The 57,671-nt window shown below is 66.6% G+C and carries 52 protein-coding genes; 9 read left to right on the top strand and 43 right to left on the bottom strand.

The window, feature by feature from the left end; translation table 11 throughout:
- Positions 1-308 precede the first annotated feature (308 nt).
- From ACWDR4_RS34025 to ACWDR4_RS33895, 27 genes are all read right to left on the bottom strand, one after another.
- A complete protein-coding gene (locus tag ACWDR4_RS34025) occupies positions 309-3,254 on the bottom strand; it encodes a hypothetical protein (protein ID WP_450414120.1) in 2,946 nt (981 codons plus the stop codon).
- Positions 3,251-4,354 carry a hypothetical protein gene (locus ACWDR4_RS34020; protein WP_450414118.1) on the bottom strand — a complete coding sequence of 368 codons (1,104 nt, stop codon included), beginning with the start codon at positions 4,352-4,354 and terminating at the stop codon, positions 3,251-3,253. The genes ACWDR4_RS34025 and ACWDR4_RS34020 overlap by 4 nt, the downstream gene beginning before the upstream one ends.
- A 54-nt stretch (positions 4,355-4,408) precedes the next feature.
- The gene (locus tag ACWDR4_RS34015) at positions 4,409-5,338 is read right to left on the bottom strand and encodes a hypothetical protein (protein ID WP_450414116.1); all 930 of its coding nucleotides are present in this window, start codon (positions 5,336-5,338) and stop codon (positions 4,409-4,411) included.
- 16 nt (positions 5,339-5,354) lie between these two features.
- Complete coding sequence (locus tag ACWDR4_RS34010) at positions 5,355-6,251, bottom strand: phage distal tail protein (protein ID WP_450414114.1); 897 nt, start codon at positions 6,249-6,251, stop codon at positions 5,355-5,357.
- Positions 6,251-11,071, bottom strand: a complete 4,821-nt coding sequence (locus ACWDR4_RS34005; protein ID WP_450414112.1) for a phage tail tape measure protein — start codon at positions 11,069-11,071, stop codon at positions 6,251-6,253. The genes ACWDR4_RS34010 and ACWDR4_RS34005 overlap by 1 nt, the downstream gene beginning before the upstream one ends.
- A gap of 3 nt (positions 11,072-11,074) precedes the next feature.
- The gene (locus ACWDR4_RS34000; RefSeq protein ID WP_234481477.1) at positions 11,075-11,377 is read right to left on the bottom strand and encodes a hypothetical protein; all 303 of its coding nucleotides are present in this window, start codon (positions 11,375-11,377) and stop codon (positions 11,075-11,077) included.
- A gap of 26 nt (positions 11,378-11,403) precedes the next feature.
- On the bottom strand, positions 11,404-11,982 hold the full coding sequence (locus ACWDR4_RS33995) for a hypothetical protein (protein WP_450414110.1): 579 nt from the start codon (positions 11,980-11,982) through the stop codon (positions 11,404-11,406).
- A 17-nt stretch (positions 11,983-11,999) separates the two neighbouring features.
- Entirely contained in the window at positions 12,000-12,476 is a 477-nt protein-coding gene (locus ACWDR4_RS33990) for a phage tail tube protein (protein WP_450414108.1), read from the bottom strand.
- Positions 12,477-12,612: 136 nt separating this feature from the next.
- Positions 12,613-13,050: a hypothetical protein gene (locus tag ACWDR4_RS33985; protein WP_450414107.1), complete on the bottom strand. Its 438-nt coding sequence runs from the start codon at positions 13,048-13,050 to the stop codon at positions 12,613-12,615.
- Positions 13,047-13,292 carry a hypothetical protein gene (locus tag ACWDR4_RS33980; protein ID WP_450414106.1) on the bottom strand — a complete coding sequence of 82 codons (246 nt, stop codon included), beginning with the start codon at positions 13,290-13,292 and terminating at the stop codon, positions 13,047-13,049. The genes ACWDR4_RS33985 and ACWDR4_RS33980 overlap by 4 nt, the downstream gene beginning before the upstream one ends.
- Positions 13,289-13,732, bottom strand: a complete 444-nt coding sequence (locus ACWDR4_RS33975) for a hypothetical protein (protein WP_450414105.1) — start codon at positions 13,730-13,732, stop codon at positions 13,289-13,291. Before ACWDR4_RS33975 ends, ACWDR4_RS33980 begins: the two co-directional genes overlap by 4 nt.
- Positions 13,692-14,126 (bottom strand): hypothetical protein, encoded by a 435-nt coding sequence (locus ACWDR4_RS33970; protein ID WP_450414103.1) that lies wholly within the window; start codon positions 14,124-14,126, stop codon positions 13,692-13,694. The genes ACWDR4_RS33975 and ACWDR4_RS33970 overlap by 41 nt, the downstream gene beginning before the upstream one ends.
- Positions 14,123-14,530 (bottom strand): DUF6093 family protein, encoded by a 408-nt coding sequence (locus ACWDR4_RS33965; RefSeq protein WP_257542483.1) that lies wholly within the window; start codon positions 14,528-14,530, stop codon positions 14,123-14,125. Before ACWDR4_RS33965 ends, ACWDR4_RS33970 begins: the two co-directional genes overlap by 4 nt.
- A 4-nt stretch (positions 14,531-14,534) precedes the next feature.
- Entirely contained in the window at positions 14,535-14,969 is a 435-nt protein-coding gene (locus ACWDR4_RS33960) for a DUF6093 family protein (protein WP_450414101.1), read from the bottom strand.
- A gap of 41 nt (positions 14,970-15,010) precedes the next feature.
- Positions 15,011-16,132: a hypothetical protein gene (locus ACWDR4_RS33955; protein ID WP_450414099.1), complete on the bottom strand. Its 1,122-nt coding sequence runs from the start codon at positions 16,130-16,132 to the stop codon at positions 15,011-15,013.
- A gap of 114 nt (positions 16,133-16,246) precedes the next feature.
- Positions 16,247-18,328 carry a methyltransferase, FxLD system gene (fxlM, locus tag ACWDR4_RS33950; RefSeq protein WP_450414097.1) on the bottom strand — a complete coding sequence of 694 codons (2,082 nt, stop codon included), beginning with the start codon at positions 18,326-18,328 and terminating at the stop codon, positions 16,247-16,249.
- Between the two features lie 24 nt (positions 18,329-18,352).
- The gene (locus ACWDR4_RS33945) at positions 18,353-19,624 is read right to left on the bottom strand and encodes a lanthionine synthetase C family protein (RefSeq protein ID WP_450414096.1); all 1,272 of its coding nucleotides are present in this window, start codon (positions 19,622-19,624) and stop codon (positions 18,353-18,355) included.
- The gene (locus ACWDR4_RS33940) at positions 19,621-22,692 is read right to left on the bottom strand and encodes a lantibiotic dehydratase (RefSeq protein WP_450414094.1); all 3,072 of its coding nucleotides are present in this window, start codon (positions 22,690-22,692) and stop codon (positions 19,621-19,623) included. Before ACWDR4_RS33940 ends, ACWDR4_RS33945 begins: the two co-directional genes overlap by 4 nt.
- Positions 22,693-22,778: 86 nt before the next feature.
- Complete coding sequence (locus ACWDR4_RS33935; RefSeq protein ID WP_450414092.1) at positions 22,779-22,952, bottom strand: FxLD family lanthipeptide; 174 nt, start codon at positions 22,950-22,952, stop codon at positions 22,779-22,781.
- Positions 22,953-23,178: 226 nt separating this feature from the next.
- Positions 23,179-24,015: a GntR family transcriptional regulator gene (locus ACWDR4_RS33930; protein ID WP_450414090.1), complete on the bottom strand. Its 837-nt coding sequence runs from the start codon at positions 24,013-24,015 to the stop codon at positions 23,179-23,181.
- A 331-nt stretch (positions 24,016-24,346) separates the two neighbouring features.
- Positions 24,347-25,471: a hypothetical protein gene (locus ACWDR4_RS33925; RefSeq protein ID WP_450414088.1), complete on the bottom strand. Its 1,125-nt coding sequence runs from the start codon at positions 25,469-25,471 to the stop codon at positions 24,347-24,349.
- Positions 25,468-25,740 carry a hypothetical protein gene (locus ACWDR4_RS33920; protein WP_450414086.1) on the bottom strand — a complete coding sequence of 91 codons (273 nt, stop codon included), beginning with the start codon at positions 25,738-25,740 and terminating at the stop codon, positions 25,468-25,470. The genes ACWDR4_RS33925 and ACWDR4_RS33920 overlap by 4 nt, the downstream gene beginning before the upstream one ends.
- Positions 25,733-26,569: a zinc-dependent metalloprotease gene (locus tag ACWDR4_RS33915; protein WP_450414085.1), complete on the bottom strand. Its 837-nt coding sequence runs from the start codon at positions 26,567-26,569 to the stop codon at positions 25,733-25,735. The genes ACWDR4_RS33920 and ACWDR4_RS33915 overlap by 8 nt, the downstream gene beginning before the upstream one ends.
- 197 nt (positions 26,570-26,766) lie before the next feature.
- Entirely contained in the window at positions 26,767-28,164 is a 1,398-nt protein-coding gene (locus ACWDR4_RS33910; protein WP_450414083.1) for a glutamine synthetase family protein, read from the bottom strand.
- Positions 28,161-29,585, bottom strand: a complete 1,425-nt coding sequence (locus ACWDR4_RS33905) for an amino acid permease (RefSeq protein ID WP_450414154.1) — start codon at positions 29,583-29,585, stop codon at positions 28,161-28,163. The genes ACWDR4_RS33910 and ACWDR4_RS33905 overlap by 4 nt, the downstream gene beginning before the upstream one ends.
- Positions 29,586-29,792: 207 nt before the next feature.
- Complete coding sequence (locus tag ACWDR4_RS33900; protein WP_450414081.1) at positions 29,793-30,788, bottom strand: hypothetical protein; 996 nt, start codon at positions 30,786-30,788, stop codon at positions 29,793-29,795.
- A gap of 227 nt (positions 30,789-31,015) precedes the next feature.
- Positions 31,016-31,846, bottom strand: coding sequence for an ATP-binding protein (locus ACWDR4_RS33895; RefSeq protein WP_450414079.1), 831 nt, complete (start codon positions 31,844-31,846; stop codon positions 31,016-31,018).
- 502 nt (positions 31,847-32,348) lie between these two features.
- Here ACWDR4_RS33895 and ACWDR4_RS33890 point away from each other — a divergent pair.
- Both ACWDR4_RS33890 and ACWDR4_RS33885 read left to right on the top strand, forming a co-directional pair.
- Positions 32,349-33,677 carry a hypothetical protein gene (locus tag ACWDR4_RS33890; protein WP_450414078.1) on the top strand — a complete coding sequence of 443 codons (1,329 nt, stop codon included), beginning with the start codon at positions 32,349-32,351 and terminating at the stop codon, positions 33,675-33,677.
- 21 nt (positions 33,678-33,698) lie between these two features.
- Complete coding sequence (locus ACWDR4_RS33885) at positions 33,699-34,256, top strand: GNAT family N-acetyltransferase (protein ID WP_450414076.1); 558 nt, start codon at positions 33,699-33,701, stop codon at positions 34,254-34,256.
- 2 nt (positions 34,257-34,258) lie between these two features.
- Here the strand turns inward: ACWDR4_RS33885 and ACWDR4_RS33880 are convergent, their stop codons facing one another.
- The 6 genes from ACWDR4_RS33880 to ACWDR4_RS33855 form a co-directional block, all read right to left on the bottom strand.
- Positions 34,259-35,071, bottom strand: a complete 813-nt coding sequence (locus ACWDR4_RS33880; RefSeq protein WP_450414074.1) for a phage minor capsid protein — start codon at positions 35,069-35,071, stop codon at positions 34,259-34,261.
- Positions 35,072-35,075: 4 nt separating this feature from the next.
- Complete coding sequence (locus tag ACWDR4_RS33875; protein ID WP_450414072.1) at positions 35,076-35,405, bottom strand: hypothetical protein; 330 nt, start codon at positions 35,403-35,405, stop codon at positions 35,076-35,078.
- A gap of 120 nt (positions 35,406-35,525) precedes the next feature.
- Positions 35,526-35,906 (bottom strand): hypothetical protein, encoded by a 381-nt coding sequence (locus ACWDR4_RS33870; RefSeq protein ID WP_450414070.1) that lies wholly within the window; start codon positions 35,904-35,906, stop codon positions 35,526-35,528.
- A 12-nt stretch (positions 35,907-35,918) separates the two neighbouring features.
- Positions 35,919-36,962, bottom strand: coding sequence for a major capsid protein (locus tag ACWDR4_RS33865; protein ID WP_450414069.1), 1,044 nt, complete (start codon positions 36,960-36,962; stop codon positions 35,919-35,921).
- A 15-nt stretch (positions 36,963-36,977) separates the two neighbouring features.
- On the bottom strand, positions 36,978-37,391 hold the full coding sequence (locus ACWDR4_RS33860) for a head decoration protein (RefSeq protein ID WP_450414067.1): 414 nt from the start codon (positions 37,389-37,391) through the stop codon (positions 36,978-36,980).
- A gap of 276 nt (positions 37,392-37,667) precedes the next feature.
- A complete protein-coding gene (locus ACWDR4_RS33855; RefSeq protein ID WP_450414065.1) occupies positions 37,668-38,333 on the bottom strand; it encodes a hypothetical protein in 666 nt (221 codons plus the stop codon).
- Positions 38,334-38,957: 624 nt separating this feature from the next.
- On the opposite strand from ACWDR4_RS33855, the gene ACWDR4_RS33850 reads away from it, so the two are divergent.
- Entirely contained in the window at positions 38,958-39,584 is a 627-nt protein-coding gene (locus ACWDR4_RS33850) for a hypothetical protein (protein ID WP_450414063.1), read from the top strand.
- Positions 39,585-39,928: 344 nt separating this feature from the next.
- Complete coding sequence (locus tag ACWDR4_RS33845; protein ID WP_450414062.1) at positions 39,929-40,618, top strand: hypothetical protein; 690 nt, start codon at positions 39,929-39,931, stop codon at positions 40,616-40,618.
- A 250-nt stretch (positions 40,619-40,868) separates the two neighbouring features.
- On the opposite strand, the gene ACWDR4_RS33840 is transcribed toward ACWDR4_RS33845, so the two are convergent.
- The 4 genes from ACWDR4_RS33840 to ACWDR4_RS33825 all read right to left on the bottom strand — a co-directional run bounded on the left by ACWDR4_RS33840 (position 40,869) and on the right by ACWDR4_RS33825 (position 44,458).
- The gene (locus tag ACWDR4_RS33840; protein WP_450414061.1) at positions 40,869-41,840 is read right to left on the bottom strand and encodes a hypothetical protein; all 972 of its coding nucleotides are present in this window, start codon (positions 41,838-41,840) and stop codon (positions 40,869-40,871) included.
- Positions 41,841-42,032: 192 nt separating this feature from the next.
- Positions 42,033-43,004, bottom strand: coding sequence for a reverse transcriptase family protein (locus ACWDR4_RS33835; RefSeq protein ID WP_450414059.1), 972 nt, complete (start codon positions 43,002-43,004; stop codon positions 42,033-42,035).
- Positions 43,005-43,130: 126 nt separating this feature from the next.
- The gene (locus tag ACWDR4_RS33830; RefSeq protein WP_450414057.1) at positions 43,131-43,832 is read right to left on the bottom strand and encodes a hypothetical protein; all 702 of its coding nucleotides are present in this window, start codon (positions 43,830-43,832) and stop codon (positions 43,131-43,133) included.
- Between the two features lie 197 nt (positions 43,833-44,029).
- Positions 44,030-44,458, bottom strand: a complete 429-nt coding sequence (locus tag ACWDR4_RS33825; RefSeq protein WP_450414055.1) for a hypothetical protein — start codon at positions 44,456-44,458, stop codon at positions 44,030-44,032.
- Between the two features lie 1,603 nt (positions 44,459-46,061).
- On the opposite strand from ACWDR4_RS33825, the gene ACWDR4_RS33820 reads away from it, so the two are divergent.
- Both ACWDR4_RS33820 and ACWDR4_RS33815 read left to right on the top strand, forming a co-directional pair.
- Entirely contained in the window at positions 46,062-47,048 is a 987-nt protein-coding gene (locus ACWDR4_RS33820; protein WP_450414054.1) for a PIN domain-containing protein, read from the top strand.
- A gap of 51 nt (positions 47,049-47,099) precedes the next feature.
- Positions 47,100-47,453, top strand: coding sequence for a DUF6233 domain-containing protein (locus tag ACWDR4_RS33815; protein WP_450414052.1), 354 nt, complete (start codon positions 47,100-47,102; stop codon positions 47,451-47,453).
- 171 nt (positions 47,454-47,624) lie between these two features.
- Here ACWDR4_RS33815 and ACWDR4_RS33810 read toward each other — a convergent pair whose 3' ends face one another.
- The 6 genes from ACWDR4_RS33810 to ACWDR4_RS33785 form a co-directional block, all read right to left on the bottom strand.
- Positions 47,625-48,875 (bottom strand): pentapeptide repeat-containing protein, encoded by a 1,251-nt coding sequence (locus tag ACWDR4_RS33810; protein WP_450414051.1) that lies wholly within the window; start codon positions 48,873-48,875, stop codon positions 47,625-47,627.
- A 202-nt stretch (positions 48,876-49,077) separates the two neighbouring features.
- Positions 49,078-50,925 carry a hypothetical protein gene (locus tag ACWDR4_RS33805; RefSeq protein WP_450414049.1) on the bottom strand — a complete coding sequence of 616 codons (1,848 nt, stop codon included), beginning with the start codon at positions 50,923-50,925 and terminating at the stop codon, positions 49,078-49,080.
- Positions 50,926-51,073: 148 nt separating this feature from the next.
- Positions 51,074-51,793, bottom strand: a complete 720-nt coding sequence (locus ACWDR4_RS33800; RefSeq protein WP_450414048.1) for a hypothetical protein — start codon at positions 51,791-51,793, stop codon at positions 51,074-51,076.
- Positions 51,794-52,030: 237 nt separating this feature from the next.
- On the bottom strand, positions 52,031-52,399 hold the full coding sequence (locus tag ACWDR4_RS33795; RefSeq protein WP_450414046.1) for a hypothetical protein: 369 nt from the start codon (positions 52,397-52,399) through the stop codon (positions 52,031-52,033).
- A 675-nt stretch (positions 52,400-53,074) separates the two neighbouring features.
- Entirely contained in the window at positions 53,075-54,625 is a 1,551-nt protein-coding gene (locus ACWDR4_RS33790) for a terminase large subunit domain-containing protein (RefSeq protein ID WP_450414044.1), read from the bottom strand.
- Positions 54,606-55,157, bottom strand: coding sequence for a hypothetical protein (locus tag ACWDR4_RS33785; RefSeq protein ID WP_450414042.1), 552 nt, complete (start codon positions 55,155-55,157; stop codon positions 54,606-54,608). Before ACWDR4_RS33785 ends, ACWDR4_RS33790 begins: the two co-directional genes overlap by 20 nt.
- A 216-nt stretch (positions 55,158-55,373) precedes the next feature.
- Between ACWDR4_RS33785 and ACWDR4_RS33780 the strand changes: the two genes are divergently transcribed.
- The 3 genes from ACWDR4_RS33780 to ACWDR4_RS33770 all read left to right on the top strand — a co-directional run bounded on the left by ACWDR4_RS33780 (position 55,374) and on the right by ACWDR4_RS33770 (position 57,582).
- Positions 55,374-55,910: a hypothetical protein gene (locus ACWDR4_RS33780; RefSeq protein ID WP_450414040.1), complete on the top strand. Its 537-nt coding sequence runs from the start codon at positions 55,374-55,376 to the stop codon at positions 55,908-55,910.
- A 48-nt stretch (positions 55,911-55,958) separates the two neighbouring features.
- Positions 55,959-56,126 (top strand): hypothetical protein, encoded by a 168-nt coding sequence (locus tag ACWDR4_RS33775; RefSeq protein WP_450414039.1) that lies wholly within the window; start codon positions 55,959-55,961, stop codon positions 56,124-56,126.
- A 1,228-nt stretch (positions 56,127-57,354) separates the two neighbouring features.
- Positions 57,355-57,582: a hypothetical protein gene (locus ACWDR4_RS33770; RefSeq protein WP_450414037.1), complete on the top strand. Its 228-nt coding sequence runs from the start codon at positions 57,355-57,357 to the stop codon at positions 57,580-57,582.
- Positions 57,583-57,671 lie beyond the last annotated feature (89 nt).

Here is a 57,671-nt window from a genome sequence, read left to right as displayed (position 1 = left end):
CGGCATGATGTCCCCGTCCCGGCCGCAGCGCGCGGTAATTGGCCAGGCTCAGAGCACATGAGTTGCCCCAGACCACGCACCCGGAACTTGCCCCGCCCCTCCTCCGGCGGGGCTCTCTGGGGCCGTTCGCCTGCACTACGCCGCGGTCAGCTGTGTGTGCAGCTGACCACAACGGCCGCAAACGCACTCATAGTTGGGGCCGTACAACGTGACCTCATACGCGATACCTGCGACTGGGCACTCTTCCGTACGGCACACCGCAATGAACTCTGCAGAAGGCGGAAACTCCTCCTCGACCACGTCTCCCATCAGCTTCCAATCACCATCCAGTCCACGTTTGTGCTTGTCGTGTTCGTCCTCGTCAGCCAGACCGTCAGACCCGCCGCCGACACGTTGGTCACTCCCACGCCCGTAACTGAGGTGCCGGGAACGGATGTTGATGGCGTCGCGACGGCCCGGAAGGTGCTCCCCTTGACGTTCAATCCCGTGATCGTGACCGACGTCGGCGTGTTCGCTGCACTCGGAGTGATGGCCACGCGGCCGGTAACGATGTTCCCGGCCTTGAGTACTCCGGAGACGCTGAAGCCGCTCGAGGTGAGCTTGGCGAGGGACGCCGCGGAGGCGGTCGGAGCGTCGCGGACATACAGTTCGATGGATGATCCTGCATCCGATGTGTCGGCCCCGTAGCCGTTGATGTACGCGACTCCCTTGCCGCTTGTCTCATTGGCGTAGAGGTTGAACACGGCTCCCGAATAGCCAGGTATGTCACCCTGGAGGAACAGACCTGTCTCCTGGGTCGTACCGCTCACTTGGGGGGCGGTAAGGGAGACGCTGGGGATCTCGTAGTTCACGGACCCTTGCGAGCCGTAGGCGATCGCCGTGTTGAGTTCTGCCGGGGCTGCCTCGTCTGCACTGCCCGAGTAGAACTCGATCGATCCGGTCTCCGCGGTGGCGTTGCCCGGGCTGATCACAACCCTCTGCCCGCTCGCCGCGGTTTGCAGGGTGCTGCCGATGATCACTGCGCCGTTGATCGTCTTGCCGTTGATGGCATCCGCGTCGAGCTTCTCTGCGGTGATCGCCCCAGACTTGATATGGGTGGCCTCGACCGCACCTGCGGCGATCTTGGTTGCGGTAATCGCATTGACCGCGATCTTGTCGGCGGTCACCGACAGGGCATTCAACTTGTCGGTTGTGACGGCGAGTGCTGCGATCTTCTCGGCCGTGATGGCCAAGACTGCGATCTTCTCGGCGGTCACAGATCCGGCCAGCAGCTTGGGCGCGGTGATGGCTCCGTCGGCGATCTGCACCCCAGTCAGCAACGGCCGGACAACCGCGTTGTCCCACAGAACCGATCCGGCTGTCCCCGTGTACGACTCCACCCAGATCGTGGCCGCCGTCGTGTTCGCCGGCGCAGTGACCGTCGCGGCGAGCCGCTGCCAAGTGCCCCGGTTTGGGGCATCGATCTGGGCTACGCCCCAACCGAGGGTCGCGCCGGTGCCGTCCAACCAGCGGGCGTAATACTTGAGCGCCCCACCGGTCCAGTCCGAGGACGCGTTGGCGTCGATGGCGAGGTACAGCTGGTCACCGCTCAGGATCGGCAGCGACGTGAGCGTCAGCGCACGGGTGGTGGCCGTCGTTGCTGTGGCGTCGACACGGAGCGCCTTCGCCGAGCCGTTGCCGCCGGAGACGACAGACCATTCGTTCTTGGCTATCGCCGCGGTGTAGGCGCCCTCGAAACTCGGGTCGCTGAGCACATTGGTTCCACCGGCGACGATGAGCTTGTCGGTGGAGATCGAAGCGGCTGCGATCTCGGAGGCCGTGACCGAGTTCGCGGCGATCTCTCGGCCCGTAACGGAGTCGGCGGCGATCTTCCCAGCGATGACCGAGTCCGCCGCGAGCGCGGCCGCGGTGACCGATCCGCTCACCAGATTGGTGGCGTCGACGATCCCCGTCTTCAGCGCCTCGATCGCGACCGCATCGACCTGCATGACGGAGGTGGAGCCGGAGACGCTCTCCGAGCTGTAGTTCAGCCACAGGTACGGGGTGATGTAGCGGACAGAGTCGTGTACGGCCCCGGGCGCACGCGGGTCGTTGTTGGTGCCAGCCGAGCCGGTTGCCGCCCGGTCCTTCAGGTAGCCGACAACCGTGACCCAGCCGTCCGTTGTCGGCAGCGAGCGCCCAGAAGCAGCCACGTAGTAGTGGCTGTTAGAGGAGTTGGCCCCGGTTCGGTTGACGAGAGTGGACTTGTCCGCGCCAACGCCGAGAACCCCGACGTAGAACAAGTCCGGTGCTGTGGGCAGCTGCGCCGTGGCTCGGACGCGAGCACTGATGCGGTACAGGACGCCAGGCTCGTAGGGGACGAGGGTCGTTCCACGGAGTCGTATGAAGCCGTGGGCCTCGCCGACGGTCTGGCCGGTGGGTGCGTCTGTGACACCGGAGAGATGGCTCCAGGTGGCGCCCGTGCCCTGCGCGGTGCTCTGCCAGACGGCGACTTCGCCCATCGCGTCGATCAGGCGCTGGCTGGTGGAGTCCGCCAGGGCACCGCCGAGGGCGCTCAAGGTCACCGCACCGTTGGCGAGCTTGCCCAGCGTGACGGAGTTGGCGGCGAGTTTCGCTGCGAGCACTGCGCCGTCGGCGAGAGCCGTCGAGTTGACGGCCCCGAGCGCGAGGGCTGCGTCGGTCACCGCGCCGCGTGCCAGTTTGGTCTCGTCGATGATCGCGTTGACGAGGTCGTCCGGGACCGCTTTGCGGGCCTGCCCGGATACGGCGGTCGACGGTTCTCCGGCTGTGCCGGAGGTGTTGACCGCGATCAGCCGCACCCACACCGTGTCGTAGGTGTCTAGGGCGACGGTGACGCTGCCGCCGACCGTGGTCTGGAACGCGGCCACGGGGCGGGCCGTGTCTGGCTCGGCGTCGGCGGTTGCGGCGATATGGACCTGGACTTCGGCCAGGTCCAGGGGCGCCGTCTCCGCGTCTGTCCAGGTGCCCGGCCAGGTGATCGTCAGCCCGGACAGCGTCGGCTCAACCGTCGGCGGCGTGGGGGTGGGGGGCGGCGGCCCGTTGTGGGCGATGAAGCCGACGGTGCCGTCGTCCTGGAGGCCCATGCTGCCGCGCAGAGTGCCGTCCTGGTCGTAGACCTCGATCGCGCCGTCCTCGATGGACGAGTACGCCATGCGGGCGGTTCGGGTGGTGCGGGCCAGCTGCCGTTCCAGGACTGCGACTCGGGCGGCCAGTCGGGTGATGTCGCTGCTCACGCGGTGCCTCCCCCGTAGGTGAAGCGGTCTGCGCGCTGGAGCTGGATGACTGCCTGCTCGGGTGTGTCGCCGGAGGCGGGCCGGATCTGCCAGCCGACGATGCGGGACCAGGCGTCGAAGTCGGTCCACTGGTCGTGGACCCGGGCCCGTACGTCGTCGCCGATCTGCCAGGAACCGAAGGGGGCCGCTGGGTGGTCGTGGACGGTGATCTCGGTGACTTCGCCGATGACCTGGCGGGAGATGCGTTCCGTACGGGCGCGTGCGGTCAGCCGGTCGTTGGCCTTCTCCTCTGGTACTTCGAGCAGGTGCTCCAGGCGCAGCCGACCGTCTCGTACGGCGTCGACGGCACGGCGCCGGTTGCGGCCCTCGCCGGCGCCGAGCGCGATGACGACCTGGGCCAGGTTGTCGGCGTCGTACTCGACAGGGACTGCATTGACGACGTTCACGCCGGACTCGAAGTGGATGTCCGTGCGGCGGCGGCCGAGGCGGGGCCAACCGATGCGGACGCGGCCCTGCGGCGTGCCGTTCTGCCAAGCAGCTTCTTCGGTCCACTCGGGGCCGCCTTCGACGGCGACCATGTCCGAGACGACGTCACCGAGCGAGGGGGTGTCCCACCAGTCGATTCGGTAGGGGTCCTCCGGCGTCCCGACGGTGACCTTCGAGGTGATGTCGTCGACCTGGATACCGAGCTGGCCGTCCGGGGTCTCCTGGCAGTACGCCCACACGTCGCGGATGACCTTGCAGGGATCCGCGTAGGTGTAAGGGCCGCGTGCGTTGAGCTGGCCGTGAAGGTCGTAGCGTCGGTAGGGGTAGGAACCCCATCCGGATGCCTCGATGTTGAGCTGCTGGCCCTGGGGATCGGCTCGCCAGATCAGGCCGCCCCACAGCAGCCGCCCGTCACGCTCGGCGTAGATCTTGGTGTTGCCGGGGTCGAGTTGGGAGCGGACGAGGTGGGCCAGGCGGGGTTCGACCGCGCCGGTGAGGCTGCCGGTCGCGGACAGTGCGGGCCCGAACTCAACGCCGGTCAGGGGCAGGTCCCAGGCGAGGACCTTGTTGGTGAGTGCGTCGGTGGTGAGGTAGCGGTACGACGGCGACGCCATCAGGCGCGTTCCTGCTTCTCCCCCGCGCCGTGGTGTGGTGGTGCCGGTGTCGAGTCAGATGACGCCTTCGGTGAACTCCACGTCGGCGATCAGGGAAGTCGCGGAGTCTACGCCGAGGTTGCCCCACTCGGATTTGGAAGGCTGGGTGCGCACGAAGAGCTCCTGGGTTGTGCCGCGCAGGGCCGCCGAGAGGGTGATGGTGTCGGCGAGGACGACGGTGTTGCGGCGAATGTTGGCGCCCTGGTCGTCATCGATGGCGGTGGTCTGCCCTGTGTCGGTGCCCAAGGAGGTCTGCATGTTGGCGAACACGTCGGATTCCGAAAGGCGCAGGCCCGCAAGAGTGACCAGCAACTTGGCGCTCGTCGCCCAGCTCGGGATCGGGACCTTCCAGCGGGCGGCGGCCGGCCAGTTGTACCACTGGCCGTTCTGCGCGACCAGCCGGTTCAGCGCGCTGGGGTAGGCGGTGTACAACGTCCGCACGCGTCGGGGGTTCGCGATCAGCCGCAGGTCCGTGACCATGGCATTGGTGATGGTGGCCGTGTTCGCCGGGATGTCGAGGCGTGCCAGCGGGATCGCCGTCATGCCGGACGGGACTGCCTTCGCGGTCGCGGAGACGCCGGAGACGATGTGGAAGTAGCCGATGTCGTCGGCCGCCGGATCGCGGTTGCCTTCGTACTCCGGGTCCTCAACCCGCAGGCATACGAGGTCGGATCGGGCTGAGGAGCCGGTGGGAGCGATCGGGACGATGGCGTCGCCCACGTTGTACTGGGTGTAGGAGCCCTGGCCCCACGCGGCTCCCGACACGACGGCCGAGCCGTCGCCGACGCGAACGCCGGCACCGGGGGTGGACCACTGTCTGACCTTCAAGTCGTTGCCTTCGGTCACGCCCTGGTTGCCGGACGCGAGGTCTCGCACCATCATTCGGAAGGCGCGTGCAGGGTGGGTGCCGCCGTGCGTCAGCATCGGCGGCTGGATCAGTGCCATCTGAGAGTGCTCTCCTTTACAGGGCGGTGTAGGCGTCGCGCCACGAGACCGCAAGGCGGGTGGAGTTGGTGTAGTCCGCGCCGGTCCACCGGACTTCGCTCGTTCCGGGCGGGATCTGGAACAGGTCCAGGCGTGATGCAGCGGACAGGGCCGTTGCGACGTTGCCGCCGTTGCGCAGGACCCAGCGCGTTCCGGGGCGCGTGTCAATCTGGAGGGTGTCGCTCTCGCCGAGCGTCAGCGCCAGGTCGAGGCCACGGCCTGTCTCCGTGATCCAGATGCGGGGGTTCACGACCGGGCCCTTGATCTTCAGGGAGGGCCAGGCGGGCAAGTCGCCAGCGTTGGTCGCCCACCCGGGACGCTCCACAGGATTGGATACGCCGGTCGTGATCGGCGCGGTCACCGGAGCGGTGAACCCTCCGTCGTCGCCGCGTGCGAGGGGAAGGGTGACCTGCTGTTCGGGCTCTCCCTGCCATACCGGGTCGGTCACTTCGAACACCAGGTTCAACGGAATCCAGCCGTAGATAGCCTGTGCCATGGACACCGGCTCGACGTCGCGAATCCTTCCCAGCACGCGCTTGGGTCCGGCACGGCCCGGCCAGAACACACGAAGCGTCTGCAAAGCCCCTGCGGTCTTGCGCGTCGTGGGGTCCGACGCAGCACGCTTCAGGTCAGCCAGGGCATCGGCAGCGGCGGCCGGATCACCCGGTGTCCGGATGCCGGCCTCGATGGTCACCGTCTGCGTGCCGTAGTAGTCCACACCGGGGAACGCACCATCCTCGGTCGGCAACTCGACGTCCTGGGAGCGGACTTTGGGCGTTCCGAAGCCCGTGATGTCGCCGACGGGGTATCGCGTTCCGGGGCCCAAGAGGACACCTGCAAAGTCAATTTGCCACTCTTGGCTGATCGTCGCCATCAGAGACGCCCTCCTCGCTGGGCGTTCCGCAGGCGCCGCATGATCTCCGTGCCGACGCGGTCGGCGGCTTTCGCGTCCGCGCCACCGGTGACGGTGATCGGCATGGAGCCGACCAGCGCGGCGGGCTGTTCGCGTACGACGACGACTTGCACGGCGCTCGCCGGCCGAGCGTCCACGAGGGGCATCGGGCCGGTGACTCCGCTGGGGGTGAGGGTGTAGCCGAAGCGGTGGGCGACGTCCTTGAGGACCGCGGTCGCCGAGGTCCTCTTGTCGGTGCCGAGGGGCAGGAACGCTTCGCCGCCGGTGGCGGGCTCGGCAAACCGCACGATCCCGTTCGAGGTGGCGTAGATGCCCGGGGTGAGGATGCCGCCGTGGAGGTAGGCCAGTCCCTTGGACGCCTTGTCCAGGTCGCTGAGGAACCGGCCAGCCTTGGAGCCGCGGGCGTCCTTGATACGGGTGCGGCCGAGGGTGGCTACCTCGATGATGCGGTCCTCGTCCAGCTCGGTCTTCTCGGCGACGGCGTGGATGCCGACCTTGCTGGAGGTGATGGCGGAGATGATCGCGACGAGGTCGGGCAGGTCCTCGTCGGGAACTGCCTTGGAGGCGGCCTTCGCCTGGCTGTTGGCCTTCTTTGCCTTGCTCGGTGACTTGACGGCCTCGGCGGCCAGGTCCTCGGCGTCTTCGTCCCCCTGCTCGGCGAGCATCGTCGCGAGGTCGCCGTACCCCATGGCGGCGAGCTTGGACAGGTTCTTCTCGAAGGCGGCCTGGTCCTTGACGGCCTGCTGGAGTTGGGTCGTGTAGTCGGAGAGGGTGGCCCGTACGACGAGTCCCAGCTTCTCCAGGTCCTTCGTCATCTCCGCGATGTACTTGGAGCTGCCGGTGGCCATCTTGTGGGTGAGTTCGACTCCGTCCTCTCCCATCGCCTCCAGGGCATCGGCCACGTCCTGCCCGGCACGGCGGGCGACGGTGGCGAGGTCCTTGCGCCACTTCTGGGCCTTCTTCACCGCCTTATCGAGGTTCTTCTCAAACAGCTTCAGGTCGAAGACCTCGATCTCCTTGCCTTTCTTCTTCACCGTGCGCATGGAGTCGGAGCGGATCGAGGAGACCGACACCAGCTCCGAGGTCGTGGACGGGCTGTACGACCAGCCGCTCAGCCCGCCGTCGGCGTACCACTCGACGCCCTTGCCGCCGAGGCGTCGTACGACTTGCTCGGTGATCGCGCGGGACCGGGTCCGCTTGTTGTGAGCGAGCGGGATGTACGCCTCGGGGCCCGCGGCTTCCTCCGCCCAGACACGCCAGGTTCCCTGCCGGGCGATCTGGGCGACGTGATCTTCGCGGACACCGCCGTCGGCGTAGAACTCCAGGATGGAACCGTTGGCTTGTTTACTCGGCGCCTGGATCGAGTCGGGAACTCCGTTGGCGTCCTTGTCCCACGAGGTCGCCTGCCGCTGGTAGATCAGCGGCACGAGGACCGGGGCGGGTGGCGTGGCGCTGACGGTCACGGTGACGGACTTGGACCCGGGGATGTTCGTCACCGAGACGCCGATCGCGTCCAACTGCTGCTGTACGGCCGCCATGTCGCCGGACAGCAGGGCGCTGGTGAGAGCGGACGCGGCTTCGGTTCCCTTCGTCGCCGCGACCTGTCGGATTAGTTCCAGTGCGCCGGACCATTCGGCGTGGGCGTCATTGCCTGCCTTCCCGAACGCGGCAACTACAGCCGACAGATCGGGGGCCGAGATGGGTACGTCGGAGCCCCAAATGGCCTTGAGGCTGTCCATCGCGCGCTCGGTATCTCCGGACAGCAGGGCGTCTTGGAACGCGGTGGCGGCGTCCTGCCCCTTCCGTTTGGCTACGTCTGCGAGCAGGCCGAGGCCGCGTTCGAACTTGTCGTTCGCCTTGCCCACGGACTTCTCGACCGCGTCGCCGAGGTCGACCATGGCCATCTGTTCCGTGACTTCCTGGAACGCGACGGGGTCGTTGCGTTCGGAGGCCTTCGCCCAGGCGCGGCCGATCTTCTTGCCGTACTGCTCTGTGACCTGCGCCGTCTTCTCAAGGCCCAGCTTGTAGGCCTCCGTTGACCGCTCTGCGTCCTCGGTGACGATGGCGCGCAACTCGTCCGCGACCTTGGTCTTGCCGTCCTTCAGCTGTCGGACGAGTTCGTCCAGCATGGGCGCCGCGTCCACGCCGAGCTCAGCGAAGTGGCCGGCTAGATCGTCGTATCCCTGTACGGCGAGCTCGGACAGATTTCCCTGGAAAGCGCGCTGTGCTTCCAGCTGTTTGCGCAGCTCCTCCATGTAGCCCGACAGCTTGACCTTGGCGTTGTCGGCGTCCTTGCCTGCCTTGCGCATCGCCTCAGCGGCGGCGGTCTGCGCGTCTCGGAAGGCCTGAGACGGGTTCACGGCGTCGCCGACCGCGTCCCCGAGCGCCTTCATCTCGTCGGTGATCTTCGCCGCGCCGGTCTTGTCGATGTCGGCGAGGCTGAACAGGTCGAAGAGGCCGCCGCTGGCCTTGGCCTGCTGCTTGATGCGGGCCTCCACGATGGCCTGCTGTTCGGCGAGTTCGGCTTCCTTCTTGACGGCGTTCGACCACACCTTGTGCCGCTCCTCGAGGATCTTCTTCGCCCGCGACCACCTCGTCAGGTCGTTCGCGGACTCCTCGCCGGCGCGGACCTTCACGTTGAACTCGAAGGAGTCCTGGTCGAGGCGGGCCTTGAGAGCGGCGAGTTTCCCGCCTCCAGCGGTGATGGCGTCGATCGCTTCCGTGGCGGTGACGCCGACCTTCTCCAGGTCGTCCAGGGCTCCGTCTTCGGTGAGCTGGTCGACGAGTTCACGGATCCCGACGCCGGTCGTGCCCTCGTCTCGCTCTTCTTTGAGGGCTTTCACGAGTTCTTCGGTGGCGTCTTTTGCCCGCTGCTTGGACGCGGTGTAGGCGGCGTATCCGGCGATGCCGAGCGTGAGTACGCCGAGGAGGCCGGTGACGGCCAGTCCTGCCCCGGCGAGGACGGCGGGCATTGTCGCTCCGCCGGCGGCTGCGGCTGCCTGGGCTGCGCGGAACGCTGCGACCTGGGCGGTCACCTTGGTGTACGCGCCGCGCAGGAGGAGTAGCGCGGCGGAGGACGCGAGGGTCACGGCCAGCGCGGTCTTCATCGGGGCAGGGAGATCGTTGACTGCGCCCACGACGGTGTGGAGGACGGTGCCGATGGCCTTGAGCGCGGGCAGCAGGGCCCGCCCGATGTCGATGCCGAGCGCCCGCGCCTGGTTCGCGAAGATCGCCCACTGGCCGGACACGGTGTCCGTCTGGATCGCGTAGGCCTTCTGCGTGGCCTCAGCGCGCGCCACCTCGTTCGCGATGTCCGCGTACGTGTCGGCGTAGTTCTGGCCTCCTGCCGCCGCGAGTGCGAGGGCAGCCCGAGTGGCGCGGATGTCCTTCCACATGTTGGCGATGCCCTCGGCGGTGTTCCCGGCCGCGCCGTTGAGCTTGTTGACGACGACATACAGCCCGTCCTGCTCCACTGCGGATGCCGCCGACTCGTAGCCGAGGTCCTTGACCGCCTGCCGCAGGTCCTGCGTCGGCTTCATCACGCGGGTGAGCAGCATGTTCAGCGCCGTGACTGCCTCGGCGGCCGGGATGCCGGACAGTGTGATGGCCGCGAGTGCCGCCGACATGTCGTCGAACTCGACGCCTGCTGCTGCGGCCATCGGCACGACGTCGCCGAGCTGCTGTGCGAGTTCCTCGTAGCTGATGACGCCGAGGTTGACGGTCTGGAACATCACGTCCATGACGTCGTTGGCCTGGCTGGCCTCCAGTCCGTACGCCTTCATCACGCCCAGCAGGGCCCTCGCGGACGTCTCGGTCGTGGTGAGGCCGGCCGATGCGCCCCGGGCCGCGACTTCGAGAATCTGCATGGCCTCGGAGCCGTCGAAGCCGGTCGAGACGACCTGGTAGAGGCCGTCGGCGAGCTGTTCGGCGGTCTGCGGCAGCCGCGTGGACAGCTCCACAATCTGGTCAGTGAACGCGGAGACGTTGTCCGAGTTGATCTGCTGGGAGATCGTCATGACGTTCGCCATGGCTCTCTCCAGCTGGATCGCCTGCGCGACACCGACGCCGAGCGCGGCGCCTATGAGCAGACCGTTCTGTGCCAGTGACGCGGCCTGTGCGTTGCGGGCCGCCGCAAGTTGCGCTTCGGCGCGGGCGGTCTGACGGGCGGCTGTCTGCGCCGTTCGGCCAGCCGTGGACTGCGCCTCATCGCGCAGGGTGACTGCGGAGCGGGCGCGGGTCTCGGCAGTCGCGACGAGGCTGCTGGCTCGGGCCGCGGTCTGCTGAGCGGACGCGGCGCGGGCCTGTGCCTGGGCGTGGTCTTGTGTGGCGCGGGCTGCCGCCGTCTGGGCGGCAGCGGCCGTACGGGCAGCTGCGGCAGCGCCGCGGCCGGTGGTGGTTGCTGCCCGGTCGGCCATCCGCTGGGCGAGGGCCTGGCTCCGCGCCGCCCTCTCCCCCGTCGCGAGTTCGGCGACGCGGGCCCGCTCGGCGCGGGCCGCCGTACGGGCAGCGATCCCTTGGGCACGGGCGGCGTTCTGCTGAGCGGTCGTAGCCCGCTGCACGGCCTGCGTCGCGCGCGACTGGGAGGCCACGATCTGCGCGGACGCAGCCGCTTGGATGCGGGCCAAATTCTGCGCCGCCGCTTGGACCCGGTTCAACCGGCCGTTGGTAGCGTCGAGTTGGCCGTCGAAGGCGCGGAGCTGGGCGGCTCCTTGCCGTAGGCCTGTGGAGAGACCACCGGTGGTGGCGAGCAGGTTGACGTACAGGTTGTACGCGCCGGCCATCGGCTACTTCTTCCTGGGCTGTAGCCCGATCTTCAACCCGCGCCCTTCAGCCCCCTGCGGTATGTGCTCCCGCTCCATCTCGATCAGCTCGCACCCCGGGCAGCGCACCGGCTCGGCGACGTAGGCAAACCGGTCCCCACCGGCTTCCTCGTCCCACTCGGCGTGCCTGGTCCCGCACTCCCGGCAGACGCTGCGCTGGTAGGCGAGGTACGCGAGCGCCTTGGCCCGGTCCAGCGCGCTCCACCGGCCGTCCCCGGCGCCGGTGAATTGGGAGTGCGGGATCCCGTAGGCGTGGCACAGCTCCATCTCCGCCCGGAATCCTGGGTCGGTCGTCAGCCTTTTCCCAGGTCAGCCCTCATGGTCTGGTTGACGAGCAGGGCTGTGGTGAACAAGGCCTTCGCGTCGGCGTCCGACCATGTGTCGAGGAGTTCTTGTGCTTCGTCGACGCTCATGCCGTCGACGGAGCAGGCCCCGATCAGTGCTGCGGGGAACGACTCGACGTTGTACTCGTGCCCGAGATCGGCCTGTGTCTCGGTTGGCGGATGCTCGCGCAAGAGCTGCTCCCACTCCGGGCGGGGCAGCCCTCGGAAGGTCAGCTTCAGCGTCCCTTCCTCCAGTACCGTCTGCGCCTGGGTGAGGGCCCCCTGCGCGGCCAGCACGGTGGGTTGTCCGTCCACCCAGGTCTCGCGGTCCGCCTCCGAGACGCCGCGCTCGATCGCGTTCGAGATCGCCGCGGCTCGGGCTTTCGCCAGACCGAGGGCGGTATCGGTGACGGTCTGCTTGAGCACGGGATCGTCGATGAACGACACCGTCCGCTCTGGAAGTCGGCGGGCGCGGAGGCGGGCCATCTTCGCCGCCCAGTGCGCGTCCCGCGCCACCGCGGCTGCCGGGGGTTCGAAGGTTGTGGTCATACGGTGCCCCCTGCCGGTCAGGCTGCGGCCGGGACGGCGGCGTCCTGGACCGGCTTGGCGGTGATGTTGAAGGACACCTTGAACTTGGCGGGCTCGGTCGCCGTGGTGTACGTCGCCGAGCGGGCGCCGACCCGTACCGGGAAGATGTCCATCGACTTCGAGCCGACGACATCGCCCTTGCGGAGGATCACCACGAAGCCCTCGACGCCCTTCGACAACAGGGTTTCCAGGGTGGAGTCGACCTTGTCCTCGTAGAACGTGAGCGAGGAGTTGTCGGCCTTGTCCTCACCGGCGATGTTGCTGGTGAACTCGGACGCCATGTCCGGGGTGTCGATCGGCGTGTTCTCCAGGGCGAAGCCCTCGACGTCGGAGATCGTCGGCGACAGGTCGGTGGCGCTGGTCAGTTCAGCGCGGATGGGGATGAAGGTCTTCGCGGTGATGGTGTCGAGGAAGAAGAACTTCGTGACACCGCGCCGCATGAAGCGGTTAGACACGGGGAGGGTCTCGCTCTCCGGGGACCGTACCCAGGGGAGAGCGCCTGCCGGCGGGCCGGTCCCCATATAGGGGATACGGCCCGAGCCGGGTGGCTGAGCGTCCGCGCGGTTCCTTCGCGGTAAGGAGCGGTCTTGGTCAGCTGCTGGTACTCACGTGCAGCTTGAACCGCTGCACATAACTGTAGTTGCTCCCCGACAGTCCAAGACCGTCCTCCCGATCGGATTCCCGTCCGATGACCTTGTAGCCGGTCAGGGTGATCGGGAACGCCCAGTCCGTATCGGCCGCGTTGCGCTGAAGGAAGGCCCGTCGCACCTTGTCCGCGGTTGCCAGGGCGATATCGGCGGTGGAGGCGTAGCTGGTGACTTGCAGGAGCACGGCAGCCTCTGAGGCGGGGTCGCCGAACGGGGCTCCGGACGGGGTCTGTCCGAGGTCGTAGAGCACGGTGTACGGCAGGGCGGATCCGGTGGGAGTCGCCGTGGACAGAGGAATTGCGCCCAGTCCACAAGACCGGGCGGTCCCGCTGACGATGGTGGCCTGCGTGCCGAGCGCCACCACTCGCCCGTCCACCGTCACAGCTCATCCCCTTCGTCAGAGTCCACGCTCGGGGTGGCGAGATCCGTCAGCGCGAATTGGAGGAGACCAACCCGATCCCAACGCGGCATGTCCTTCGGCGAGGTGCCGATCAGTAGGCCCAATTCGCCGTTCTCTTCGACGACTTCGGCTATCAGCATCAGCCGAGATAGCAGTCCGAACTCGTGCCGCTGGCAGACGTCCGCAACGGCCTGGTGGAGGTCGGTGGTGAAGGTGTTGCTCACGCGTCGCCCCCGCTCGCGGCGATGTCATCCATGGCCGCCAGGAACAGCGGGCGAACCTCTTCGATGGCCGGGCCGACGTGCGGGTACGGGCGCTGGTTGTAGCGCCTCCCCAGGGAGTCTTCGCCGACGAATCCATACTCCAGACGTCTGGCCTGGGGCTTGTTGGTGCCGGTGGTGCCGATGACGGTGCTGCCGGCTACCAGGACGGTGCGCGTCCACGATCTGCGATAGTCACCGGTCGGCGCGTTCGGGCCCGGGCGCCCAGAGGCGTGAGCCTTGACGCGGGTCTCCAGCAGCATCGTGTAGTGCCGCACCACGGAGACCGCCATCGGCAGGGTGAGGGCGGCTCGCCGCTCGAAGGCGGCGGCGATCTGCACGGCGTTGGAGTAGGCCCCGGATTCAGGGTGCGCGTTCGGGTGCGGGTTCAGGGGTGACGGCATCGGCTGGCTCCCATCCGGCCCAGTCCCCGCGCACCATTTCGATCAGTACAGCCAGCATGGCTCTGCTGAACTCGTGTGGCTGTCCGTCCAGTAGATCATGACGAGCGAGCGTCGCCTTCTCCAGTTCCCGCCCGTCGATCGCCGCCAGGAAGGCAGCAGCCGCGGGTCCCGGGTCCGGCGGCGAACCGACGACGACACGTGCCACGCCTTCCCACTCGACGCCAGCCCAGGGGGCGAGTTGCACGAGGAGCTGGGGTGCCTGGCCGGCCTCCTGCATGAGTTGGTAGCCGCGTACATCACGTGTGACGTCTCGGCCGTTGACCTCCACGCGAGCGTGTCGTGCATCGGCCGCGACTCTTACCGGCACCGGTTCGTCGTATCGCATCTCGGTCACAGGCCCTGCCCCAGCGTTCCGCCCTGCTCATCAAGGCGCGTCACTCGCGCGAGTTCCCACGTCGATGCCTGTGTGCGCGCCTCGGCGTACCAGGTCCGTCCCTCGAACGCGGCTGTCTCGTTGGCCGCCGCAACCACGGTGACGTGGTCGCCGGGCTCTGCTGGCGGGGAGGCCAGGGGCGTCAGGAGCTGGTACCAGGCAGCCGATTCCCCGGCCCAGTCGACGCCGAGAATCTGGGTGACAAGGAGCTGTCCGTGAGTCGACAGCAGAGCACCGGGCCCCTCGTACACGGTGTCGGGCGACGAGGCACCGTCACCGCCCGTTCTGGGGCGGCTGATGCGGACCGTGTCCACCATCAGGGCCTCCAACTCAGCCTGTCTCGTCGTCGTGTCGTACGTGGGCATCGGGTCAGCTCCCGTCGTTCGCGGAGGAGTCGTAGGTCAACCACGTCACCCGGACCACGGGGGTACTGCTGCGCTCCACGCTGTCGACTTCCCAAATCCTGCCGACCGCGTCGGCGTCCCCGGAGGCCGTGAGCGTCACCGAGTGCTCGCCCTTCGCGACGGGCGCGTCGACCGGGGTGAGCATGCGGTATCGGCCGGAGGTGGCGACGGGCGTACCCGTGCCGTCGTTGAGGCGCACGGTCACGTCGGGGGAACGGTCGGGCTGGATCGCCCCTGCCCCTTCCCAGATGATCGTGGGCTCCCCGGGAACTTCCTGGAGGGTGTCAGGGTCGATGTAAGGCTCGCCAGGCAGGAAGAACCGCACCGTGTCGGCGAGGAGACGTGTCTCCACCATCCGGCGGGCAGCTTCAAGCGGCAGCCCCCCGGCTGGTGTTGTCATGATGATCAGCCTACGAGACGGCACTGACACCCAGGTCGGCATCACGACGTTGGGCTGCCCAGTTCCTTCGCTGTCAATGAGAGGCTGAGTGCTTTCTCGCCGGTGTCCAGAGCAGCCGCGAGGTCGCGGTGCAACGCGTCCGGTAGTGCCCCCGAGTCGAGAGCGCAGCTCCGGAGTAGATCCTCACAGTCCTGTCGTTGTGCGTCCTTCCCGAGTACGCCGAACAGCGGGTGGGCCAAGATCTCGCGAGCCGCGTATCCATTGCGTGCCTCTGTCGTTCGCCGAACGAGGTTGTCAGCGAGAAGACGGGCTTCAGGGCGTTCAGCTGATCCGACGACGTCCAGAACGGTGAGGCCGAGTCGGACATCGAAGACGGTCGTACCCGGCTTCGCCTCGTAGTTCAGGTAGAGGTTCGTCAAGGACTCCACCGAGTCGCTGGCTGGTTGGTGCGTGTCGCGGTGGCACAGGGCCGTCAGGCACGTGGTGACAACCTGTTCCCATGGCTCACCTGGTGCCGTAGCGGCGAGCAGTTCGTCAGCGCGGCTGGTCTGGCCGGCGGTGAGAGCTGCGATGACGGCGACCTGGCGGCCGTCCAACATCCTGGTGCCCACGCCCCGGTGCCGTTCGATGTGAGCCAACGCATCGTCCCATCGCCCCGTGGTGGTGAGGGTCCGTGTGCCGTCCGCGAGGAGCACGCGCCATAGCCATGCCCGCACCTCTTGCTGGTCGTCAGCAGTCGCGGTGATGTCGGCTGGAACCGTGATGCCTTCGAAGGACACAGCGGTGGCTGCCCCGACAGCCTCGTACAGGTCCAGTAGTCGCTGGCGCCCGTCGTCGGTCCGGCCGGCGCGGATCTGCAAGCGGGCGAGGTTGACCAGAGGCTCCAGCCCACGGATGGCGCTCATGGCAGGTAGGGGGCCTGCGCTCATATAGGCGTTGGCGTGCCGATGGCAGATCGATCGGGCGAGATCCGGAAGGCCGAGATCGGAGGCGACGAGCGCCGTCTGGTTGAAAATGGTGGAGGCCAATCCCTGGTCGCTCCGTTCGGCGGCTCTTTCTGCCAACTCGGTAAGGGAGCGCACACGGTCGGGTAGTGGCAGGCAGGCGGGGCGGAAGCGGGCGATGAGTGGGAAGCGCCTTGCTATTGGGCCGTGCGGATCCATGGTCCCCCCGGGCGGCGTTGGCACGATGGCGGGTGAACGCGCGGGGCGGTACCGGTCGGAGTGGCCGACGAGCACCGCCCCTCGTTCATGAGCGGTTGTCTGTACGGGTCGTTGTCACTGCCAGTCGACGACGATGCGGTTGAGCGGGGTGTCGAGGGCGAAGAGTCCGGGGCGCTGCTCGATCGCCGGGGCGTCGAGGGGTTGGATCTCGAAGGTGGCCTCACGACCGCGGTACTCGCGGTCCCATGCACGGATCGCGTCGGCGACCTTCGTGGTCAGCTTGTCGCTGCCGGGGCCGTGGCCGATGACGCCGAACTCCCAGAGCTTGCCGCCCTCGGGGGTCTTCCTGTCCGAGAGACGGCGGGCAAGGTAGGTGATGGCGCCCTGGTCGACGGCCGCGGTGGAGGAGGGGTAGGGGTCCTTTGTGAGGACGGTCCCCTTGGCTTCCTTCGGGAACAGCATCCTGATCAGGCCGCCGGGCAGGGAGCAGGACACGAACAGCTCCATCCACTCGGGCGACTCCATGGCCTGGACCGTCATCCCGGTCCACTCCTCGGTGCGCGACTTCTCCAGCACGCCGGCCAGCGCGTCGCCGTCGAAGTGCTGTCCGGCGGGTGCCTGGAGGCGCACGGTGCCGTCCGTGCTGAGCGGGATGACACGGCGGTCGTCGTCGGCGATACCCCGGCGCAGCGGCATGAAGGTGTTCATCTTGCTGCTGACGCTCGTCCAACGGCCGTCGCGCTGTTCGTAGGCGATGGATCGGGACACGCTGCCCTTGAGGCGCTGGGGCACGACGAGCCTTCCGCCGGTGGCGAGTTGCTGCATCCAGGCGTGTGGGACGCCGTGTGCGCCGACGGTGGCGATGATCCGGTCGTACGGGGCGCCCTCGGCGTGGCCGACGGCGCCGTCGCGGGTCAGGGCCTGAACGTTGGTGAACCCGGCCGCGTCGAGGTGCGCTCGGGCTCCTTCCACGAGGTCGTCGTCCACGTCGATGGTGGTGACGTGACCGCTCTCGCCCACCAGGTGGGCGAGCAGGCCCGCGTTGTAGCCGGTGCCGGCGCCGAGTTCGAGGATGCGTTCGCCGGGCTGAACCTCCAGCTGGTCGAGCATGAGGGCGACGATTCCGGGCTGGGAGGCGCAGGAGATCGTCGTGCCGTCGGTGTCGTACTTGATGTTGACCGGCACGTTGGCGTAGGCGTCTTCGAGCGAGGCGTCGGGCACGAACAGGTGCCGGGGGACGGTGCGTAGCGCAGTCTCGACGGAGGCGGCGCGGGCATATCCGGCCGCGCGGACGTGGTCGACCAGGGCGTTGCGGAGCCGGGTGGCCTCGGCGTCCGAGGTGGTGATCGTGTCGGTGTTCACCGCCTCGACGCTAGTGGTTTCGGACGCACCGTCGGCGGGCGACGCGGTGTTGTCACTCGATCCCATGACTGCCTCTCTTGCGAAGTTGAACATGGCCCTTTGGTCTCCGGAGGGGAGACCTGCGCGGTTGGCGTGGAAGATCAGGTGGTGTGCGATGACGGCTCGCAGACCGCGGGTGAGATGGCCGTCGGCGGCAAGCCGGGCGAGCGTCGTCCCGGCCTGCTCGAAGGCGGTGACCCAATCGGTTTGCCCTTCGAGCGGTCCGCTCGGACGGCACAGACTGTGGGCGTCGGCCGTCATCAGCTTCTGCATCGCCGCAGTCAGGGAGGTGGCCCGTTCCGGAGCAAAGGGTTGGGCAGCCGACCGGAACCCGGAGGCTTTCGCCCATACGTCGCCTTGCTCGAACCAGTCGAGTCTGGCGGCCCGCATCAGGGTGCTGATCAGGAGTACGGAGGTCTCCCGGCGGCCCAGCCGTCCAGGGTCGGGCTGGTAGCTCAGCAGATGACGGCTGTCCTGATGGAACAGGTCGTGGGCGGCGTCCATGGCCTGTGTACCGCCGAAGGCGTCGGTCTCCGGTTCGTAGATTTCGTGTGCACACGACGTTGCTGTGCCGTCGTTGACGAGGTCGTTCAGCAGCAACTCGATGAGCGGGGATGGTTCGGGGGCGCGGTATCGCAGCCGCCATGGCTGCTTGTTCATGAACCACCAGTCGGTGAGCTGGCCGTCTTCTTCGGCTGTGCGCAGGGCAGGGCCGAGGCGTTCGGTGATGGCGCGCTTGCCGATCTCTCGGTCGGTGAAAGTGATGTTGTGCTGCTGCCAGGGGTCCGGGAGCATGGCGGTGGTCCTTCGGTGGGTGGGTCAGGCGATGAGTAGGCAGGCGTCCCAGGAGGTTCGGGGCGGGGCCTCGGTCGCGGGGACCAAGAGCGCCAGGGCGATCCCGGCGGCGCCGTTGAGGAAGCCAGGCCCGGCGTCCTCGTCGTGCACGATCGCCGTGGCGACATCGTCCGGATCAGTGCCCGGCGGGCAGAGGACAGCCAGGAGGGCTGGGATCGCTGCGCGCAGTTGGCTTGCGGTCGAGGGGTCTGCGTCGTCGGCGGTCCGGGCGGCGATGTGGGCGAGGCCGGCGAAGCCGTGGCAGAGGCCGTTGTCCGTGGTGGCGCTGAGCTGCGCGGAGTCACTGAGGGCGGCCACGAGCGCGTTCTCGGCTTCGATCTGACGGCCGGTGTCGCCGAGGGCGAGGGCAGCGAGTTGCTGTGCGCGGGCCAGTCCCGCGGTGCCGTAGCACCATGACGGTCGCCGTGGCGCGGACGGCGCAAGGAGCCCGGTCCGCAGTTCGTCTCGCCGAACCCAGTAGGGCCAGACGTGGCCACGGTGGGTTTCGTCCTGCCAACGGTCCAGCCAGGCCAGGATCGTCCGCAGGGCTTGATGGTGATGACCGACGGGGGTGCCGCGACAGGCGGCGAGCGCCAGGAGGGCGAGTACCCCGCCGATCCCATGTGCCATGCCGGTGTTGCCGTGTCCGTCCGGGAACCGGCTGTCCGGTCGGCCGGAGGGGCCGGTTGGTGTCCACCAGCCGGGCAGGACTTCGCCGTAGTGAGTGACCGGTTCGGTAAGGCGTACGCAGTAGTCGAGGATGGCGTGCGCTTCGTCGCCGGTGGGGTCGCGGCGCAGGAAGTAGGCTCCGTATCCGGTCAGGCCCCGGATCGTGTCGAACTCGGCCAGTTCCGGCAGTTGTCCGGCGTCCATACGGCGGTGCGCGGCGTCCAGCCTGCGGCGGACGTCTGCGGCCAGTTGGCGGTCGATCAGGCCCAGGGCGCGCTGGTAGGCGCCGGGCGCGTGGTCGGCGGCGCAGGCCATGGCGTGCGCGAGGGCGGGCACCCCGTAGAAGGGGTGGCTGTCGGGGCCGCTGGTGAACGGGGAGCGTGCGGCTGCGTCGAGCCAGTCGTGGGCGCGCTGCCATGGGCCCAGGCCGGACGCGGCCCGCTCGATGTGCAGCAGGGCGATGCCGGTCGGGCCGTACGCGAGGTGCTGACGGGCGGAAGTGCCATCCGGCGCCGGTAGTTCTGCGGCAGGGTGGGCCAGCAGATCGGCGACGGCCTCTGTCACCTTGAGCGTAATCGGGTCGTTCACCGTGCCCTCCGGGACATCCAGGCCATGGCGGTGGCGCGCGTGAGGTACAGGCAGGCCGCTTCCTCTGGGAAGTCGACCGCGACGTGGCGTACGAAGTGGACGTGCAGCAGCGAGGAGAGGATGTCGTCCTCCGCGATGCCCTGGGTGTCCGGGCCTGGGGCCTGGGTTCGGTAGGCCATCAGCGCCGTGTGCCGGTCGGCCCACGCTTCCACGATGGCGTGCCCACCGGGCACACCGCGCAGCGCCGTCCACTCGCCGGACGGGTCGGCCAGCCGGACCGCTTCCGTCAGTTGAGCGCGCGGGACCGGTGCGGGTGCGGTGCGTGGAATGTGGTCGATCAGCCAGCGCATGCCGGCTTCGGTGCTGCCGAGGAATGCGCTGGCGATGGCGATGCTGTGCGCGGCCACCAGTGTGCGCTGGTGTGGACGCTGAGGCTGGCGGAGCTGGGCAACGACGGCGCGCGAGTCCGCGCGGAACACTTCCTCTGCGGCGTCCCAGGCTGCTCCCGAGCCCCAACGGCCCATCTCGCGGTACGAGGTGGGGTAGCGCAAATCCGACAGCAGCCCCTTGGTGCGCAGTTCGTCGGCCCAGATGCTGATCGTGTGGACAGACTCGGTGAAGGCAGTGGAATCGGGCAGGGCGATACGCACTCGCAGGTGCTGGTCGGGATCCCGGAAGCGGATGAACCACCAGGGTGGAGCACCGAGTTGGTTCATCAGGTTGGGGATGTGCTGGGTCAGTAGGAGGTCTTGGCGCCGTACGTCTCCATACAGGGTGGCCAGCAGCAGGGACGAGACGCCCGGAGTCTGGATCTGTGCCGGGGAGAGGGTGCGGGCCGGGGTAGGGGCCGGCAAGCGGGGCCATGCTGGTGGTTTCGTCGCCTTGAGCGGCACGACCACCTCATGCGCACGGCCGCCGCACCAGTCGTAAGCGCCGAGCGGCGGGGCTTCCACCAGGAGGGCCGAGCGAGCACGGTTCAGGTGCTGGCGCAGGAGGGTGCGGTGACTGGCGTGGTCGAGGTCGAGGAGCAGGCGACGGTCGTCCTCAGCCAGGAACACCTGGTGCGGCATCCGCCGTCGGGTCCGCCAATCGTCGAGCGCCGTGTCCCATTCGGCCTGGGAGCGGTCACGGCCGGGAAGTTCCGCGGGCTCCAGCCGCCACCGCGCGGGGGCGAGCACGGTACGCCCGTAGCGCAGCCGGGGCAGGAACGGCATGGCCGTGGCCGCGCCCCAGTCGAACAGGGTCACTTGGGCGCACTGGGCACGCGTCAGCTCGGTGAGGAATCGGACGAGCGGCGGGGTATGCGTGGCGAGATTCAGCGCGTGCATGCCCACGGCTTCGATCCGGTGCCCGCGCTGGGGGACGGCCAGGAACATGCGGCGGCCGTCGCACGCCACCGCCAGGTCGTCGGGCGCGAGTACAGCGCCGCCGGGGGCGCGGTGCTCCTGGACGCTGATCAATGTGGGCAGGATCTGTGGAGTGCGGGTGACATGGGCGCTCGTGGACAGGAGCGGGGGAAAGGACAGCTGGGCAGGGACGGTCCCGGTATCCGCCGCCGGCAGGTCGGCCAGCTCCGCGCCCAGGGCGGCACGGTCCTGGGGGGCTAGCACGCTGAGGAACCTGCCCGAGGTGACGCCGACGCCTCGGGACACGCTCACGATCTCCACTTGGAATCGCCCGCTCTGCAAGTCGTCAGTGTCGGCGGCGTGTACGCGGACACCGATCTCCACGTGCGGCGGCACCCTTGGGCGCTCGGGCCCGATGTCCATCGCGGCGATCAGCGCATCGGTGAGGACCACTTCGTCGCGGCCGTCGAGCACGGCGGCCTGAGCCAGCCCGACCAAGGTGTCGTCCCGCACGGAGGTCCGTCGGCGACGTACGTCTGCTGACGTGCCCGGGTATCCATCGGGGAAACCGGTGCCGCTGTCTGCCACGACTTCCTTGAGGGGAACCATGGTGCCGATGCCGTACCGCTCGTAGAACCGTCGCTGATACGCCTTCCAGGCGGCAGTCCCGTACGGGAGGGCACTGACCGTGGTCAGCACCCAGGCAGCATGCTCAATTTCGCGGGCCACCGCCTCAGGCAGCTCGACCTGGGCATCCAGACGGAGATCTAGAGCCAGCGGATGGCGGCGAACCCCTGGAACCAGGGCCCGCATCCGCACCGCCGTGGCGACGCGGCCACTGCGGGAGCCGCATCCGCGCAAGTCGGCCTGCACCAGCCGGAGTTCGCCGACGGTGGCGGCGACCGGCGCCACCGTTTCGGCGTGCACGGCGTCGAGACTGCTCAACAGGTAGGCCAGTGCGTCGGTCTCAGTGCTCGGCGCGTGCAGGCTGGAGATCAGTACCTGGTGCCGCATCAGGTCCTGCACGAGCCGGAGCGCCTTCTCCGGCCCTGCCTGGGGGAACTCCGAGACCAGCTTGTCGGCCAGATCGCCCACGCGGATCGGTGATCGGGCGGCATCCAGGATCAGGCGCACCGGCGCGGACAATCCAATGGACGCCTCGACCGCGTGCCTCGGGTCATCGTGGGTATCGGGCCGGTACGGCACAACGAGCCGATCCCCGCGTTCCACGACGACGTTGTTCAATACCACCGGCAGGCGCCCAAGCAGATCCGGGCACGCCTCCAGCTGCTCAATGACGGCCGCCAGCCATTCTGCGCTCGCCCGGCCGATCGCCACATGATCTGACCCCCACACCGTGGCAGCTCGTGGCCCGAGAGACGCCGTGGTCACCCCGGCGAACAAGCCGAATGGAGTCGCCCGGTGCTCGGCACGCAGCAGGTAGCGGGCCACGGAAGCGACCGCACGGCGCACATCCCGTGAGGCCGGAGTGCCGGATGAACTCAGGGTATGGACCTGGGACGTGAGCGCCGGGCTGGCGTGTTCCAGAGCCTCGACGAGGTCCTCGTGGGACCACACCTCTCTCAGCCACGCGAGCCGGGAAGCCGCAGCCTGGGGGGAAGTGTCATCAAGGTCAGGGCACGGAGAAAGGGGAAGTTCCGGCCAGGCAACTGCACGGACAAGAGCGGTCTTGCCGGCGCGGTAGCCGGTACTCGAAGCCATCACAACCTCCGTGATCCAGACGGGCGGCCGGTGCCCGCGCAATGCGAGTTGCGAAGGCACCGGCCTGTACTGACGTGCGCCTTGGGTCAGGCCACGTTGGTGGTGCAGGCGCCGCAGGTCTCGCCGCAGCCGTCGTCCGTGAGGTTGATCAGGCCGGCGACGTCGGCGACCTCGACCAGGGTGACGTCGAGGTCGAAGCCGTCCGTGGTCCCGGCGCTCGGCGCGAGCGCCTTCGTGCTGTGCTGAATCTGGGGACTCATGTCAACTCCAGTTCTTTGAAGGTGAGTTGCGGATAGTGGTTCTGCCGGGCGCGTGCTCGCCGAGCGTCTTGAGGTCACTTCGTCGAGCGGTGCTTCCCGGCCACCGGCCCGAGGTGCCGTGCCCCGATCTTGGAGTGGATCGGGGCCGCTTTTCCCTGGGCTGGTGTCCTGCGCCGCCCTCTGGAACCGCGCTCAAAGGGAGCGATTCCTCAAGGGCGGCCGTCTGTCAGGCCATCCCGGTGTCCGTGCCGTTCTTCTCGGCGCTGTTCAGGAGGCTGCGGGCTGAGGAATGGACGAACGTGCCCTTCTGCCGGGTACCGCTGAGGATTCCCCGTTGCTTCAGCGGCCTGAGCGCGGACTTGAGCGTGCCTTCGGTGGTGCCGAATTCCTCGGTGAGCGCCTTGGTGCCGGGGATCCTGCTGCCTTCCGGATAGGTGCCGTTCTTGATCCGCGCTGTGACCACGTCACGGATGTGCGGGGACTGGGTTCTCGGCAGGGTCCAGGTCTGTATCTGGCCCGATCGTTTGCGTACCTGGAGGGTGGATCCGGTGGGCGGGGCGTCGGGGTCCATGACCACCGTGCCGAGAGCGGAGATGCCGAGGGTGAGGCCCGCATGGGCCAGTCGGGCCAGAGCCCGTCGCACGGAGTCGTCGAGGACACCGAGTTCCACGCACAGCCGTTCCCGTGAGGGGAGCACGTCACCGACCCGGTAGGTGCCGTCGGCGATACGGGCCCGCAGGACCGTTTCCACCCGATGGGCCCCGCTCGCTTCGTCCAGGCCTTCCCCGAGGTCGACGAGGCGGTGCACGAGCCCGGAGGGGCAGCCCAGGAAGGCGGCGATGCCGAGCATGGATCCTCCCGCACGGTGGGCGGCGGTGACCGCGTTTGCGTAGAGCGCACGGTCGTCGTGGGTGAGCCGTACGCCCGGTGTGTAGACGGGCAACTCTTTGAGGTGCTGCTGCCAGGGCGGAGCGCCGCTCGCGAACGGGCGTCGGGGCGCTTCGCCACGGGCGTCGGCGCCCATCTGATTGACGGGTCCCGCGTAGGGTTCGCCGCTGGTCACGGTGGTCTCCATCGGATGGGTGCTGGATGGGTTGAGTACCGGTCCTGCGCCGCTGCGCCCCAACACGGTGGCGTAGGACCGGAAGCCGGCCAGTCGTTCCCTGAATCACCGACGGGCCAGGGAGCGACGGGCCGTGCCCTCGTCGTCGAGGGAGGTCAGGACATCGCTCGACGACGAGGTGTTGAACCCGCGCGCGGCATTTGGGTTTCACGGGGCTGCCGCGCGCGGGAGCTTTCAGGTGACCGGGGATCTGAGCCGGTCCTGGGTGTGGATCCCCGCCTGTCGGCGGCGGGATGAGCCGTGATCCAGGGCTCGGGCTCCGAAACAGGGGTCATTGGATGCTCACGGGGTCTGGTCGGCCGGTGTGCTGTGGGCTGTCATCGTCGGGAGTGACTGGCTGTGTGTGCGTTTCCGGACAAGAGGGGTGGGCTGCCTTAGCCAGGCGGCGTCCGATCCAGACGACGGCTGCGCCGAATGGGAGGGCCAGGACGAGCCGGTACAGGAGCGGGATCGGCAGAAGTTGGAGGGAGCCTCCGACGACGTCGAAGACGAAGTGGGCGACCATGAACGGGATCAGGCGGCCGTACTGCCGGTACAGCCAGACGCGGCCTGCGGCAAAGAGGATCATGCCGATGGCGGGGAGTCCGAAATACGCGTGCAAGAGGACTTCGGGTACGCAGACCAGGGTGTAGATCTGCCACGCAGGTCGGCGTACAGCCGTCAGCAAGGCAGTGGTGCCCGCAACGATCACGACGTCCTCGATGGCCACCGTCGCTACCACTCCGATGACGAGAATCCCGGGGTTGTCGATCCCGAGCGCGGACATCTGGCCGCCCGTCATGACCGGCATGTCGATCTTGGTCCAGTGAACGAGTTGGAGGAGCAGGAAGGTGAGACCTCCGCCGGCTACGCAGGTGGAGAAGACCAACTGTGTGATGTCCCAGTCGCGGAGCCGGTCAACTGCCGTACGCGGGCGGGCCAGGTCCAAGGGGACGCCGTGTCTCCGGCACACTTCGAGGGCGAGCCACGCCAGCACGCACGCGTAGACGGACTGGCCGAAGACCCGTGCGAGCACGCTGGGGAAAGGCGCGGTCGCGTAGATGGCCGCCGCCCCGCCGAGTACGGCGGCGCCGCGCTGAAGTAGACGCCGTGCGGGGGTGACCTGGCTGAGGGGAGTCCGGGCTATCACGAGCCACGAGAGCCACCAGAACACGACGACTGCAACGCCGTATTGGGCCCACACCATCATGTACAGGCCCTGTGTGGTCCATTCCCACGGCAGGCCGTACATGTCGCCCAGTGTCATCGCCTCGTTGACGAGGGGAAGGCCGCAGGCCAACAGGAGCAGACCACCCGTGTCCCGCACCACGCGACGGGCCGGGGCGTCGGTCAGCGGGGAGGGCACCGCGGCAGGGCGCTCTATGTGATCGAGTAGGGCCACACCACGGAATCTCATGCCTGCCCTCCGCGTATGAAGGGGGCGAACCCGTCGGCGTCGTAGACGGCGAGCGATGCCCACGGGTCCGTGGCGGAACCGAACCGGACCGCGGCTTGGGTGAGTTCGAGCGGATCGTGGACGGTGAGGGGTCTCCACGGGTCAAGGCCGACGACAAACCGCGCGGTCTGCTGGGTCAGGTCGAACAGCAGGTCCAGCACGACATCGGTGATGCGGTCCATGCGGCTTGAGCCGTCGAACTCGGTGAGACGGAGCGGGAGGTCAGACACCGAGATACCCCCGCTCGATGCGGCGGACCCAGGCGTCGGGATCGGCGATCTCTTCCTCGGTGGGCAGGAAGACCGCGTCCTTCCAGACCTGGTTGACCAGGTCGGTGCCCCCTGCGGCCACGGCGCACGCGATGAGCCGGGAGCCCTGCTCATACGATTCGCGGCTGGGGCCAAGGCGCTGGATGCCGGGGAGCGCGTTGTGGGTGCGGTAGCGCCAGGACTTCGGCGATTGCCGGTGATCGGCCAGGGCACCGAACAGGCGGGTGGTGGCTTGATGGTCGGCCCAGTCGGCGTGTCCCTCAAGGACAGCCGAGGCGCCGCGCCCGGTGATCCCACGCTTCTGTGGGAAGAAGGTGGTCCACACCGCACCGCTTCGCCCGTCGGCCTGCACCTGATGGACGAGTTCATGGGCGACTACCTGGTGAAGGGCAGGTTCATCGGCCAGCAGCCCGCCATGGTGGAGGGCGCGGGGAGCAATGATCGTCTCGCGTCGGCCGTCGGCAGCTGTCAGGGTGCTGCCGAGTACCAGGGGCCAGACCAGGACGGGGACGAATCCCATGATCCTCAGCCCGGCCCGGACGGCGTCGATCTCCTGCGAGGTCAGCTCCAGATCGGCGATGTCGCGGGCCAGGGTGCGGTGGTGGCTCTTGCGGGTCTCCTCCCGCCACGCCTTGGGAGTGAGCAGGCGGAAGCGGACCTCCTCCGGGAGGGGGAGGTCGGTTATCTCCGTCACCGTCGGCGCAACCCGGTGGAGTATCCGGTCGATCTGCTCGGCCAGGTCCGGATGGCGTTGGGTTTCGTCAAGCACGGTGAAGCGGGTCTGGGTCACTGATGGTCCTGTCCAAAAGGGATTCGGTCTGGTCGGCTTCTTGTGGCCCCCGTCCCCCGGGCCACCGTCTTGTCCCGGGGAACGAGGGTGTTTGGCGTGCCCCGTCGCCGAGCGGGGAGTCGTGCTCGACGACGGGGCCGGGGACCCGCGCACGGCAGTGGATGACGACGGGGCTGCCGCACGCGGGGGTCGAGGTGTCAGGCCGTGGCGAACTCCCGACGCAGGTCGAAGTCGGTCACGGCCATCCGGTGAGCGGCTATCTCTTGCCGAGCAGCGTTGGTGTAGTGCTCGACGCCGGCGACGGTGAGCAGGTCGGACGCGGGGAGGGGGCTGCTCTGGAGCGCGGCGAGCGCCTCCTCCAGCGAGCGCGGTACCGGCGGGGCCCCGGTCTCGGCGAAGGCGTTGCCGATGCACGGTCTGGGGGGTTCGAGTTTGTGGTCGAGGCCGTGCTGGACAGCAGCAAGGACCGCCGCAAGCGCGAGGTACGGGTTGGCGTTGGCGCCGGGCAGGCGGATCTCCAGGTGGAGGTTGTCGCCGCGGCCGACGACCCGGATGGCGCAGGTGCGGTTGTCGCGGCCCCAGGTGAAGTTCACCGGGGCGAAAGTTCCGGGTACCAGCCGCGTATAGGAGTTGAACGTGGGCGCGTACAGCAGCGCCAGGTGAGGCAGGACATCGAGGAGTCCGGCAATGGCGTAGCGGGCCAACTCCGGCATATTCCCGTCGGTTTCGGCGAATAGGGGGATGCCGTCGCCGACCAGGGAGAGGTGGATGTGGCAGCCGCTGCCAACCCCGGTCATGGGCGCGGCCATGAACGTCGGCGCCAGGCCGAAGCCCTCGGCGACGGTCCGAGCCGCGTGCTTGAACAGCAGGTGTGTGTCCGCCGCCGCCATGGGATCGCCGTAGGGGAAGGTGACCTCGATCTGCCCAGGGGCGCTCTCGGTCTTGATCGCTTCGATCGGCCGCCCGGTTCCGGCGAGACACTCCTCCAGGTCCTCGAAGAACCGGCTCATCACCCGCGGGTGGTCGAGGGCATAGTCCAGGTTGCCGCTGGTCACCGGTTGTACCCCACGATGGCCGGTCTCCTCGGCGTCGGCGTAGCCGTCGTGGCACAGCACGAACTCGGTCTCCAGCCCGACCTGGGCGACGACTCCCCGGTTGGCGAGGCGGGTGAGTTGCTGCCACAGGATCTGCCGGGGAGCCACAGCCACGGACTGTCCGTCGTGGCCGATGGCCTCCGCGAAGACCAGGGCGGTGCGCGGCATCCAGGCCAGTTGGTAGACGGCGTCCGGGTCGGGGAGCAGGCCCACGTCTCCGTAGCCGGTGTCGAAGGAGGCCAGAGCGAATCCGTCCAGCGGGCGCATGTCGACATCGGTGGCGAAGACGTACGCACACATGTCGGTGCCACCGGCCGCCACGCGGTCGAGGAAGTGGGCCGCGCCGATGCGCTTTCCCTTTAACCTGCCCTGCATGTCGGGCACGGCCAGCAGGACGGTGGTGACGGTGCCGCTCTCCACCATGCGTCGCAGGTCCTCGAATCCGCTAACTGCCTGCTGTCCGGCCGCAGTTGTTGCTGGGGAGTTGAGGGGCTGGCTCATACGACGTTCTCCGCCATGTCGTCGCGCTCGGCCGCAGTGCCGTACTCGGGGATGCCGTAGCTGCGGCGGCCGCGGGTCGCCCACAGGATGGCGGCCAGGGCCAGTACCGCCAGCAAGGCGAGGGGGGCGTAGTTGAAGGTGTCGACGGTGACCGGGCTGACCGCGGGGAGGCAGAACAGCACGGTCACGAAGCCGACCCACACCACGGCGACCCAGCCGATCGGCTTGCTCCAACTGCCCAGATGCCACGGGCCGGGCGTGAAGCGTTTGCCCGCTCGGAGCCGCAGGTAGATCGGGATGGCGTACGCGGGGGTGATGCCGATCACGTTGATCGAGGTGATCGCGGTGTATGCCGTGACGGAGTACAACGACGGCAGCGCGATGACGAAGGGCACGGCGACCGACAGCCACACGGCCGCGACGGGGGTCTTGGTCCGGGCGCTCAGGCGCCGCCAGATGCGGTGGAACGGAAGGGCCCCGTCGCGGGAGAAGGCGAACACCATGCGGCTGGCGGAGGCCAACCCGGCGTTCGCGCAGAACAGCTGCGCCATGATGACGACCAGGAGCAGGACCTTGGCGGCCGTCGGGCCGAGAGCGTCTAGGAAGATCTGGGCGGGCGGAACTCCGGTCGCGCTGCCTACGGTGCCGGCGTAGTCCTGGATCGCGAAGAGCATCCCGGCCAGCAGGACGAAGCCCACAACCCACGACCAGAAGATCGAGCGGACGATGCCTCGGGCCGCGCTGATCTGGGCGTGCTTGGTCTCCTCGCTCAGGTGCGCCGAGGCGTCGTAGCCGCTGAAGGTGTACTGGGCCAGCAGCAGCCCGAGCAGGCCGACGTAAAGGGGGTTGCTCCACCCGGTGCCGTTGGAGAACTCGCCGAACACGAACCCCGGCGACTGATGATGGGAGGGCACCAGGACGAGCGCCCCCACGATCACCGCGACACCGGTCAGGTGCCACCACACACTGATCGAGTTCAGTACGGAGACCAGGCGCACACCGAACAGGTTGAGGGTGGCCAGCAGCAAAAGGATGGCTGCGAAGATCCCCAACGTCCTTTCCGGGGTGGGGGTGATGCCCCACTGGAGGTTGAGCCAGGCCCCCGCGAACAGCGCGGTGCCGTAGCAGCCGCCGGCCATCCCGCCCAGGAGCCCGAGCAGGTTGAACCACCCGGTCACGTATCCCCAGCGCGGGCCGCCGAGCTTGCTGGCCATGAAGTACAAGGCACCGGAGACCGGATAGGCCGAGGTGACCTCGGCGAGCGCGGCGCCGACGGCCAGCACCATCAGACCGACGAAGGCCCAGCCCCACAACATGACGGCCGGGCCGCCCGTTATGAGGCCGAACCCGAAGAGAGTCATGCACCCGGACAGGACGCTGATGATGGAAAAGCTCAAGGCGAAGTTGCCGAACGGGCCCATGCGCCGGGCCAGTTCGGGCTTGTAGCCGAGGCGCCGCAGCGTCTCCTCATCGTTCAGAGGGTGGCGGCTGGTTCTCGGGGAAGACAACGGAGGTACCTCCGGAAGCGGGGGACGGTGAAGGGGGCGAGCTACTGCGGAGTGCCGGTATGGCCTCGGGCAGTGGACGAACGCCGGCGGGCGGGGCTCGGCAGGTGCTGCGGTGACTGGTCATCGGCGTCGCCCAGCGTGGAGCGGCCCAGCTCTCGGCTCCCGTAGGTAGCGACTGCGCGCCCGCTCGAACTCCTCCAGCCACCGTTCTGGTGCATCAGCGACGTACTTCCATGGCACGGGTGTGACGAAGGGCCCGATCGCTTCGAAGACCTCGCCGGCCCCATCGCCGAACCCACCGGAGTGCAACGCCTGCGCCAGATGGTTCAGGTCCAGCGGTGACCAAGAAGTGGCATCGGCCTGCGGGAACCACCAGGTCAGCGCCCGGAGTGTGTAGTGAGAGACCGGGTCCCTCGTCCAGTACAGGGGCGTGAGCTGGCCGTTGGCCCGCTGCTTGCCGTATTGCTCAGCGTGGAGATACAGGGGCAGCAGTGCGAGCGGTGACCCTGTCGGTGCCCAGGTGGACACCCACCGCACAAAGTCGTGCGCGTTCGCCCCGTACGCCTGCATCGCCTGAAGCATGCGGTGCCACGCTTCGCGGTTGCCCGGATCACGCTCCTGGACCTTGTGCAGCAACCCCCAAGGGCCGTACGGCAGCATGTACTCCCAGGGGCCCATCCGGTGCTCCGGCCGGCGTTCCCCCACATCTGGGGAGTCCACCTGCGCCAACGCAAGCAGACCCACCCACGGCACAGGATCCTCAAGCCAACGCCGAGCCGCGTCCCAGCACGCCGTCCGCGCACGATCTGCAAGCAACACCACGCCTTGCTGCCCGGCACGGTGCGCGTTCAGCGTCCGTTCGACCGCCACCCGCGCCTGCATCGTCACCGCATTGACGTTCTGAGGCTCCTCCTGCACCCACGCCTCGACCGCGTCACCATGGGCCGCTGCCGCCGCCAGGACTTGAGTTCGTGAGGTCCTTAACGCCCAGGTGTCACAGGTCTCCAGCAGAACCCTCATCGAACGCCATCGGCCTGCCCGTACGTCGTCCAGGACGGCGCGCAACCGGCTGTCGAATCCAGCGGGGTGGAACTGCGGCTGTACCGTTCCGCTCACCGGCGTATCCCGTACCTGCGCGGGCGGCCCGAAGTCTCTCCCGTACCAGCCGCTCGACGTCTGGTGGTGAGCAAGACGAGCGGCTGGGAGCAGGGCGCCAGCGCCTGTAAAGGTGTCATCAGAACCTCAGGGGTATCGGTCAAGGGGAGTTGGCTGCCCGATGTAAGCGTCGATGGGGGCACCAGAGCGGTCCGGCAGCCTTTCAGGGGGTAGGGCGTACGACGGGGTCAAGCAGGTGTGCTCGGCCTGATCAGGGCCTGGACGACCTTTCCGCCCGAGTTGGGGGAAAAGGCGATCTCGGCGCCGAGCTGGCGTGCGACCCACAAGCCACGAACAGGCTCGCCTTCAGCCGGCTCCCACTTCGTCACCTCATCGAAGTCTGGAAACTCGCGACGAGCGTCCTGCACCTGGATGACGAGTTCACCGGTCGGGAGGAGAGCCCAGTGCATGGGGATCTGGGCGTATCCGGGGACACCTGAGTAGGCGACCGCATTCGCCATGAGTACGTCAGCAATCGCGGCCGCAGCCTCGATGTTCACGGGGACGGGCTGCTGAGTGAGGTACATGCGGGTGTAGTTGCTCGCGTTGCTGGCCGCATGCTCGCCAGCCCGGAACTGGGAATGCCGCGTCCATACAGACTCATCGCGTCCGAGAGCAGGGATCGGGACGATGCCCCGCTGTTCCATGTCACCGCTCCTTCTCAAGAAGGGGAGGGAGCACCAGGTCGTCGTACCGTCGGAGCTGACGCCCCAGTGGTCGGCCATGGAGGCGACGAGTAATAGGCCGCGGCCGTTCTCGTCGTCGAGAGCGGCGTTGCCCAACACCGGAAGTTCGCGAGATCCGTCCCGCACTTCGATCACGAGGTGGCTAGCAGTGAGATACAGGCGTACCCCCACATCGCCGTGACCGTGCTCGAACGCGTTCGTGACCAATTCGGTGGCGAGGAGCTGAGCTGAGTCGATGAGTCCGGGCAGACCCCAGTGCGTCAGCCTGGCCCGGATGATGAGGCGTACACGATGTGGCACAGCCCGATCTACTTCCGCGATGGCTCCGGCCATGGAGCCGCTGTCGCGGGCGAAGGACATATCAATTTCGGCGTACGCGCCGCGCCGAGTGGGGACCTCAGTGTCTGTCCGCGCGACCGTAGTCAGGGACATGCCAATCCCTCCGTGTGTCCGGGAGCTGCGGACGCCGGACACATCGCCATTCGTTCGACGGGGCAAGTCGAAAAGGCTGAAATTGCCCGTCTTTTCTCCCGCACCTTCGCGGGGAGGGTTGCGGTGCGATGCGTCTCCGGCTTCACGGGGGGACTCCCTGATTGCACGCTCTTGTACCTGGTCAAACACTCTCTGCAAGGGCTGGTATGAGCGTTGCAATCGCGGCGATACGGATCCAGTCCCATCCCTTCATCGGTTCTTCGCACAGAGCTGACGTTCTTCCTCGCCTGTTCCTCGGATGTGCCTCGACCTCGCTAAGTACCGTCTGCAGGGGGCATGTTGATGTGGTGAGCGACTTACCGTCGTAGCAGTGATGTGTTGGGCAGACAGGATGGGAGGCACGGTGCGCACGTTCTTCCGGTGCTGGCTCGACGAGCGGGAGCTACGCGACCACAAAGACTTCGTGCAGCCATTCCTAGAGGTGGCCACACGGATGGGGCTGAAAGGCTTGGAGCCTGCTAAGCCGACCTTTCAGGCCTGGTACTACGGGACGCGAAAACCGCAGGGCGACTTCCGCCGAGTGATCGTCACCTGGACCAACCACAGCATCGATCAGCTGTGGACTGAGGTTCCAGAGGGGACGGTTCCCGACTTCCGACCCTTGTCCGACACGTCATCCACTGCACGTCATGCCGATCTCGGCATGGATCTAAGCGACATGAAAAGGACGGGCGCGATGGCTGTTCGACGCGCGAAGGAATTCCTGCTGGGAGCCGACCGAGACAGAGTGGGCACGGACACCCTCGACCTGCTCAAGGACGACGTGGCTCGACTCGTCGCCGCGTACCCACGCGAGCCTCTTTCGGCCATCTGGACCGATCTGCTGGATTCACATGGCGAGGTCCTGCGCCTTCTGGAGGGCGGCAGGGTCCGGCCGTCGCAGCTGCGTGAACTCAACTTCATGGCCGGCGCCCTGTCCTTCCTCGTGGCCAAGGGCTTCAACGACATGGAGGACCGGAATCAGGCGATGACGATGGCCCGGGTCGCCGCAGCCTGCGCGAGGGATGCCGAGCACCCGCCCCTCGTTGCCCTCGTCGACGGGCTCAAGTCGCTGATCGCTTACTGGGGAGACCAACCCGGGGATGCTCTCCATTTCGCCCAGCAGGGCGCAGCAACTGCCGCCGATCACAAAGGCACCGTGGGCTTGTGGTTGTTGGGTCTTCAGGCACGCGCAGCGGCCGTCCTAGGCGATGAGGAGACTGTCCGCTCGGCGAACCAAATGGCCACTGACGGACGCGACCACGTAGTACCGGACGAGCTCGACTCCCTCGGAGGCCTGTTCACCTACTCGGATGAGAAGCAGCTCTACTACGTGGTGGAATCCGAGGCTCTCCTCGGCCACGGTGATGCGCAGCTCGCCGCGCAGGCTGAGCTTGCCGTGCAAGGCTTCAGCGATCCCAACGCTCCGTCATGGGCTTTTGGTGACCTGGCCGGATCGCAGTGCGACCTTGCCCTCATCCGGCTCTACGGTGGAGACGTAGAAGGTGCCGCCGCAGCCATTCGCCCGGTCCTGGATCTGCCGTCCTCGCACCGGAACAACGGCATCGTCGTGTCAGCCCAACGCGTCCGCCGGGCGCTCACGAGCGATCTGGTACGCACTGCCATCGCTGCGCGTGATCTCCGGGAAGAGATCGAGATCTTCCCGCCGACTCGCCCTGCGCTTCCGCGATAGCCCGCGGGTAGAGTCCCCGGCATGTACCCGGTCAAGCGTTCCAGCCAACGCCTGGATCTCCGCGAGCTCTCGATCGACGATGTGGACGCGGTGTTCGCGATCTACGGAAGCGACGAGGCAACGGAGCATCTGTCGTTCGAGCCGCGCTCCCATGCCGAGGTAGGCGGCATCGTGGCCAGGTCCATAGCCTCAGCCACCGCGACGCCCCGCATCGAGTACGCACTCGCGGTCGTTGAGCGGGACACCAACGAACTGATCGGATTCGGTCGCATCGCCACAGATCCACACCAGCAGCGCGGAGCTACCTTCGGCTTCGCGCTCCGCCCAGATGCCTGGGGCGTCGGCTACGGCGTCGAAACCGTACGCCTCCTGCTGGCCCTCGGTTTCGAAGACCTCGACCTGCACCGTATCTGGGGCGCCCGCTCCCCGCTCAACGAGGCCTCAGCGAAGACCATGACCGCCGCAGGCATGGTCGAGGAAGGCACCATCCGCGAGCACATCTACAAGGCCGGGCAGTGGCGTGACTCAGTCGTGCACGCGATCCTCGATCACGAATGGCGTGATCTCCAGACCAGCTGACCCTAAGCAACATGATCAGGGCGCGGTCCGAACGCGCGCAGGCACCGCGGATGGGAGATCGGCCACTCGGCCGCCTCCTCGACAGTGCGTACGGAGCGGTTGGCCTTGTCGGGGTCCCGGTGGTTGGTCCATCCGCAGTCGGACCCGTCGAAGACCTCGACGTGTGTGACGCCGGCTTCGCGGCTCTTGTTCAGTGTGCCCGTGTTGTAGGCGACCGCGCTCTTGGCGAGCGTGGCTGCCTCGGCCCACGTCCGGACCGGAACTCGTGTCCCGTTGCGGTACACGACGTGCGTGAGGGACTGGGTGGCCAGTTCATCCGCCAGCCGCTTCGCGGCTTGACGGGCGGTGGTGTTCCCTGCGGCCAGGAGCGGCACCTCCTTGCGGGCCGCTGCTCGCGCAGCGCGATACCACTGCTCGGCCATCCGCTCTGCTTCCTGGGATCGGCGTAGGAAGTCGTCGTACGTGTCGGAGGCGAGTGACTGAAGCGCGTCCACATGGGGTTGTGTCCACGTCCATGTGTTCCCGCCGACAGCCTCGGTGGCGGCTCGGGCCCCTTGGTCGTACAGGTGGGGCAGCTGTCGCTGTACGTATGCTCGGGCCTCGGTATCAACGCGGGCGCGGAAGTCGGTGATGGCGGCCTTGAACTCGTCCAAGGCCGCCAGGACGTACGGCAGTCGCCAGCGGGCCACGATGCCGGCGATCACGGCCTGCTGCCTGTCGGCGAGGCGCTGCCATGCGTCATCCAGGACTGCGGCGACCCGGCGTGCAACTTCCTCCGGGTCACCTGGAGTCAGAGGGGGCCACTCGTACGGCATCAGGTCACCGCCTCCATCCCGGAGGCCTGATCGGCACGGGGGTCAGTACGGGCACGCCGTCTTCGACAACAGCTTCTTCGTCGGGCCCCACGATGTCGTTGAGCGCGGCGATATGGCGTTCCGTGCCGGTCAGGTTGTTGGACTGGTCGAGGGTGACGACGCCGTCCACCGTCATGCGCAGGGGATCGGCGAGGAGTGCAGCACGGCGTTCGGCGAGGACCTCCAAGGCCACCGCGCGCGCGGCGCCGAGCCGCGTGTAGCGCGCTTCGAGGTCGGTCGGGTCGGTGCTGGGGCCGAGCTGGGCGAGCAGCCAGGCCTCTACGGTGGCGTCCACGAAGGGCTCCAGGGGGGATAGGCGCGAGGCCCAGCGCCTCGTGGTGCTGGGCCTCGCCGTCGGGACTACCGGGCATCAAGCCATCGGATGGTGGTCACGTCTCCGCGAGCGTGCGGGAACCTACGCTTCTTCGGGCGCCTTCCGGCTGTTCCGTCGCCTCGTGGTCTTCACGGGCTCCTGCGCCGCCTCGATCTCCGGCTCCGGCTCCGGCTCCGGCTCCGGCTCCGGCTCCGGCTCCGGCTCCGGCTCCGGCTCCGGCTCCGGCTCCGGCTCCGGCTCCGGCTCCGAGGCAGGATCCACCGTGGGCGACTCCTTCTCCTCGTCGTCCACATCGGACTCGGCCGAGACATCCGCCTGTGGCTCGGACGCTTCCTCGGCCCACGCAGCCGGGTTCGGAATCAGCTCGACGAGCCGTTCGGGAACCTCCTCGCCCGCGTCCAGCCGGATCGTGCCTGCCTGCTGGGGGTCCCGCACGAACACCGTGCGCTGCAACTTCGCCATGGACAGCCCCTCTTAGAAGACGGTCGCGGCGATGTGGATGTCCGGCACGTACAGCACGGGCATCGCGGCGGCGGCAGAGATCGTGGACAGCTGTACCGGGGTGCGCGTCTGTACGTGGGAGGTGACCACGATGCCTGGGGCCTGTTGGGCGGTGATGACGCCCTTGCCTCGCAGCTCGATCGCCTCGGCGGTCAGACCGTACTGTGTCTCGCCCCACTGCTCACGGCGCGGCGGGATCATCGCCCACAGCGACTCCGGCGTCGTACGGACCAAGTTGTCGCTGCTGTCATACACCTGCACGTCGTAGGTGCTGACCGGGGGCAGGTTGTACTTGGCACGGACCCGGTTGACCTCCTCCGGCGCGAGCATCCCGGTCGGGATCTGGTCGGTGGACGGCGAGTTGTGGAACGCAGCTCGGTACTCCGACGTGGAGCCGAGCAGGGACAGCGCCTTCTCCGAGGTGATGACCCGCTCCGGGCGCGGTGCGCCGATGCTCTTCAGGTACTGGATCCAGGCCAGCTCGTCCGTGATCGGGCTGGCGGTGCCGGACTGAGACCACGGTACGGCGACCGTCGGCCGGTTGGCGGCCGGCACCCGCCAGTCGACGTCGAGGGCGACGCCGGGCAGGGAGACAACGCCGGTGGACAGCATCTGCCCGGCGGCGATCTCCATGGCGGCCTTCGTGGCCTCCACATGCTGCTCGATGTCGTCGTACAGCAGGTCGAGGAACTCGCTGGTGTCCTGGCCTCGGTCGACGGCGGACAGGATGATCTGGAGCTCGGAGAACGGCAGCTCCTGACCAACCCATGGCAGCATGCCCTCGTTGATGACCTGCTCGGCACGCCGCTTCGCGAGCGCCGGCGCGGCCTCCCACGCACGGAACCGTGCCGCGTTCACGCGCCGCTTGCTGCTCTTCGTACGGAACTTGACGTTGTCGATGTTCCGTTCGGCGAAGACCTCACGGGTGAGGAGGTAGTCCTCGGGCGTGGTGATCGCTCGGATGAATGCCTGAATGTCCTCGGCGACGATCGCTTCGAGGAGCTTCTCAAGAGCCATAGGGGTCCTACCTCCTTACCGGTAGTGGATGAACGCGGTGGTCGACGCGGCGGCCGGGGCCGTGAAGGTGACGGGCAGCTTCGAGGCGTACACCTCGCCGCGCCACAGCAGCGCCCCCGCAGTCTTCGCCGACCCGGGCGTGAAGGCTGTCTCGGCGACGAGGAACCCGGCGAGGACCTGGGTGCCGTCGCTGGCCGCGGAGTTGTAGGGGGCGTACAGGCCGGAGGTGGTGATCTTGCCGAGCGGAAGCCCGCTCTTGATGACGTGGCGCGGCTGGTTGGTCGTGCCCGCCGTGTAGTGGGTGCCCGTCGTGAGCTTGCTGGTGTCGATGGTGATCGTCTGTGCTTCGTGGACGCCGTCCAGCGAAGCCAGCCATGTCCGGTCGTCGGTGACCGTCTGGGTGGTGGTGAGGACCTGGTAGTCGCTCACGGTGTCTCCCTCGTGGGTGGGGATCGGGTTCCTCCCGCACCCGGCACAAGCGGCAGAGGGGCGGTGTCCACGAGGTGGCGGCCGGGCCGGCCAGGGCGTGGTCCCTGATCACAGCCCGGCCGACTTCCGGAGGGCGTCCACGGAATTTGAGGCGGGCGTGGTCCCGCGATCACAGCCTTCGGCCAACTGGCCTGGGCGTCCACGAAGATGGGCGTGGTCCCAGCCAACACGCCTACACGGGCATGCGGTTGATCATCAGCGTAACGGCCGTGGCGATCAGTCGCTGAGGAAGCCTCGACGGCGCGCCATGTCGAGACCGCCCTGACCTGCCTTGGCCGGGTTCTGCGGGGAGCGCGGCGGCCCGCCTGCCGGGGCACCGGCCGGCGCTGGAGGAGGCGTCGTCTCCTTCGTGGCACCGAACAGGCCCGGCCTGCGCTCCTTCAGCGCGGCTGCCGCGTCGGTAATGGCCTGCTCGTCGGCACCGGCCGGGATCGAGTTGCGCAGCAGCACCTCCGCGTCGACCAGGTCATCGCCCGTCGCGCCCAGACCGACGAGGGCGGCACGCCGCTGCGCGGTCTGCTCACGCCGAGCGGCTGCCGCCTCCCGAGCCTCAGCAGCGGCGATCTTGTCGGCTGCGGCCTTCTCGCGCCGTTCCACTTCCGTCAGCGCGGCGTCCTCGGCCTCCTTGCGGGCGTCCTCGACCTCCTTGGCCTTCGTCAGGGCCGCCGACAGATCGTCCGTCGACGTGAACCCCAGCTTGTCGAGGAGCGAACGTACGCCGGCCCGTTCGCCCTGGGATTTCTCGCGGGCGAGGAGGTTCTTCAGGGTTTCCTGATCGGCTTCGATCTTCCCGGGAGATGGTGGGGCCGCAACGGGAACCGGAACCGGGGCGGGCGGGACAGACCCCGGGATGGGCGGGTTGGACGGGTCGCGGTCGGGCACTGTGTCCTCCGAGCCAAAGCGCCCCCGCGCCAACAGCCAGTCTAGCCACCGTCGATCATGACGATTCGAGCGTTCTCGGCCCAGATCGTTGTCAGGGCCACCAGCTACGGTGGAGAGGTCCTGATCAACCCTTCTGGCTGCTGGGTGCTCAGACCGCCCGCGGAGTCAATCCGCGGGGCCTCGAATGCTTGAGCCGGTCACAGGGGACGTACGTTCAGTGCCTCTCGCGCCTAAAAATGCCGAATTGACACATCCGTGAGAAACTGGTGCTTAGCTCGCTGCGTTGCAGCTCTCTCCTCGCACGCTGGGAGATTCCATGACCCCAAAGAGCGGTCGACGCAATCCGCAAGTCAGACAGCACGGGCTGCTGAAGAAGCAACGCGGAAAGCAAGGCATTAGGGCCACCGAGGACCTTCATAATCTGATAGGTCAGATAAAGGCGCGAGGAATACCACCCCGCGACCCCCTTCCTAGGCACATGGCCGCAGCCCTGCTACAGAATGGGGACTGCACCATCCAGGAGCCCTACAAGCCGTTCCGACTCAAGGGGAAATCTAGCGGCTTGTACTACTGCTGCACCCACACACCTAAAGAGCATTGCTTCTTGCTTTCCAAGGCAAAGCAATGAAATCGACGGTCGTCAACGCCCTTGTAGCATTGGGAGTAGCCTGCATAGGGGCAGGGTGGGCCTATACTGCCCACAAAGGATGGCTGCTACTAGCAGTACTTTCCCCGCTCATTCTGATTACCCTTGGCGAGGCCACCTTTCGCTGGGGCAAGCGGCGGATCAAGACGTCTCCCACGGCATCAATGAAGTGGATGCAATTCCGCTTCCTGATGTACCTTTCGGTGGCCATCATCGGCTCAGGGTTGGCCATCCTTGGCGCAGCCGCGCTGGCACCCGATAAGAACGCCGACGCAGAAACCAAGGAAATATTCACGGCTCTAGGTGGCGCAGTCGGAACTGCGCTTGCAGCGGTCTTCGTGGGGAGTGGCGACACCCCCTGGGCAAACTGGTTGGACACACCGATCAAGAAAGCATTTCAGACGGCATACACGGGTTTCTGGGTCCCCGATAGCCTGCCACGAGACGCAGTGTTCGCTGACGTTTTTCAGGATCAAGAAGGCTGGGGAAGGGATGCGAGAAAGGCTCGCGCAGAGGTGATCACCACCGCGCTGAAAGCCGGAACAGATAGGGCACCTGTCGCAGTGAGCCCCGGGGTCGCTCCGACCCGCGGAACTGGCGGCTGATTCGAGCTCTCAGGGTCAGCGTCAGAAGCTGTGCCATATCCCTTGATCCGTGTCCGTCTGTGACTGGTGAGTAAGTTCGTTCGCCAGAGGGGCCACCGGGGTATCTCTGTGAGACACCGATACGGCGCTGCTCCGCGAATGGCTGCAGCAGCTGGCAGGCCGAACCGGGCCGCCTGCTCCGCAGGCGGTGGACGTTCAGCCGTTGCCCTGGCCGCGCCCTACGATCCCCCCTGATCGAGGGAGGACCGCTCGGCGGGCTCCAGGTCCACAGTGCGACGAAGGGCCAGGAACAGAGGATCCGCTGCCACCTGTACGGTTCCGCCCTTCGCTGTTCTACTTGCCGAATGCGCTGGCGAGACAGCAGGAGTTCATGGTGTGTCACCGGCATCGTGTTCGGGTTGGTTCTCGTGGGTCTGGGCGCCTGGCGCATCGGGCCGGCGCACCACCGCGAGCACCAGCAACGGGTCGTGTCGGCGTGTATCGCCGAGCGTGGTGTCGAGCAGTGCCTGCCGACACGGACCGCCGCCATCACAAAAATCGTCAAGCTGCACGGAGGGTGGGGCGAGTCCATGCTGGACGTGTATCTCGACGGGGCCTCGAAGCCGGCGTTCGAGATCTCGTCGCACTGGAGTGAGCGGTACCGCTCGGAGGTCGTCGTCGCCGACTCGCAGGGCAAGGTGTGGGCCTGGCAGGAGAGCGCGCACCATCGGTGGGAAAATCTGTACAAACCATGGCCGCTCGCGACACTCCTCTATCTCGCACTGATCCTGGTCGGCGGCCGGTTGGTCCTGCGCAACGGGAGCGAGCTGCTGATCGAGGGGCCCAGTCGGTACACCGAATTGGCCGAGCGGCTGGTCGCCACGTACAGCGGGGTGAGCTTTGCAGGGGTGGCGATCCTCGCCGGGTTCTCCCTCTCCTGGATCTCCGGGCTGGTGTCCATCGCCGTCGTGGCGGGGGCCGTCGGTGTCAACGGCGCGGACCTCTGGCGCCACTGGCGAAACGCCTGGCGCCGTGCCCGCCGTGTACCGCGTTGACCGTACCCGCACCGCGTCCGTGCAGGACGGCAGCCACTTCGCCCGGCGAACGGCCGCGGCGGACAGGCATCAAGCTCACACGCCCCCACCACCATGAAGGGCCGGGAAACTCCCGGCCCTTCATGTCTCCTGACACGTCCAGAATGAGCCACGACTCACGGAGCGTCACAGATTTCCGGGAGCTTCTCAGCCCCCGGCGCGCAGCACCGTGACACCCGCCCGCAGGCCACGGGGGGCACCGGTCACCCCTTCAGATCCTCTCGAAGGCCGAGGCGGTGCAGTTGGGGCACAACAGTTCTTCGGAGTCGGTCGGCAAGGGCCGCGCGCAGCCTCCCTCGCACAGGGTGAAGGCGGTGTCGGTGAAGTCGGTAGCGCAGGAGAAGCACAGGATGCGCGAGGTGTCTGGAGCAGCTGCGGTTACGGCGGTGATCACTGCGTCAGCTTCGCAGTTGGGGCAGATCATGGAGTCGCGGGCGTCGTGGTGCGGCAGGTGGGGTTGGTCCATTTCGCCGTAGAGCTGCCAGGTGTAGTCCGCGACAGCATCAAACGGGCTGTCCCACATTTTGAGGCAGAAGCGGCAGTTGGGCAGGTCCCCGCCGAGTACCAGGGTGCCTTGCTCCTCGCATTCGGGACAGGTGACGGTGCGGTCGGCGACGTCCTTGAGTTCGGTGCGCAGCTCGTTGCGGCGTTTTTTGAGGTACGCCTCGATGCGCGCGAGCCTGCCGCGGACGGCCGCGAGCATCAGGTCGGCGTCGTACCGCTGCTTTGTGTCGAGGCGGGGCAGCAGGTGGTCGGCAATGAAGGGCAGCAGGAAGTTCAGCACGTCGGCGGCGCGTGCCTCGACTGCCCCGGCTGGGGAGGTGAAGGCGTAGTGCTGGAGGGCGTTGCGGTCGCGGGCCAGTTTCTTCACTGCGGCGAGAGCTTTGTCCGGCAGGTCGAGGCCGGTGATCTGCGTCAGCCGGGTGAAAGCCTCGTCGGTGGTGCAGCTCTCGAAGTCTGCGTTGTCGAAGGCGGTACGGGTGGCGGTCTCCGGCCTCTTGAAGACCAGGGTCCAGTGCTCGTCCTGGAGGCGGGCCTTGAGCAGGACCTCGGTGGCGGCCTGGAGGTGCAGAACGGCGTACTTCAGGGCGCGGGCGTCGGGCAGCCCGACCGGGTCAGCGGTCAGCCGGTCGGCCACGTCGATGAGGTAGTCCAGGCCGTTGGTGATCAGCGGGTAGTGCACGTCCGGACGGTGGCTCGTACTGTTCCGCGGCTGAGACCTGCGGGCCATAGCCTCTCCCCCTTATTGGCAGGGCATCGACGTGCAGTTGCCGGGTGACGTTCAGCGCGACCGTCCCTGGCGGCTGCCGCTGGAAGACCGGGTGTTACTGGTGGCGACGTACTGGCGCACGAACAATGCCGAGAATGCCCACCTCTAGAGCAGGTCGTATAGATCCTCTTCATACCCCTCTAGATCCTCGTCATCCCCCTCCGGAACTAGTCCATCGAATGCTCGCAGTAGTGGGTAGCCCACGTTTGGCTCGACTGCGGCGATATAGCATGCCCAACCCAATAGCCGACGCCGATACATCCCCTCGTCCTCGCCGCCGAACTCGGTCATATAGACCTCATAACCAAATCTCGATATCACGTGCAAGATCCATCGCATTTTACGCTTTAGGTTGCGTGGAATCCGCGGCCCGTCCGATTCTCCGACATACAAACCGGTAACGTATTGCGGACCACCGCGACGCATGAAAGCGGTCTTGCGCGTGTTTACCGACCAGCCAGCGTCGTCGAGAATGCGAGCGATATCCGCCGAGTGGCGGTCAGTGACGTCGCCGGAGAATGTGAGATCGTCCACATAGCGCGTAAACGCCAGGTCTTCCGACCGTGCGTACTCGGCAAGGGAGCGGTCTGTGCCCAGGAAGGCCAAGTTAGACAAGAGGGGCGACGTACTAAGTCCGATTGGCAGCTTGCCGCCGATAGTAACGAGACTGACAGCAAGTTCCGCAGCCTTCTCATCGTAGTCTTGCTCTCGCAATGAAGCCCTTATTGCTGCGGCGCCAATGGACGGAAAGAAATCCTCAAGATCCATGCGCAATACGCACTTCTTCGCGAGGTGCTGACTGGCGTTACTAATCGTGGAACGCCCACGAACAAATCCGTGAACATGGTCGGGGGCTTCATACGAGAATCGGCTCGTAAAGCTCCGATGCAAATTTTTACTAACCGCGTTGAATGGCGACTTCAGCTCGAATACTTCTCGTATTCCGCCGTGCTTCTTGCGGTGCCTCCGCTGAACATAGAAACGGCCTTCACCCGCAGGAAGCTGCGCGGATAGCCGTTCTAGATTTTCAACCGATGCGCCAGCTTGCTCAGCCAGCTGATCAACCGAGAAAGACACTGAACCCCCTGTGGCGGCGTGTCAGGAGGTAGGGCCACACTCCCATGCAAGGACTATCATGCAACGCACGCGAACTCGCGCACAACGTTGACCGCGGCCCTACCTCAGGCCGGATCTTACCACACATCAATGAAGTGGGTCCTTTCGGCTGGAAATGCGGCCAAGCTCGAACGAGTAGAGCATGGAAACCGATGGCTCAATCTCACGGAATGCTCTATAAGCGAAGTCTTTAGGGTTATTGGTACGGCCCTTTTGGAGCCATCTACTGACGTCGGCCATAACATAGTCGATGATGGCCGTAGACATGTAATCACGCTTAGTGACCATTGAAATATCCGGCCGTGGCAACGATGCATCTCTACCGGCCTTTTTGCGGGCCCGTCTGACGACGGCATCGGGAAGTCGGCGAATGATCGACGCCATCTCTTCGCTCTGCTCTATGTAGCAAAGAAACTTGGGTTCATGGCGGTGTCGAATCAACAAATCACTCAACAACTGTACGTACATGAACTCGATTAGCTCGGACTCGGCGTTACTGGGGAAACTCGTTCGATCAGTGACGACCATGTACGTCCTGAAGAACGTGGCCCGCATAAGCTCTCGAAATGGGACGGAGATCTCTGTCGGATCGTTCGAGCTGTGAAAACCGTCCTTGCGAAAATCTTCGAAGCTGCCAAGTCCGGTCAAGCTGTGCCTCACGATCAGGCGTTTGTACAGATCTTGAATTTTTTCCTCGATGTCTTCTGCATCGTCACCCAGTTCAACCGCGCCTACGATCAATGGCTGGGAAGCGTTTCCGTTTCCCGACTCGTCCATAAATAGCTTCATCGCTAGTAGCCTTTCATGAGGCATGCCGCAACGCCGCCAAGCCATCCGCGTCATCAGACCAGAAGAGTAATGGTGTTCACCAGGCCATGCTCCCCGTTCCCCCCGCTCCACAATCTGGCCCTCGCCGGATAACTCACCCCTATACGGGACAACCTCTATGGCCAGTTCCGGTGCCGAGCAGAGTTCGTGGCGCTGCCTTACCTCATGCCCCGGCGAATCTCTTCGACGAGGATGCCGTCCTGCTCGGTCAGACCGAGGTACGCCCACGAGATCCCTGCGTCGGCAAGCACTTCGGCCATGGTGGCCCTGCCGGGGTGCTGAGATTCGAGACAATCCAGCTCGTACGTGCGTTCTTTGATGCGCTCAATGGACGCGAAATGGGCGGCTTCGGCGGCAGCCGCTGCATCGGCCCGCGCGCCTGCCTCCTCCAGGCCGATTCGAGCATCAATCGCCTCCCCGTCAAAGACGTCGAAGGCCATGCTCACGACCTCCGGCACATCCAGATCGGGCCTCTCTGCGTGGATCTGGCGAAGTTTGCCCTCCAGGCGGAGCACGGATCCTTCCGGCAGAACCTCGCGCGCGGAGTGCAGGATGCCGCCGAACTGGGCGTCGAACTGGTCAGTCATACACGGGAAAGTAGCCGTTCCCACTTCTCGTTACCAGCGCCGCCCTCACCCTCCAGGACGAGGGCGGGCGCCAACTGCGACGTGCCCGCAAGGTGCACTATCCACAGGTAAGAGATGCAATGCATCTACAGGTCTTACACGAGCCTCGAAGGTGGAGCCAGGTAGACAGTCGAGGAAGCTTTTTCGAGGTAACTGGCAACTTTTTCTTCCTCACAGGCTGGGGAAGGGGAAACCTACTGGTCAAAGCCATCTTCTGATGCCGTGCGATCCGTTCTCCACAAGTCCGTACCGGCGTTCTCCACAGCGGGAGGTCAAGTATCCCCAGAAGTGTGGAGGTTGCACCCAGGGCCCTGTGGACAACCAGATTGGCTGAGCGTTCCGCGCGTGCCACTATCTGCGCAGACCAGATGCCTGAACTGCCCAGCTCATCAGCACAGTTGACGTCAAGCAGGTTTCACGTGAAACGACGCAAGGGTGCAACTTGCACGCACACAAGCGGAGTTGGGCTACTCAATTGTCAGGTCTGTGCCGTAGAAACGATGTACCAGACAAGACGCACGGCTCCAGGCACCCCGCCAGCTGTCAGTGCCGTGCCAGAGAATGTTCCTCGGTGACCTTTGGTGCCGCCGCCACGACGGCGGCGGCCCCCTGCTCGCAACAGGAGGCCACCGACTTCGACCGCAAGAACCGACGACCTCAGGAGGTCACGATTCCCACCGAGAACGAGCCTACGGGTTCCCACTGTCAAAGCAACTCTGACCAGCACCTTGATGGCCCGCCTCTCGGCCAGAAGCCGCAGCCCAGGAGGCTAAGCCCAGCCCGGATGCGGGCCCGCCGACTGTTGGACACCGCGAGCGACGAACTCGTGCGCCTGGCTGTGAAGGCGTCCGTGACCGGCGTGCTCGCGGGGGCGGTCTACTGGATCGAGCGTCGGTGAACTGGGGCCGCCGGGAAGTACCTGAGGTACTTCCCGGCGGGCCGCCTTGCCCGGTTCACACGGCGGGATAGGTCGCCGACGACCGGCCAGACATACACAGATTCCAGCGCGCGGCGGTCACACTCGCAGGACGGCCCCTGCCGGAGATCGACGTCATCGCGAAGGACGTCGAGTCCATCGTCAGGCCCTCTTCGTCAAGGACGACTACGGCGAGAAGTACTTCGCAAAGGGGGCCGACAGACCTCGCATCGCCGAGTTCGGCAGGCGGAGCAAGAGGCCCGTTCGTCGACCACCAGGCCGAGCGCAAACGCCTTGCGCAAGATCAAGCGCGAGAGGTGCACCGCGATGATCGAGAATGTTCGCAGGAAACGGATCGATCAACATCCGACACAGCCGAGTACTAGGCCGGCGCCGCGTTCGCAGGGACCTGTACGGATGACGTCGCGTCCATCTCCGTCACCTTCGACGGCGCTCCCGATGACCCGGCCTTCTTCTACAAGGAGACGGAGAAGAGCACCGCCAGCTCCGAAGATCGGACAACAGGTAGCCGCCGCTCAGACTGGTGGCTGCCCGAGCAACCGAGTCTCCAGGTCCAAGGTGAGCGCGTCTCTCAGGGCGAACAGCGAAAAGCTCCAGCCGCGGTCGGGTCTCCCCTACGATCTCGCTATGCTCCGACTACTAATTGACACGTCTGTTTGGTTGAATATTGCAAAGCGCCGGGACGGCCAGCAGATCATCGTTCCCCTGCGATTGCTGATGTCTCAGAGGAAGATCGAGCTCCTTGTCCCATCTCTGATCCTGGAAGAGTTCAACCGAAACCGCCCGCGCGCAGAAGCGGCAACATCGACGAGCGTTCGAGAACGCTTCCGAGTTCTCCGCCAGGATCTTCAAGATTATGGCGATGACGAGGCGCAGCGTTGGATTGCCGAAATGGCCCACCAGATCCCATACGTAAGTGCTCGATCCCTTCAGAACTTCTCTGAAATCTCAGATCTGCTGCGCGCAGGGACACAACTCCTGTCGGGGGATGCGGAGCATGCGGCCGTCGTCAGGCGTGGCCTCGAAAAGCGGGCCCCGCTCCATCTCAACAAGAACAGCGTGGCTGACGCGCTCTTGGTTGAGCAGTATGCAACCGCCCTTGGTGCCGGATCAGTCGAAGATCAGTACGTCTTTGCGACGGCCAACTGCATTGACTTCTCGGTACCCAAGGGTGACCGACGCCAGCCCCACGACGACATCGCCGGCCTATTCTCATCCCCGAACTCCCACTATGCCTATGACGTGGATGGTCTGGTCAAGGTTCTCGGAGAGAAACTGGGCAGCGATTATCTCGATGAAGCCGACGAAGTGGAATTCGTCCAGAACGCATCCGAGACTCGATCGCTCGCAGACATCCTTACCGCCGAGCATGAATATTTTGACAAGGTCTGGTATGGGCGAAGCGTAATTCATGAGGAGCTTCATCCGGAGAAACATTCCGAACTGCCGGAGTCGATTAAAGAAAGCATGATGGCAGCCCGAAAACGCGTCGAGGACACGTATGGCTTGGAAAATCTTCCGCCAGTCGATGATTGGGAATGGGGCTTCATGAACGGCAAGCTCTCGGCTCTACGCTGGGTACTTGGGGAGGAATGGGACTTCCTCGACACATGAGTGTCGACCACGACTCGAAGGCGTACCGCAACCCCGACTAGACTCGAACATGTGAGCGAACAATTGTCTCGTCTGGAGCTGCTGCACTTCGCGCGCCGCGTGATCGCGCAGCAGGCCGCGGCGAGCCTCGCCCAGCTTGATCGGTGGATCGCCATAGAGGAGGAGCGGGAGGGCGCGCGGCGGAAGGCCGAGGAGCGGCGTCCTCCGCCGCCCGAATGGCTGATCGAGCGGGGTATCGGGGCTGGGAACCCGCCCGTACGCGTCCACCAAGGCGGGTGCGTCGTGGCGCAGGGCGTCCGGGTCAAGGCGATCAGCGAGGACCAGGCGAGGCGGGCCTTGTACGCGCATGTCGAGGCTTGCCCCTTCTGTAACCCGGCCACGGCGCTCCGGATCATCCCGGAGTAGGCCAGCGGGCGCATGGCCGCTCGCGGGCGCGCCCAAACCGGCTGAACAACCCGAAGGTCTGGCGCAGGGGAGTCCTGGCCCGGCCTTAGCTTGCTTCTGGTCTTCCCTTGTTGGCTTAGTTGACGCGGTTCCCGCGGTAGGGCGCTCGTGGCGTCCGCCTGACGTCCGTCGTTAATTGGGGCCCCTGCGCGCCGATGGAGGTTCTTCTCCGTCCGCCAAGGCCTTCTCGCATGCATTGGTGCGTGCCGCCACGTCGGGGTCGTCTGCCATCGAGGGGGGCAACTGGGTCGACGCGTAGATCTGCGCCTTGCACACCTGGCCGACGGTCAAACCGGTGGCTGTGGAAAGGTCAGCCTCGCTGAGGTTCGCGTCTACAAGCACGCACTTGCGGAGGTGCGCCTTGTGCAGATTCACACCCACGAGCTTGGCCCTTGAGAAGTTCGCTCCCTCAAGATCGGCGCTCGTCAGAACAGCGTGCGAGAGGTCGGTTCCCGAGAGTTGTGCGTGTGCCAGGTCGGCGTGGGAGAGATCTGCCTCGGCAAGGTCGGCCCACATGAGGCGCGTCTTGACGAGTCTGGCTTTATGGAGATTGGCTTGACGGAGTTCGGCGTTGTACATCTTGGCATCTGCCAGGTCTGCGCCTTCGAGAAGTGATCGGCTCATCTTTACGCCCTCCAATGTGGCGCCTGAGAGTTTGCAGTTGGTGAGCCAGGCGCCGCTCAGGTTGACCTCGCGCATGTCGATACCAGTCACTCGGATACTCCGCAGATCTGCTCTCCTCATGCCGTGGGTCCAGTTGCGACCCAGCACGTCAAGTGCGGCGCGGACGTCCTCGTGGAGCGTCGTGAGGCGGGGCTCTTCACTCTCGGGAATTTCTGGCGCTGCCGACCCGGGTTGCTCGCTCGCCGAGGACTGCGGTGCTGGCTTGTCTAGTGGTCGAAACGCATCACGCACGAATGCAGCTAGGACTTCAACAACAGTAGTTCGATCCCTCTCGCTATCCTTCATGATGCGTTCGAGTGAATAGATGCCGCCCAGGCGTTCGTGCAGTTTGTCTGACGCCAGGAGCTTGATCGCTTCAATGTAGCGGCCAGTGACTTGACCCTCGCGGGTGAGTTGCGCCTGCTCCCGATCTTTGTCCTGGGTGTGCTGGAACAGCTTCTCAGTCTGCTTATGGCTGCGATGTGTGTACATGAGCCCTGCGGCGGTAAAGCCGCCGGCTGCGATGGCGACCAGCATGGTGCGGAACCCAGTGACGATGATTCCTGCGCTGGGAATAAGCTCGCCCTTCTTGTCCCTGAGGTGATGACTTTCGATCCACCAGGGACCCCAGGTGAGAAGAACGATGAAGGCCGCAGTACTGGCCGCAGCCAGCACCCAATAGAGCCAGCGCCTCTTCCTGTCTGATCGCCCATGTCTCATGACGGCATGATGTCTGAGTGGCGCGCTCGGCATGCCCTCTTGAGTCGATGTTCAGAGCTGGAGTTGAGCTTGAACGTTCATGAAGTGATCGCTGGCGCCGTTGTCGCCCAGAGGTACCGCGTACTCCTGGTCCGTCGCGCTGTCTCGAAGGGCTCCCTCTCGTAAACGCTTCTACCCTCGTCGGCCCGGCGATGGCACGAGATCAGGTCGTCCGCTCCGGATCGGGCAAGTCTGGTGTCGGGATAAGGGGTGCGGGTCCAGTCTCAGGGACTGCTTCGGGTAGCCCGAGGTATTCCCGCACGGCCGCGCTGTCGCCGGTGGCGTCGGCCAGGCGGGCGGCGGCGTCGAAGTCGCGGGCCTGGATGAGGTCAATCTCGGTGGACGCGCTGTCGATGGGGAATCCGGCGTCCATCAGCATGCGGACCGCGGTCTCCAGCGAGATGACTCCGGCCTCGTAAGCCTTGACGACCAGGTCGAGCACCGCGGCTTGGTCGGTGGGCGTGAGTGGGCCGAACGCCAGCCGTGCCGAGGGGAGTTCCCCCGCTGGCCAGACTCGTCCGGCCTGGTAGAGGCGGGCGACGAACTTCAGCAGGAGTGTGTACTTGTGGTCGCGTACGAGCCGCATCTCCCCGATGAGGGAGTCCAGCGGGCCGAGCGCGAGTTCCAGGGCGTACCCGGAGGGCAGGGCTGTGGGGTCGAGGGTGCCCAACCCGGCTGCGGTGAGGCGGGAGTTGACCGCGATCCGGTCGAGGAGGTGGTCGGTGCGCTGTCGGAGTTCGGCGAGCTGTCCGGCTGTGTCGAGGACGTCCATGGAGCCGCCGTCGGCGAGCTGGACGACGGAGCCGGCGCGGAGCATGACCGGCTCGGGCTGGCCGGTGGTGCGGTTGACGGGCATGCGCGCCCCGGACACGGCGACGACGGGGGCTCCGGTCGTGGCGGAGGAAGCGGCCGAGTCGGTGTCCGTCGCGGACAGTTCGTCGAGGGCCTGGAGGACTCCGGCGAAGATGGGGCGGCCCCAGTGCTCGCCGGCATCCGGGATCGTGTTCGGGACGTGCACGACGGGCAGGTAGTCGACCATTAGGTCCAGGCGCTCAAGGACTTCGCCGTCTGCGCGTCTCCGGTACGTGGCCTTGTCGGTGGGCAGGTTGTAGACGGTGTGGTGGCCTTTCAGATCCTTCAGCCGCCACTCGGCGTCGGTCAGATAGCAGGTGACGGTGGTCGGCCGGTCGGGCTGCCACGGGTACCTACGCGTGATCCGGCCCTCGCTGTCGACGGTGTCGCCGGGGGTGAGGAGCGCCCAGCCGTTGCCGTCGACCACAGGTTCACGGCGACCCCCGTCAGCGGCCGTCCGGGTGTGGGCTCCGATCGGTCCGAGTTCGTAGGTGATGCGCCGGACCCGCTCCTCCGTACCGCGGTTCGGGTCGGCGGGGATCTGCCACGCGAAGTGCACGCGGTCCGGGTAGTCGGCCTGGTCGGCGTCGTCGTCGAAGTCAGGGAAGTAGAAGCCCGGGTCGTACACCGACAGGCGTGGTCGAGCCCGTGCCGGGTCCCAGGCGAGTGTGTACACGGTGTCACCGCCACGTACGGCGACCCGCTCGGCCTGCTGCATTCGCATGGGCAGCAGTTCCTTCTCCGCCCAGACGCGCAGGTCCTCCTGGAGAAGGGCTGCGGTCTTCACCTCCTCCGGCGGTTCAGAGTCATCGACGGCGGGCGCGTCGACCCGCTCGGCTCCCGGCACGGTGATGGTCTGTCCGTCGCCGAGGAGGTAGCCGAGCGCCGTGTCGATCAGCTTGGCGGCGTCGCCGAGCTCGCGCCGGTCAAGCGCCGACTCATCGCCGCGCGTGACGGCGTGCAGCTGGCCGGCCTGGTTGTGGTCGTACGCAGCAGCGATCTTGTAGGCGGCCAGCCGTCGGAGATCCCCGTCTGGCACCCACGTGGGTGCAGTCTGGGACAGGATCCCGCCCGGCCGCCTCGGGTCCGCCATGTCTTGGCGGTAGTTGGCCCAGCTGAACGTGTCGATGATCAGGTCGCGTACGTCGCGCAGGCGCACCGTGCCCTCCGGCGTTCCACCCCCGCGCCCGCCGTGATCAAGCGTAGACGTTCAGTCCGAGACGCCAGCCCCGGCGGAGAGACGTCACCGCAACCGGACCAATCGGTCGCGAGCCGTCAGTGAGGTCATCCCGATTCCAGGAGGGTCACTACAAGCCAGGGGTCACCATGGCCATGAAGCGATCCATGAGCTGTTGGGAACGCTCGCCGAACAGGAGCAGCACCACCAACGAGCCGGAGGCGACTGCCAGAGGCAACGCGATGTCCTCAAGGCCCGCAAGGTACGCGCCCACGCCCGTAGCAAGAAAGGTGAGAACAGCGGCAGCAAGCTTGATGGTCTCGTAGTCCTTCACCGGCTCCAGCCCGGCCAATTCGTTGGCCGGCAACAGCGCACTCACCCTTCCCTGCGCGTAGCGGTCAGCAATCTCCATCAGCAGAGAGGCAAGCTCGACCAGCGCCTGATTCCCATCGTCCTCATGGATCTTCGGATACGTGTTACGCAGGCGGCGGACGACTTTGCGGGCGTGATCGGCCCCAGCTCTGCGACGGGAACGTGGCAGGGAGAGGAGCCGAACCCGTCGAGCATTGCGCACGATCCGCTCTACGGGCCGCATCCTCTTACTGATCTCCTCCAGAGCGGTCGACCGTTCCTCTCCGCCAGCACGGTGGGCAATGGCACACAGGACAACGGTGTCGGTGATGAAGGCCGGCGCGCGATGGGCACGCTGATTCTGGAACGAGCTGCGGTAGCCGATGCTGATCAGGAATGCCCCCGTGATGAAGGCGCCCCGTAGGGTCTCTTCCCTCTCAGTCAGCGAATCGCCGTTGACATCGGCAGCAAGAGGGACGCCAATGGCCACGACCGCCAAGGCCCAGATGAGAAACCGGACGATGGAGTAGCCCCGCTGGCTGACACGAGTGGTATGCCAGGAACGACGAAGGCCCGAAGTGATGTGTTGAGAGACGCCAAGCGCGGTGAGTGCGTGGGCTAAGGGACTGAAGTGAGCGGTGGCAGCTTGAGCCGTGCGGCGCTGTCGCCGGGTGGGTATCGGGCGAGGCACGGTGGTGGGGGCCTCCTTTGCTGAAGTGTCCCGGAATGAACGGCCCTACGGCACGGTTGTCGCTGAGCCCATTACATCGACGTCCATGCATCCGGCGACCCAAGAGTCGACGAGGTCCTGACCGTACTTCTCGCCGAGGACCTGCCGCTCCCACTCGGCACGACACTCCACCTCGTCCGGCACGGCTTCCACCGGAGAGGTGCCGCTGCGAGCGAGCGCCGTGTCCCTCAGCAACTCCCCTGCCGTGGTGCCAGCGTTGCAGACGCTGATCCGCTCGTCGACCCGCTGTTGCGCCTCGGCCTTGATCTGCTCGTCGCGCTCCTGCGTCGGCTCCTCCGAGCTACAGCCCGCCAGCCCCCCGACAACGGCCCCAACCAGTACGAGGGTTGCAGCCCTTCTCCCCTGTCTCCCCATGACCGCGGACAGTACCAGTCACGCGGAAGTTATCCACAGGCGGTCATAACCCCATGCAGAAAGGGGAGTTGGGGACGGGAAAACGCGGAGTTGGGAGCGGCGCAGAGGTTCCGTTGGATATCGTCGCGACTACGTGTTGCCCGGCCCCCCAGTGGTCCCACGTCGCACGGAGCGGCGGCGGCCATAGGGAGGCTGGATGGCACACCACCGGAAGAGTCGCGCGAGGTCGAAGTCTCGACCGCAGCGGAAGCACCGCGCGGACTCTGCCGCACAGAAGGGTGGAATGATCCCCGACCTCGTGAAGGTCGGGGCCATCCTGATCCAGCTTGGAATCGTGGTCTTCGACCACCGTTCTTAGCCGGACGCACGGCGTCGGTCGCCTTGACCCTAGGAAGTGAGGGTGACCGGCGCCCCTCTCGCCAACCAGCTGGTCCCGCCCGCGGACGTGACGAACTCGTACTCCCAGTCACCCGAAGCTCAACAACATCGGCGACCTTGACTCGCTCGTCAGGACCGCGGGGCGCGACCAGCTAGCTTGCCACTCCACCCTAGAGCAACAATGGATGCGTTGCGGAGGGAATGACGCTTAAAACTTTACGACGTGCAGTTTTATGAACAGAACCGGATTCAGCCGCTGACCAGCAGGGTTGCTAACCCGTAAACCTATTGGGGCCATTAGCGGCGCCCGGCCAGCCGTTCGTCCCTGCCTCGGTAGATGCCTGTGTCGAGCTGGTTGGGGTCGGCGAGTTCCGTGAGCGCATGGACTGCGGCGTCCATCCTGTCGGGGCTGTCCATGCCGGCGATCCAGGTGACCATCTGGTCCTCCAACTCGGGGTGCTTACCGACGTGGTGGACGAGGCCCTGGTCGTAGAGCTGGGCGATCGGTTCGGCCCTGAGCCTCTTGCCGACCTTTGCGGTGACCTCGGTGACGTACGGCATGAGCAGTCCGCGGGTGATGCCGTCGCGTTCGAGTTGCTTCCAGGCCTGGCGGACGATCTGTCGCGCCATGTCGCCGCCGTAGTTCGACTCGACGACGATGGCGTCCGCCTTGAGTTCGAGGGCGAGACGGCAGGCGGTGAGCCCCCAGTCGTTGGCGCCGAGTTTGTCGGAGCGGTCTTCGAGTACGTAGAGGTGGCCGTCCCAGTCTCGTGCCGCGCCGATGATGCCGGTCTCGTCGTTGACGGTGGACTCACCGCCGGCCGGGTCGACGGCGACGACGACGCGGGCCATGTCGAGTCCGCCGAATGCGATGACGTTCGTACGGTTGCCGTCGATCCAGGCGCGCTGCCACACGCCGCCCTCGGGAGGCTTGGGCTTCTGCTGGTAGAGGCTGGCCCAGACGCGTTCGCCGACGCGCTTGCGGGTCTTGGCGTGGTGGGCTTCGTTGAAGCGTTCGGGCCACAGGGCTTCACCGACTTGGCGGCCGAGGGGGTCGTCGTCGCGGTCGGCGAGGGCCGGGAGGTCGATGACGGTCCACTCGTTGTCCTCGGCGTCGGCGATGATCCGGCCGGCGAGGTCGTCTTCGTGCCAGCGTGTCTGGATGACGCAGATGGCGCCGCCGGGTTCGAGGCGGGTTTGGAGGACGGATTGCCACCACTCCCACGCGCGCTTGCGCATGGTTGGGGAGTCGGCGTCGGCCATGTCCTTGACGGGGTCGTCGACGAGGGCGATGGTGGCGCCCTTGCCGGTGAGGCCGCCGCCGATGCCCGCTGCGACGAGTCCTCCTTCATGCCCGGCGATGTCGAAACGATTCGCCGCTTTGGAGCCGCGGTTGAGGTGGATGCCGAGCTGGTCGCCCCAGGTGTCGATGGCGTCCCTGATCCAGCGGCCGTGGTCGTCGGCGAGGTCGCTGGAGTAGGAGGCGATCATGACGCGGCGGTCGGGGTACTTCCGCAGGTACCAGAGGGGCGCCCATCTGGAGGCGCGGCGTGATTTGCCGTGCCTGGGCGGCATGGTGAGCATCACGCGCTCAGTGCGGCCCTCGGCCATGTCGATCCAGGCCTGGTCGACCATGTTGAGGTGCCGGGCCTGCATCTCGCGCCGGTCGGTGAGGACGGCGGCGAGCGCGCCCGGTGAACGGTCCATCGCGAGGTGTTTCTCCGCGACGACGAGCCGGGCACGCATCTTCGGGGAGGCCTGGGCGGCGATCGCCCGCCGCTGCTCGGCGCCCAGAGCCTGGTAGCGGGCGAGGAACGCGGCCTCGGTGTCACTGACCGTCGGAGCCACTGGCGGCCTCCTCGGTCACCGCGATCAGCGCCTCCAACTCCGCCAGGTCCGCGGTCTCGACGTGGAGCGGTCCGCCGTCAGCACCGGTGACTTCGAGGCGCTGCGAGATCTCGACCGGCACGTACTTGGCGCGGCGCTCCATGATCCGAAGGGCCCGGTCGATCGCCCCGAGGTTCCCGTCGCGCACGGCCTGCCGGTAGGCGACGAAGAACAGCTTGTCGAGACGCTCCAGTTCGACGTTCCGCAGGTCCTCTACAGATTTGTCCAAGTCGGTGGTGCGCTGGGCGAGTGCTTCTCGTACGTCCTTGCACGCGGCGTGGATCAACGCATCGTCGGTGGGCGGCTCTTGGCCCTTGGCGTACCGGTCGGAGCCGTAACCCTGGGGGTAGGCGACGCGGTCGCTGTTGATCACGGGATCGGCGGCGAGCTTGCGGCCGATGGTGAGCCAGTCGACGCCGGCGAGCTTTAGGTCGATCGCGTCAGCACGGCGCTTGGCGATGGCGGCACGCTGCGCCTTGGTGGGGCGGGCCACGGACGAGGACCTCCGGAGTGCGCCCCCGCGCCTTGCCCCATGATCCCACTGTGCAACTTATGGAATCGCGCTCACCTGTGGTGACGTCTGGATACACTGCGCCACGTGCACGCACTCTTGGTGGGATGTCTTCCACCCGACGATCCACCCAGGTTGGGGTCAGGGTTTCTCCTGCCGGGTCGGGTAGTGCTCACCGCAGCGCACGTGCTACCGAGCGTGGACAACCCTCGACTGATCGACTTTGTGTATTACGGCGGCCATGGCGCGCTAGCCCACGACTCCGGGAAGTTTCACGAATCGTTCGTGACGATCGGGGGCGGCAAGACTGAGGCATCTCTGCTCGCCGCGCTGCGATGTGCGGGTACCAAGGATTCTCTTGACCGAATCCGTGACGAGCAATTCGCTGTTGGCATCGCTCGACGACTGCTGTCCACCGTAGAGGAAGACACGGGACTGTCGTCGATCACCACGCAGAGCATCGGTTCATCGGAACCCTGGGCTGGTCCACTCTTCACCTTCGCCATGGAGGCGTTGGAAGAGGTAGCCGAGACGATTCACCTGCTGTGGCTGCTTGCGGTCAGTCTGCTCGCCGAGCATCTCGGGTCGAATGACTACGAGTTCTGCTCTCACCCTCCGCTACACGAGTCCTCGCCGCTCGGCGTCCGGGGGATGGGATCCCCCCGCCGGCCACGCGCTCCAGGCGGTCTGGAAGTTGTCCCAGACCACCTCTGCTGGAGTGCGCCTGCTGCTTGATCCTCTTCGGACTTGGGCAGCCGCGCCTGTAGTCCGAAAGGCAATTCCTTGGAAAGGTTCATCCTGTTGGTGCTGGCGCTGGGCGGCCTCGTCGCCGTCGCGCTCTGGACGATCGAGAAGCTGGCAGATCCGGTCGAGAGGTGCATCGCTGCCTGGATCGACGCCTATCACCGAACGCGCGAGCGGCTCCGCCAGAGCGGCCGCAACGGCTCCTGAGGGGCTACAAGTCGCCTGCCGTTGAGGGCCCGAATGATTTCGGGCCCTCAACGGATACAGGTTCCTGAGACTGGCGGATGAAACAGGGGCGGCCGGTCAGCTACCTCGGGTGGCCGATCGCGGTGGCGTCCAAGTCGAGGTCACCGCGGTTGGTTTCCGGGTTGAGTGCCGCGACGACCGCCTCGGTGAGAGGCTCCATGCGGTAGACGTGTTCGACCGCTGCGGGTCGACCTCCATGTCGAAGTAACTCGCCGCATTATCAACGCACTTGACGGCCTTCTTCTCACAGACGAGTTCGAGGTGGTAGCCCGCTCCGGCGCCGTCGGCCGGCGGGGCCGGTTCGCCAACGAGTGTCGGTGTTTCCCCGCCAGAAGCAGACTGTGGCGCGCTGGGCCTTGGTGGGGACGGGCCACGGACGAGGACTTCCAGTGCGCGCCCCCGCACGCTGTCCCGTGATCGCACTGCACATGCGGCCCGAAACGTGCCCGCCCAGGAACAGCAGCGCCTAGACTGCGCGCTATGTCCGATGCCGCAGAAGCCGCGCCCCACGCCCGTGGGTCGTACGCGCGGGCGACATCTGTCAAGCCTCTCGCTGATGTTGATCTGCTAGTCCAGTTGAATCAGCCGCCCCACGGCTCAAGTCAGGGTGCCGTTGCAGCGTTCAACGGGTTGATCGGCGCTCTGCTTCAGCGGCGCGGCAGGAGCAATCGCCACGGAATCGTGGTGACCACAACTGGGTCGGGGAAGACTCAGGCTTTCGGGTCGCTACTGAGCCGCGTGCTCCTCTTCAGCGACGCGAAAGCAACCGTCGAAGAGGCACACGGTCAACGATCCGCTGCCGATCTCGCGCGGCGCCTTCTTTCCTCCGCAGAGAAGGACACTCGGCTTCCGTCGATCACGACGCCACTGTGTGGTTCGACCACCATCTGGGGAGCTGGCCCCGTTCCGGCTCCCGACGAGTTGGCGGAGGCCAGCGAGGTCGCCGAGTTCTGTTGGCTCGTCGCTGTCGATCTCCTCACCCGACACATGGCCTCTGGCTCCTACGAGTTGGGCTCGCTGCCGCCGCCCCACGAATCTTCCCCTTGTGGGGTGATTCGCCTGTCCACCCCTCGGATTCCCCGTGCACCCGGGAGGCCGGTCGATCTGCCGGTTCCTTCCCATATGCGCGTGCTCGCCGCCTGACCTTTGGAGACGGGCGGTCGCCGCCCGTAGTTCGAGAGGTACATCAGTGGTTGAGGTCGTGTTCCAAAGCGGTGCGGTCGAAGTGTCGGGGGTACTGCCTCCCTGGCTGCTCGCCCTGTTGCTGCTCCTCGTCAGCGTTCCGCTGGCGGTCGGATGGGCCGTTGCAGCACGGCGACTCCGTGAAGCGTCGCGATGGCTGATGCGCCAGACGCGCATCTGGGCGCGCGAGGTACTCATGCGGATCCTGACCGAGCGGGATGATCGCTCCCGATAGCGATCGCGTGGTACGCCTGGGGGTGGCGCGGAGCATCGGGCCCCCCCGCCCGCGCGAGGCACCAGCGACCGCGCGGCCGCGGGGGGCCG

The sequence above is a fragment of the Streptomyces sp. NPDC000878 genome, assembly GCF_053599695.1.
This window is presented reverse-complemented; position numbering and strand designations above follow the sequence as displayed.

Coding starts and splice junctions, on each gene's coding strand:
- ACWDR4_RS34020 (WP_450414118.1), bottom strand. CDS start 4,354: ATGGCGTCGCCGTCGTACCGCTACCTCACCACCGACGCACTCACCAAC.
- ACWDR4_RS34015 (WP_450414116.1), bottom strand. CDS start 5,338: ATGGCACTGATCCAGCCGCCGATGCTGACGCACGGCGGCACCCACCCT.
- ACWDR4_RS34010 (WP_450414114.1), bottom strand. CDS start 6,251: ATGGCGACGATCAGCCAAGAGTGGCAAATTGACTTTGCAGGTGTCCTC.
- ACWDR4_RS34005 (WP_450414112.1), bottom strand. CDS start 11,071: ATGGCCGGCGCGTACAACCTGTACGTCAACCTGCTCGCCACCACCGGT.
- ACWDR4_RS34000 (WP_234481477.1), bottom strand. CDS start 11,377: ATGGAGCTGTGCCACGCCTACGGGATCCCGCACTCCCAATTCACCGGC.
- ACWDR4_RS33995 (WP_450414110.1), bottom strand. CDS start 11,982: ATGACCACAACCTTCGAACCCCCGGCAGCCGCGGTGGCGCGGGACGCG.
- ACWDR4_RS33975 (WP_450414105.1), bottom strand. CDS start 13,732: ATGCCGTCACCCCTGAACCCGCACCCGAACGCGCACCCTGAATCCGGG.
- ACWDR4_RS33965 (WP_257542483.1), bottom strand. CDS start 14,530: ATGCCCACGTACGACACGACGACGAGACAGGCTGAGTTGGAGGCCCTG.
- ACWDR4_RS33960 (WP_450414101.1), bottom strand. CDS start 14,969: ATGACAACACCAGCCGGGGGGCTGCCGCTTGAAGCTGCCCGCCGGATG.
- ACWDR4_RS33955 (WP_450414099.1), bottom strand. CDS start 16,132: ATGGATCCGCACGGCCCAATAGCAAGGCGCTTCCCACTCATCGCCCGC.
- fxlM (WP_450414097.1), bottom strand. CDS start 18,328: ATGCTCCCGGACCCCTGGCAGCAGCACAACATCACTTTCACCGACCGA.
- ACWDR4_RS33940 (WP_450414094.1), bottom strand. CDS start 22,692: ATGGCTTCGAGTACCGGCTACCGCGCCGGCAAGACCGCTCTTGTCCGT.
- ACWDR4_RS33935 (WP_450414092.1), bottom strand. CDS start 22,952: ATGAGTCCCCAGATTCAGCACAGCACGAAGGCGCTCGCGCCGAGCGCC.
- ACWDR4_RS33925 (WP_450414088.1), bottom strand. CDS start 25,471: ATGAGATTCCGTGGTGTGGCCCTACTCGATCACATAGAGCGCCCTGCC.
- ACWDR4_RS33910 (WP_450414083.1), bottom strand. CDS start 28,164: ATGAGCCAGCCCCTCAACTCCCCAGCAACAACTGCGGCCGGACAGCAG.
- ACWDR4_RS33905 (WP_450414154.1), bottom strand. CDS start 29,585: ATGGGCCCGTTCGGCAACTTCGCCTTGAGCTTTTCCATCATCAGCGTC.
- ACWDR4_RS33895 (WP_450414079.1), bottom strand. CDS start 31,846: ATGGCCGGAGCCATCGCGGAAGTAGATCGGGCTGTGCCACATCGTGTA.
- ACWDR4_RS33885 (WP_450414076.1), top strand. CDS start 33,699: ATGTACCCGGTCAAGCGTTCCAGCCAACGCCTGGATCTCCGCGAGCTC.
- ACWDR4_RS33880 (WP_450414074.1), bottom strand. CDS start 35,071: ATGCCGTACGAGTGGCCCCCTCTGACTCCAGGTGACCCGGAGGAAGTT.
- ACWDR4_RS33870 (WP_450414070.1), bottom strand. CDS start 35,906: ATGGCGAAGTTGCAGCGCACGGTGTTCGTGCGGGACCCCCAGCAGGCA.
- ACWDR4_RS33865 (WP_450414069.1), bottom strand. CDS start 36,962: ATGGCTCTTGAGAAGCTCCTCGAAGCGATCGTCGCCGAGGACATTCAG.
- ACWDR4_RS33850 (WP_450414063.1), top strand. CDS start 38,958: ATGAAATCGACGGTCGTCAACGCCCTTGTAGCATTGGGAGTAGCCTGC.
- ACWDR4_RS33845 (WP_450414062.1), top strand. CDS start 39,929: ATGCGCTGGCGAGACAGCAGGAGTTCATGGTGTGTCACCGGCATCGTG.
- ACWDR4_RS33830 (WP_450414057.1), bottom strand. CDS start 43,832: ATGAAGCTATTTATGGACGAGTCGGGAAACGGAAACGCTTCCCAGCCA.
- ACWDR4_RS33825 (WP_450414055.1), bottom strand. CDS start 44,458: ATGACTGACCAGTTCGACGCCCAGTTCGGCGGCATCCTGCACTCCGCG.
- ACWDR4_RS33820 (WP_450414054.1), top strand. CDS start 46,062: ATGCTCCGACTACTAATTGACACGTCTGTTTGGTTGAATATTGCAAAG.
- ACWDR4_RS33810 (WP_450414051.1), bottom strand. CDS start 48,875: ATGAGACATGGGCGATCAGACAGGAAGAGGCGCTGGCTCTATTGGGTG.
- ACWDR4_RS33795 (WP_450414046.1), bottom strand. CDS start 52,399: ATGGGGAGACAGGGGAGAAGGGCTGCAACCCTCGTACTGGTTGGGGCC.